Source organism: Foliimonas ilicis (assembly GCF_039939195.1).
GTDB lineage: Bacteria > Pseudomonadota > Alphaproteobacteria > Rhizobiales > Rhizobiaceae > Foliimonas > Foliimonas ilicis.
This window is the reverse complement of the sequence record NZ_JBDUUH010000013.1, coordinates 1-57671: the sequence shown is the minus strand read 5'-3', so window position 1 is coordinate 57671 and position 57671 is coordinate 1. Positions and strand designations below refer to the sequence as shown.

50 protein-coding genes and 9 pseudogenes (1 of these 59 running past the window's edge) are annotated in these 57671 nt (G+C 59.2%); 31 read left to right on the top strand and 28 right to left on the bottom strand.

Annotated elements, in window-relative coordinates; translation table 11 throughout:
* Positions 1-435, bottom strand: partial view of an NAD(P)-dependent oxidoreductase gene (locus ABFT80_RS23180; protein WP_347974416.1) — the 5' portion only. Its footprint begins 207 nt before the window's first position; 435 of the gene's 642 nt are visible here — the first part of the coding sequence; it begins with the start codon at positions 433-435; the stop codon falls past the left edge of the window.
* A gap of 303 nt (positions 436-738) precedes the next feature.
* On the opposite strand from ABFT80_RS23180, the gene ABFT80_RS23175 reads away from it, so the two are divergent.
* From ABFT80_RS23175 to ABFT80_RS23165, 3 genes are read left to right on the top strand one after another with little or no spacing between them, the layout of a single operon-like run.
* The gene (locus ABFT80_RS23175) at positions 739-969 is read left to right on the top strand and encodes a hypothetical protein (RefSeq protein ID WP_347974326.1); all 231 of its coding nucleotides are present in this window, start codon (positions 739-741) and stop codon (positions 967-969) included.
* Positions 966-1172 carry a hypothetical protein gene (locus ABFT80_RS23170; RefSeq protein ID WP_347974325.1) on the top strand — a complete coding sequence of 69 codons (207 nt, stop codon included), beginning with the start codon at positions 966-968 and terminating at the stop codon, positions 1170-1172. Before ABFT80_RS23175 ends, ABFT80_RS23170 begins: the two co-directional genes overlap by 4 nt.
* The gene (locus ABFT80_RS23165; RefSeq protein ID WP_347974324.1) at positions 1173-1409 is read left to right on the top strand and encodes a transposase; all 237 of its coding nucleotides are present in this window, start codon (positions 1173-1175) and stop codon (positions 1407-1409) included. It abuts the gene before it with no gap.
* 108 nt (positions 1410-1517) lie between these two features.
* Here the strand turns inward: ABFT80_RS23165 and ABFT80_RS23160 are convergent, their stop codons facing one another.
* Both ABFT80_RS23160 and ABFT80_RS23155 read right to left on the bottom strand, forming a co-directional pair.
* Complete coding sequence (locus ABFT80_RS23160; RefSeq protein ID WP_347974323.1) at positions 1518-1778, bottom strand: hypothetical protein; 261 nt, start codon at positions 1776-1778, stop codon at positions 1518-1520.
* A 371-nt stretch (positions 1779-2149) separates the two neighbouring features.
* Complete coding sequence (locus ABFT80_RS23155) at positions 2150-3178, bottom strand: AraC-like ligand-binding domain-containing protein (RefSeq protein ID WP_347974322.1); 1029 nt, start codon at positions 3176-3178, stop codon at positions 2150-2152.
* Between the two features lie 231 nt (positions 3179-3409).
* On the opposite strand from ABFT80_RS23155, the gene ABFT80_RS23150 reads away from it, so the two are divergent.
* The gene (locus ABFT80_RS23150; protein WP_347974321.1) at positions 3410-9832 is read left to right on the top strand and encodes an autotransporter domain-containing protein; all 6423 of its coding nucleotides are present in this window, start codon (positions 3410-3412) and stop codon (positions 9830-9832) included.
* Positions 9833-9976: 144 nt separating this feature from the next.
* On the top strand, positions 9977-10405 hold the full coding sequence (locus ABFT80_RS23145) for an invasion associated locus B family protein (protein WP_347974320.1): 429 nt from the start codon (positions 9977-9979) through the stop codon (positions 10403-10405).
* 102 nt (positions 10406-10507) lie between these two features.
* Here the strand turns inward: ABFT80_RS23145 and ABFT80_RS23140 are convergent, their stop codons facing one another.
* Positions 10508-12511, bottom strand: coding sequence for a helix-hairpin-helix domain-containing protein (locus tag ABFT80_RS23140; protein WP_455189991.1), 2004 nt, complete (start codon positions 12509-12511; stop codon positions 10508-10510).
* Between ABFT80_RS23140 and ligD (ABFT80_RS28140) the strand changes: the two are divergent.
* From ligD (ABFT80_RS28140) to ABFT80_RS23120, 3 genes and pseudogenes are all read left to right on the top strand, one after another.
* Positions 12489-13362 (top strand): annotated as a pseudogene (gene ligD, locus ABFT80_RS28140) (non-homologous end-joining DNA ligase); the annotation flags it as partial. The gene ABFT80_RS23140 and the pseudogene ligD (ABFT80_RS28140) sit on opposite strands and share 23 nt — an antisense overlap.
* Positions 13363-13460: 98 nt before the next feature.
* Positions 13461-14147 carry a non-homologous end-joining DNA ligase LigD gene (gene ligD / locus ABFT80_RS23125; protein WP_455189990.1) on the top strand — a complete coding sequence of 229 codons (687 nt, stop codon included), beginning with the start codon at positions 13461-13463 and terminating at the stop codon, positions 14145-14147.
* A pseudogene (locus tag ABFT80_RS23120) lies at positions 14120-14314 on the top strand (hypothetical protein); the annotation flags it as partial. The gene ligD (ABFT80_RS23125) and the pseudogene ABFT80_RS23120, both read left to right, overlap by 28 nt.
* A 77-nt stretch (positions 14315-14391) precedes the next feature.
* Here ABFT80_RS23120 and ABFT80_RS23115 read toward each other — a convergent pair.
* The 5 genes and pseudogenes from ABFT80_RS23115 to ku all read right to left on the bottom strand — a co-directional run bounded on the left by ABFT80_RS23115 (position 14392) and on the right by ku (position 17210).
* On the bottom strand, positions 14392-14604 hold the full coding sequence (locus ABFT80_RS23115; RefSeq protein ID WP_347974316.1) for a hypothetical protein: 213 nt from the start codon (positions 14602-14604) through the stop codon (positions 14392-14394).
* A gap of 15 nt (positions 14605-14619) precedes the next feature.
* Positions 14620-14913: a DUF982 domain-containing protein gene (locus ABFT80_RS23110; RefSeq protein WP_347974315.1), complete on the bottom strand. Its 294-nt coding sequence runs from the start codon at positions 14911-14913 to the stop codon at positions 14620-14622.
* 72 nt (positions 14914-14985) lie between these two features.
* Positions 14986-15459, bottom strand: coding sequence for an Hsp20 family protein (locus ABFT80_RS23105; RefSeq protein ID WP_347974314.1), 474 nt, complete (start codon positions 15457-15459; stop codon positions 14986-14988).
* A 172-nt stretch (positions 15460-15631) separates the two neighbouring features.
* Positions 15632-16474: pseudogene (locus tag ABFT80_RS23100) on the bottom strand (ATP-dependent DNA ligase).
* A gap of 19 nt (positions 16475-16493) precedes the next feature.
* Positions 16494-17210, bottom strand: a pseudogene (ku, locus tag ABFT80_RS23095) (non-homologous end joining protein Ku).
* A 1234-nt stretch (positions 17211-18444) separates the two neighbouring features.
* On the opposite strand from ku, the gene ABFT80_RS23090 reads away from it, so the two are divergent.
* The gene (locus ABFT80_RS23090; RefSeq protein WP_347974313.1) at positions 18445-18915 is read left to right on the top strand and encodes a BA14K family protein; all 471 of its coding nucleotides are present in this window, start codon (positions 18445-18447) and stop codon (positions 18913-18915) included.
* Between the two features lie 188 nt (positions 18916-19103).
* Here the strand turns inward: ABFT80_RS23090 and ABFT80_RS23085 are convergent, their stop codons facing one another.
* Both ABFT80_RS23085 and ABFT80_RS23080 read right to left on the bottom strand, forming a co-directional pair.
* Complete coding sequence (locus ABFT80_RS23085; RefSeq protein WP_347974312.1) at positions 19104-19463, bottom strand: transglutaminase-like domain-containing protein; 360 nt, start codon at positions 19461-19463, stop codon at positions 19104-19106.
* Positions 19464-19831: 368 nt separating this feature from the next.
* Positions 19832-19975, bottom strand: a complete 144-nt coding sequence (locus tag ABFT80_RS23080; protein ID WP_347974311.1) for a transglutaminase N-terminal domain-containing protein — start codon at positions 19973-19975, stop codon at positions 19832-19834.
* Between the two features lie 366 nt (positions 19976-20341).
* Here ABFT80_RS23080 and ABFT80_RS23075 point away from each other — a divergent pair, with 366 nt between their 5' ends.
* The 9 genes and pseudogenes from ABFT80_RS23075 to ABFT80_RS23035 all read left to right on the top strand — a co-directional run bounded on the left by ABFT80_RS23075 (position 20342) and on the right by ABFT80_RS23035 (position 31152).
* On the top strand, positions 20342-21130 hold the full coding sequence (locus tag ABFT80_RS23075; protein ID WP_347974310.1) for a PRC-barrel domain-containing protein: 789 nt from the start codon (positions 20342-20344) through the stop codon (positions 21128-21130).
* 855 nt (positions 21131-21985) lie between these two features.
* Positions 21986-23617 carry a putative bifunctional diguanylate cyclase/phosphodiesterase gene (locus ABFT80_RS23070; RefSeq protein WP_347974309.1) on the top strand — a complete coding sequence of 544 codons (1632 nt, stop codon included), beginning with the start codon at positions 21986-21988 and terminating at the stop codon, positions 23615-23617.
* A gap of 866 nt (positions 23618-24483) precedes the next feature.
* Positions 24484-24999, top strand: a complete 516-nt coding sequence (locus ABFT80_RS23065; protein ID WP_347974308.1) for a sigma-70 family RNA polymerase sigma factor — start codon at positions 24484-24486, stop codon at positions 24997-24999.
* 84 nt (positions 25000-25083) lie between these two features.
* Complete coding sequence (locus ABFT80_RS23060; RefSeq protein ID WP_347974307.1) at positions 25084-26061, top strand: FecR family protein; 978 nt, start codon at positions 25084-25086, stop codon at positions 26059-26061.
* Positions 26062-26207: 146 nt separating this feature from the next.
* A complete protein-coding gene (locus ABFT80_RS23055) occupies positions 26208-29546 on the top strand; it encodes a TonB-dependent receptor domain-containing protein (RefSeq protein WP_347974306.1) in 3339 nt (1112 codons plus the stop codon).
* 83 nt (positions 29547-29629) lie between these two features.
* Positions 29630-30250 carry a biliverdin-producing heme oxygenase gene (locus tag ABFT80_RS23050; protein WP_347974414.1) on the top strand — a complete coding sequence of 207 codons (621 nt, stop codon included), beginning with the start codon at positions 29630-29632 and terminating at the stop codon, positions 30248-30250.
* The gene (locus ABFT80_RS23045) at positions 30247-30537 is read left to right on the top strand and encodes a hypothetical protein (protein WP_347974305.1); all 291 of its coding nucleotides are present in this window, start codon (positions 30247-30249) and stop codon (positions 30535-30537) included. Before ABFT80_RS23050 ends, ABFT80_RS23045 begins: the two co-directional genes overlap by 4 nt.
* A 31-nt stretch (positions 30538-30568) precedes the next feature.
* Positions 30569-30661 (top strand): annotated as a pseudogene (locus tag ABFT80_RS23040) (DUF2274 domain-containing protein); the annotation flags it as partial.
* A gap of 179 nt (positions 30662-30840) precedes the next feature.
* Positions 30841-31152 carry a hypothetical protein gene (locus ABFT80_RS23035; RefSeq protein WP_347974304.1) on the top strand — a complete coding sequence of 104 codons (312 nt, stop codon included), beginning with the start codon at positions 30841-30843 and terminating at the stop codon, positions 31150-31152.
* 236 nt (positions 31153-31388) lie between these two features.
* On the opposite strand, the gene ABFT80_RS23030 is transcribed toward ABFT80_RS23035, so the two are convergent.
* From ABFT80_RS23030 to ABFT80_RS22975, 12 genes and pseudogenes are all read right to left on the bottom strand, one after another.
* Positions 31389-32192, bottom strand: a complete 804-nt coding sequence (locus ABFT80_RS23030; RefSeq protein WP_347974303.1) for an ABC transporter ATP-binding protein — start codon at positions 32190-32192, stop codon at positions 31389-31391.
* Positions 32179-33165, bottom strand: coding sequence for a FecCD family ABC transporter permease (locus ABFT80_RS23025; RefSeq protein WP_347974302.1), 987 nt, complete (start codon positions 33163-33165; stop codon positions 32179-32181). Before ABFT80_RS23025 ends, ABFT80_RS23030 begins: the two co-directional genes overlap by 14 nt.
* Positions 33162-34205 (bottom strand): FecCD family ABC transporter permease, encoded by a 1044-nt coding sequence (locus ABFT80_RS23020; RefSeq protein ID WP_347974301.1) that lies wholly within the window; start codon positions 34203-34205, stop codon positions 33162-33164. Before ABFT80_RS23020 ends, ABFT80_RS23025 begins: the two co-directional genes overlap by 4 nt.
* Entirely contained in the window at positions 34202-35176 is a 975-nt protein-coding gene (locus ABFT80_RS23015; RefSeq protein WP_347974300.1) for an iron-siderophore ABC transporter substrate-binding protein, read from the bottom strand. Before ABFT80_RS23015 ends, ABFT80_RS23020 begins: the two co-directional genes overlap by 4 nt.
* Positions 35177-35196: 20 nt before the next feature.
* Positions 35197-37593 carry a TonB-dependent receptor gene (locus ABFT80_RS23010; protein ID WP_347974299.1) on the bottom strand — a complete coding sequence of 799 codons (2397 nt, stop codon included), beginning with the start codon at positions 37591-37593 and terminating at the stop codon, positions 35197-35199.
* Positions 37594-37764: 171 nt separating this feature from the next.
* Positions 37765-38763 carry a FecR family protein gene (locus ABFT80_RS23005; protein WP_347974298.1) on the bottom strand — a complete coding sequence of 333 codons (999 nt, stop codon included), beginning with the start codon at positions 38761-38763 and terminating at the stop codon, positions 37765-37767.
* Positions 38764-38825: 62 nt separating this feature from the next.
* A complete protein-coding gene (locus ABFT80_RS23000) occupies positions 38826-39359 on the bottom strand; it encodes an RNA polymerase sigma factor (protein ID WP_347974297.1) in 534 nt (177 codons plus the stop codon).
* Between the two features lie 502 nt (positions 39360-39861).
* On the bottom strand, positions 39862-40782 hold the full coding sequence (locus ABFT80_RS22995; protein WP_347974296.1) for a ferric iron reductase: 921 nt from the start codon (positions 40780-40782) through the stop codon (positions 39862-39864).
* Positions 40783-41093: 311 nt separating this feature from the next.
* Positions 41094-41162 carry a hypothetical protein gene (locus ABFT80_RS28135; RefSeq protein ID WP_455189996.1) on the bottom strand — a complete coding sequence of 23 codons (69 nt, stop codon included), beginning with the start codon at positions 41160-41162 and terminating at the stop codon, positions 41094-41096.
* A gap of 745 nt (positions 41163-41907) precedes the next feature.
* Positions 41908-42105: pseudogene (locus ABFT80_RS22985) on the bottom strand (transposase); the annotation flags it as partial.
* A 42-nt stretch (positions 42106-42147) separates the two neighbouring features.
* Complete coding sequence (locus tag ABFT80_RS22980) at positions 42148-42477, bottom strand: DUF3085 domain-containing protein (protein WP_455189989.1); 330 nt, start codon at positions 42475-42477, stop codon at positions 42148-42150.
* A pseudogene (locus tag ABFT80_RS22975) lies at positions 42401-42901 on the bottom strand (DUF1419 domain-containing protein); the annotation flags it as partial. The gene ABFT80_RS22980 and the pseudogene ABFT80_RS22975, both read right to left, overlap by 77 nt.
* A gap of 249 nt (positions 42902-43150) precedes the next feature.
* Here ABFT80_RS22975 and ABFT80_RS22970 point away from each other — a divergent pair.
* Positions 43151-43762 carry a hypothetical protein gene (locus tag ABFT80_RS22970; RefSeq protein ID WP_347974294.1) on the top strand — a complete coding sequence of 204 codons (612 nt, stop codon included), beginning with the start codon at positions 43151-43153 and terminating at the stop codon, positions 43760-43762.
* A 16-nt stretch (positions 43763-43778) separates the two neighbouring features.
* Here ABFT80_RS22970 and ABFT80_RS22965 read toward each other — a convergent pair.
* Positions 43779-44678 (bottom strand): annotated as a pseudogene (locus ABFT80_RS22965) (DUF3991 and toprim domain-containing protein).
* Between the two features lie 728 nt (positions 44679-45406).
* Between ABFT80_RS22965 and ABFT80_RS22960 the strand changes: the two are divergent.
* On the top strand, positions 45407-45685 hold the full coding sequence (locus ABFT80_RS22960) for a MucR family transcriptional regulator (RefSeq protein ID WP_347974293.1): 279 nt from the start codon (positions 45407-45409) through the stop codon (positions 45683-45685).
* A 6-nt stretch (positions 45686-45691) separates the two neighbouring features.
* Here ABFT80_RS22960 and ABFT80_RS22955 read toward each other — a convergent pair whose 3' ends face one another.
* The 3 genes and pseudogenes from ABFT80_RS22955 to ABFT80_RS22945 form a co-directional block, all read right to left on the bottom strand.
* Complete coding sequence (locus ABFT80_RS22955) at positions 45692-45826, bottom strand: hypothetical protein (protein WP_347974292.1); 135 nt, start codon at positions 45824-45826, stop codon at positions 45692-45694.
* A 200-nt stretch (positions 45827-46026) separates the two neighbouring features.
* Positions 46027-46266, bottom strand: a pseudogene (locus tag ABFT80_RS22950) (TIM barrel protein); the annotation flags it as partial.
* A gap of 51 nt (positions 46267-46317) precedes the next feature.
* Positions 46318-47160: an IclR family transcriptional regulator gene (locus tag ABFT80_RS22945; RefSeq protein ID WP_347974291.1), complete on the bottom strand. Its 843-nt coding sequence runs from the start codon at positions 47158-47160 to the stop codon at positions 46318-46320.
* A gap of 134 nt (positions 47161-47294) precedes the next feature.
* On the opposite strand from ABFT80_RS22945, the gene ABFT80_RS22940 reads away from it, so the two are divergent.
* The 9 genes from ABFT80_RS22940 to ABFT80_RS22900 all read left to right on the top strand — a co-directional run bounded on the left by ABFT80_RS22940 (position 47295) and on the right by ABFT80_RS22900 (position 55351).
* The gene (locus ABFT80_RS22940) at positions 47295-48161 is read left to right on the top strand and encodes a shikimate dehydrogenase family protein (RefSeq protein WP_347974290.1); all 867 of its coding nucleotides are present in this window, start codon (positions 47295-47297) and stop codon (positions 48159-48161) included.
* On the top strand, positions 48158-48826 hold the full coding sequence (locus ABFT80_RS22935) for an amino acid ABC transporter permease (protein WP_347974289.1): 669 nt from the start codon (positions 48158-48160) through the stop codon (positions 48824-48826). Before ABFT80_RS22940 ends, ABFT80_RS22935 begins: the two co-directional genes overlap by 4 nt.
* Before the next feature lie 12 nt (positions 48827-48838).
* Entirely contained in the window at positions 48839-49489 is a 651-nt protein-coding gene (locus tag ABFT80_RS22930) for an amino acid ABC transporter permease (protein WP_347974288.1), read from the top strand.
* Positions 49490-49639: 150 nt separating this feature from the next.
* Positions 49640-50389 (top strand): transporter substrate-binding domain-containing protein, encoded by a 750-nt coding sequence (locus ABFT80_RS22925; protein WP_347974287.1) that lies wholly within the window; start codon positions 49640-49642, stop codon positions 50387-50389.
* 94 nt (positions 50390-50483) lie between these two features.
* Positions 50484-51257 (top strand): amino acid ABC transporter ATP-binding protein, encoded by a 774-nt coding sequence (locus ABFT80_RS22920; RefSeq protein WP_347974413.1) that lies wholly within the window; start codon positions 50484-50486, stop codon positions 51255-51257.
* Positions 51258-51295: 38 nt separating this feature from the next.
* Positions 51296-52321, top strand: a complete 1026-nt coding sequence (locus ABFT80_RS22915) for an alcohol dehydrogenase catalytic domain-containing protein (RefSeq protein WP_347974286.1) — start codon at positions 51296-51298, stop codon at positions 52319-52321.
* Positions 52322-52395: 74 nt separating this feature from the next.
* A complete protein-coding gene (locus ABFT80_RS22910) occupies positions 52396-52830 on the top strand; it encodes a MaoC family dehydratase (RefSeq protein WP_455189988.1) in 435 nt (144 codons plus the stop codon).
* Complete coding sequence (locus tag ABFT80_RS22905; protein WP_347974284.1) at positions 52827-54356, top strand: acyl CoA:acetate/3-ketoacid CoA transferase; 1530 nt, start codon at positions 52827-52829, stop codon at positions 54354-54356. Before ABFT80_RS22910 ends, ABFT80_RS22905 begins: the two co-directional genes overlap by 4 nt.
* 8 nt (positions 54357-54364) lie before the next feature.
* Positions 54365-55351: an aldo/keto reductase gene (locus ABFT80_RS22900; protein WP_347974283.1), complete on the top strand. Its 987-nt coding sequence runs from the start codon at positions 54365-54367 to the stop codon at positions 55349-55351.
* Positions 55352-55471: 120 nt separating this feature from the next.
* Here ABFT80_RS22900 and ABFT80_RS22895 read toward each other — a convergent pair whose 3' ends face one another.
* Complete coding sequence (locus ABFT80_RS22895; RefSeq protein WP_347974282.1) at positions 55472-55876, bottom strand: host attachment family protein; 405 nt, start codon at positions 55874-55876, stop codon at positions 55472-55474.
* A gap of 526 nt (positions 55877-56402) precedes the next feature.
* On the opposite strand from ABFT80_RS22895, the gene ABFT80_RS22890 reads away from it, so the two are divergent.
* On the top strand, positions 56403-56741 hold the full coding sequence (locus ABFT80_RS22890) for a hypothetical protein (RefSeq protein WP_347974281.1): 339 nt from the start codon (positions 56403-56405) through the stop codon (positions 56739-56741).
* Between the two features lie 40 nt (positions 56742-56781).
* A protein-coding gene (locus ABFT80_RS22885) for an IS5 family transposase (protein WP_347974280.1) occupies positions 56782-57548 on the top strand; the annotation gives its coding sequence in 2 pieces (ribosomal slippage) (positions 56782-57094 and positions 57094-57548; 768 coding nt in all).
* Positions 57549-57671: the final 123 nt, after the last annotated feature.

The following is a 57671-nucleotide window of genomic DNA, read 5'->3' as shown; positions in this document are numbered from 1 at the left end:
GAGTGCCTCCTGTCGATCGTTGTCGGCGTAGCGATTGCGGGTGAAAAGAGGATAGATGACCAGATTGTAGAGCCATCCGCCATGTCCTCTGGTGTCCCCCGCCCCGATCCCCGTGATCGCCACGAGGCGTTTGACGCCAGCGGTCTGCATCGCAGCGATTACAGCCTCGCTGGCCTCGGAGAACAATGTTGTTCTACCAAGTCTGTCGATGCCGATGGCAATCACGACGGCGTCGTGGCTGGCGAGATGTTGTTTCAAGAACGCTTCATCTGTCGCCGAACCGACGATGACGCGGACTGCTGCCGATTCCGTCAATTTACCCGCGTTGCGCGTTTGTGCTGTGATGTGATGTCCGCGTGCGATTGCCTGCTTCAGTAGGTTGGGCCCTACCCCGCCTGAAGCGCCCAGAACAAACAATTGCATATCGGTTGCCACATTTTCCAATGAACTCTCGACCAGCCTAGAGGTTTAGAAAGAGCGCGCAATTGACTTCGATCAAAAGCGATAATCCTGCGGTGCCAGTGTGGTTTCTTCTATGGACAATGACGGCGTCGTTATACAACACCGCGTTTTATCAATAGCCGTTTCTTTGCGTTAGCTATTTTGGGCCAGTGCAGTCGTCTGCGATGTCAGCTCCTTGCGAGGCACAGGCCTACAGCATGACGGCGTTTCTCCGGCAGCGGGAAGTGCCGCAAGCATGAAACGGTGTCGTGCATGATCCGACACGGACATGAGCGATTGGCAGGCCGGTTTCAGGCGGCCCTGCGTCAGATCGAGGACGACCTTGAGGCGTTGACGCCAGCAGGTGCCTGGCACGTGGTCATCCTCAGTATCGCCTGTATCGTGGCCGCCAACTACTTTCTTTATCACTTCGTCCTTCACGTGCAGCCGCTTTGTATCGTGCCATTGTGCCTAGCCGGTTGGCAGACGGACACCCGCAACAACCTCGCGGGATTGGCAATTTTGTGATTCACTTGCTCTGTCGTGATTTGGAGGCAGGGCAATGGAACAACGGTCTCTGTGAGCATCTCGAACGGCTGAGCAAGAACGGCGACCCGCTGGAGACGCTCGAGGCGACGGTGGATTTTGAGCATTTCCAAGGCTGGCTGGTCGAGGGGCTGGGCTATGGTGATGGCCCGAAGGGCGGTCGGCCGCCGTTCGACCCGGTGTGAATGTTCAAGGCGCTGATCCTGCAGGCGCAGCACAATCTCAGCGACGCGCGCATGGAGTTCATGATCCGCGACCGGCTCTCCTGGATGCGGTTCCTCGTCTTCGATCTCGGTGCGCCGACGCCTGACGAGAACACCATCCGGCACTTTCGCAACAGGCTGGCGGAGACGGGAACGCTGAAGCGGGTGATGAAGGCGTTCGACTGGCAACTCCACAAGAAGGGCTACATCCCGATGTAAGACCAGATTCGACGCCTCGCTGGTTCGAGCATGTCTTCAGTGACACTGGACCTGGATGCGTTTACGATTGCACCTTCTGCAGCGAACGCCGATCTGTCACGGGCGGGATCAAAGACCCGGCCGGTGGGCCGAGGCGCCATAGAGCGAAGCCAAAGGTGTGAGTTCGTCATAGTCGATAGGGATGCCGGAACTAACGATTGCCTCACGCCCCGACGTGAACGCCAGAATCCAGTCGCCGGGTGTCTTTGGGTCGATGGACCGGGCCACTGCTTCAGGAGAAAGCGTCCCGTTGCGACCTGCCACGACCTCACCGATCGCAGCGATGATGTGCTCGCCGGCACCTGATATGACAGCATCGAAAAGGTGCAATATCTTGCCTTCACACATCAACCGGATAGGAGAGGAACGGTGGTGGACTACGTCATCAGGGGTCCGACCTGTTCAACGCAGTCGCGCCTTTGCGGACCCTGCACGCAGTGTTTGAGTACATTCAGTCATCGCTGATTGGATTCGTTTTGCGCCCGCGCTTGCACGCTCTCGCTAGCTAAGGGGCCAATGTCGTCAAGCTTAATCGTCAGCTCACGCTGTGGACTATTGCCCAATCTTGCCAAGGCTTCTCGATTGGACGAGGTTGATACGATCACCGTTCCATCAATATCGAAGGCAATCCCTTAAATTGTACAGTCATTCCGTCATTGAGGCGCCTAAGTATCCCTAGGCGGTTCATCGATGCCAATTCACTAGAGTCCCAGGAACCACTGCCCGAGGTCGGCACCGATGGTGCCGAGGTTTGCCGGACCGGCATGCGCTTCATCTTTCGCCTGCCTGCGTAAGGTGGAGGGCGGATAACCGAATTCCTGCACGAAGGCGCGCCGGAAGTTGCGCTCGTCCAAAAGACCCCAACACTTCCCAATGGCGGTCAAAGAGGTGCCAGGCGAGCGGTTGGCTGCGATTTCGCGGTGCACGGCCCGCAATCGCATACGTCGAATAAGGGCGGCTATGTCTGCGCTTTCGCCCATGACGCGGTAAAGGCGTGACCGCGAGATGTCGAACTCCCGACAAATGAGATCAAGCCCAAGGTTCGGATCGGCCAAACGCTCCGCGATAAAGCGGCGGATCGACTGCGCCGGATCCTCCGCCCTCTCATCTCGTGCATGTAACGCTGGTGCCTGCCCGCCAAGACATGACGTCACCAGCGCAAGGCCCGATCGCATCACGCATGTTGCCTCGCGCACCGGCAAAGGATCAGGTAGAGCATCCAGCGAACGCAGGAGACCGCCGAGTAGGATAGCTTGGGCCGTTTCTGGCGCAAACACACGGGCGTCCAGAGAACGCGTCCAGGACAAGTGTTTTTCGAACACAGCACGGGGAAAGAGCAGACCCAGCCATTCGGTGTTGTCCATTGTGAGATCCATCGGACTGGCAAGACGCGACAGCAGTACAGCGCCTGGCTCAACGACAGTTGTGCGTCCGGCAAGCGTCCCCGTGAAGCGACCCCGTTCAACGAGATTGACAATCACATGGTCACGTCGAATGCGCGATGCCATATTCCTGGTGCGCAGGAAGCGAAAGGTTTTTGATTTGATGCGCATGATGCGCATGTCGCCGAAGCCACGCGACACAAAGGTCCCTGTGAAGGCGCTCTCGTCGGGAATATGGACTTCGCCTGCGAGGCCCATGGCGTCCCGCCAAAGCGCCAGCCTTTCTGTCGTTGTAATGGCGTCGCGTTCAAGGTCGAGCGTGATTAGTGTTGGTTTTAAAAATCTCATCACGTGACATTAGAGCAGGCCAGCGGGCAATTCATCCCAATTGTTCGAAATATAACGCCTGAATGCCCGGTTATCGGATTTTCCATTGACGATGATAGCGCTCTCGACCACCGGTTATTCACCTGAAACCGGCTTTTGCAGGGATCAGCTTGCGCGCAGGCAATACCGATAAAGGGACTTTCGGTTTCCTGCTTGCTGGTAAGGCTATGGCTGGCTACGGGGACAATATCGATGGCATCGACGAGACAGATCGTTCGCGGAATCGTCCCAGGGCGCTTGCTGGCTTGGACGACGAGCCTGATGGCGACGACGGCGCTGTTCGGGCTTGGCGACGCACTGCCAGTGTTTGCCCAGACTGTTATCATTGATGGCGCCGTCAATCCCAACCCGCCACAACCTGGTTCAAATCTTTACGTCGGCTTAGGGACCGGCGCGCTGACGATTACAGATGGCGCCACAGTTACCAATGCGGACGGCTATATCGGGCACCTCGGTGGCTCCGATGGTACGGTCATCGTGACCGGCGCTGGCTCGACCTGGACCAATACCGGCACGCTCGATGTCGGTAGTGGGGGGACCGGCGCACTGACCATTGCCGATGGTGCCACTGTCACCAATACGAACGGCACAATAGCATACAACTCTGGCTCCAATGGCACAGTCACCGTGACCGGTCCGGGCTCGACCTGGATTAATACCGGCTACCTATATGTCGGTAATCCCAGTACAGGTTCACTGACGATTGAAGATGGCGGGACGGTCACCAGTGCGGTCGGATATATCGGGGTCGGCCGCGAGTCAGATAGCTCAGTTATCGTGACCGGCCCTGGCTCAACCTGGACCAATACCGACACCCTTAGTGTCGGTTACTCTGGCATCGGCGAACTGGTTATTGAAGACAGGGGCGCCGTCCACAACTCCAATGGCTTTATTGGCGAGTTCGCAAATTCAACCGGAACTGTCATCGTGACCGGCGCAGACTCGACCTGGACCAACACCGGTAACCTCTATGTCGGCTATTCCGGCAGCGGCACGCTAACAGTTGAAGATGGTGGTACGGTCAGCAACATGGCCGGTTCTATCGGCAATTTCGCTGACGCCATCGGAACGGTGCTCGTGACCGGAGACGGTTCGACCTGGACGAACCGAGTTCTTGATATCGGCGCTAGCGGCGATGGCACCTTGAATGTCGAGGCGGGCGCGACGGTTATCAGCAGTGGTTCTCTTATTGCAAGCAACGCCGGCTCGACCGGCAAAGCGACGGTGACGGGCGTGGGCTCGAGCTGGCTGAACGATGGTCTGCTTTACGTCGGCAACTACGGCAACGGTACGCTAAACGTCGAGGCTGGCGGAACCGTGACTAGCCTCGTCGGCTATATCGGCTTCTGGTCGTCCTCGATGAGCGCAGCGACGGTGACCGGGCAAGGCTCGAGCCTGACCACCGAAGGTGTTCTTTATGTCGGTGTGAATGGCAACGGCACGCTGCTCGTCGAGAACGGCGGGACGGTCACCAACAGGTTGGCCAGTAATGGCGGTGTGGTCATGGATACGCTCGTCAGCGTCGGCTCCTCCCATGGCTCGGAAGGTCGGGCAACGGTAACCGGCACCGGATCACGCCTGGACAACGGCGGCCGGCTCTATGTGGGCGGCAGCGAGGACGATGCCGGCGGGACCGGTACGTTGACCGTCGAGGACGGTGGCGTGGTTGGCAACACGATCGGCCTTGTCGGGGTCGGATCCAACGCCCTTGGAACGGTCGCCGTCACCGGCGCGGGCTCGGCCTGGACCAATAGCGGCAGCCTCTACATCGGCCGTTCTGGCGCAGGCGCGCTTACCGTCTCGGATGGCGGTTCGGTGTCGTCCGATAACGGAACAGGCCTCGTGGAGATCGCTCAGAACCCAGGCAGCACTGGCACGATAAACATCGGGTCTGCGGCGGGTGACGCTGCGGTCGCTGCGGGCACACTGTTTGCCCACGAAGTGCGGTTCGGAGCGGGGAACGGCACGCTGGTCTTCAATCACACCGGCTCGTTCGCCGGCGGCGCCGCTCATGGTTTCCTGCCCGCGATCACCGGCACCGGAACCATTGATCATCTGGCGGGGGATACTTCCCTCCTGACGGACAGCTTGGGCTTTGGTGGAACCACGTCAGTATCGGGCGGCAGTCTCACCCTTTCCGGGGCACTCGGTGGTTCGGCCACGGTGACGGGTGGCTCCCTGATCGTCCAGGGTGGGATTGCCGGAGATATCAACGTGTCGGGGTCCGGCTCGCTTGGTGGCTCCGGTATGATCGGCGGATCGGTCGATATGGCCGGAGGCGTCTTGCTCGGACGTTCCGGCGCCACACTTACGATCAATAGCGACCTGATGCTGAATGCCAGCTCCAACGTTAATGTGGCGCTTGGCGCGCCGTCCATCACGAGACTGTTCGATGTGGGTGGCAACTTGACGCTCGACGGCACACTCAACATCACCGATGCTGGCGGCTTTGGCGTTGGTGTCTATCGTCTGTTCAACTATGACGGCGTGCTGACCGACAACGGGCTTGTCTTTGGAACCGTACCTCCGGGCATTAACCCCGATGGTCTGTTCATCCAGACTGCTGCGTCCAACCAGGTCAATCTGCTGTCGACATCCGGTGTTGAGCTTGGCTTTTGGGATGGCGGCGACGACGCATTGCACGACAACGACTTGATCGATGGCGGCAATGGCATTTGGCGCGCGGATGGGCGCAACTGGACCGATCATGACGGCGTGCTGAATGGAGCCTATCAGCCCAATCCGACCTTCGCGGTCTTCCAAGGTCAGGCCGGCACCGTCACCGTCGATACCGGCGCTGCCGCGATCGCTGCGACAGGCATGCAGTTCGCGACCGATGGCTATCGTATCGAGGGCGATGCGATCACTCTCGATGGCCTGGGCGGGGAGAGCATCATCCGGGTCGGCGACGGCACGGAGGCCGGAGCGGTAATGAGCGCCACGATCGCCTCGGAGATGACGGGCACCACGCGGCTGGTCCTCTCTGATCGAGGCACGCTCGTACTAGAAGGGGCCAACACCTATACCGGCGGCACCGAGTTGCGTTCGGGCACCCTGTCGGTGTCCAATGACAGCAATCTTGGGGATCTCTCTGGCGATCTGGTCTTTGCTGGCGGAGCGCTGGGGACGACGGCGAGCTTTGATAGCACTCGGGCAACTCAAATCGATGGCGGCTTTGCCGTGCTCGACATCGCTGCCGGAACGACACTCGGCCTTTCGGGGGAGATCAGCGGCGTGGGCGATCTTGTGCATCGCGGCACTGGCACGTTGGTGCTGTCGGGCGCCAATACCTATACTGGCATGACGGTGGTCAACTCAGGCGCGCTGATTGGTGATGCATCCTCGATCCGGGGCATTGTTGCTAGTGGGGGCACAGTCATTTTTGATCAAGTGAATACCGCGAGCTATGCTGGTCATTTCGTCGGAGCCGCAGGCGTATTTGGCGAGATGATCCTGCGCGGCGGCGGCAGGCTGACGCTTGAGGGCACCTCGTTTCTCGACTGGTCGATCGAGGGCGGCACGCTTGTCTCGGCCACGGAGCGCTTCACGGGCGATCTCGACATCGCTTCGGGTGCAGGCTTTGTCTTCGATCAGGCCAGCGATGGCAGCTATGCCGGAGTGGTCTCGGGTTCTGGCGATCTCGCCTTCATCGGCGGCGGCACCATCGCGCTTACCGGCAACAACCCCGGCTTCACTGGCTTCAGCACAATCACCGGTTCGACGCTGATTGTCACCGACACGCTCGGTGGCTCGGCGCTGATCGGCTCGGGCAGTATGCTTGGCGGGTCGGGCACCATCGGCTCGGGAGCCCGCTCACTGGTGACCATCGCATCGGGCGGCACGCTTTCGGGCCAAACCGGCGCGACGCTGACGATAGACGGCCATCTGGCGTTCGACGCGGGCTCAAGCGTGAACGTCGCGCTCGGTGGCCTTTCGACCACGGCGCTGTTCAATGTTGCGGAGAATCTGACGCTGGACGGCACATTGAACGTCTCGGACGCAGGCGGTTTCGGCGCGGGCGTCTATCGCCTGTTCGACTATGGCGGCGCGCTCACCGACAACGGGCTCGATATCGAAACGGCACCAGGCGGCATCGATGCGGACGATCTCACCGTGCAAACCGCTGTGGCGGGGCGCGTCAACCTGATCTCCTCGGCCGGGGTGGATCTCGGTTTCTGGGATGGCGGCGATACGAGCCTGCACGACAATGGCCAGGTCGATGGCGGCGCCGGCGCATGGCGGGCCGACGGGCGCAACTGGACCAGTCAGGACGGCATCGCCAACGGTCCGTATCGTCCGAACCCGACCTATGCCGTATTCCAGGGCAGTGCGGGAACGGTGAGCGTCGATAATAGCGCGGGCGGGCTCGGCGTCGTCGGCATGCAGTTCGTCACGGGCGGTTACCGCATCGAGGGCGACGCGATCGCGCTCGAAAAGAAAAATGGGCAAAGCGTGATCCGCGTCGGCGACGGCTCGGCGGCGGGCGCCTCGACCACGGCGACCATCGGCTCGGCGCTGACTGGCGCATCGAACCTCGTCAAGGACGATCTGGGCACGCTGATCCTGACCGGTGCAAACACCTATGCGGGCGATACGCTCGTGCGGGCCGGCACGCTGATCGGGAACACCACCTCGATCCGCAATAACATCGCCAATGCCGGTACAGTCGTCTTCGATCAGGCGGACTCCGCGACCTTCTCTGGTGATATCACCGGCCTCAACGGTGCGACCGGTGAGATGACCCTACGCGGCGGCGGAGTGCTGACCCTCGCCGGCATCTCGACGCTCGACTGGTCGGTCGAGGACGGTACGCTGGTCTCGGCCTCCAACCGCTTCACCGGCGATCTCGATATCGCCTCGGACGCGGGCTTCATCTTCGACCAGGCTGACAACGGGACCTATGCCGGCATGCTCTCTGGTGCGGGCGAGCTTTCCTTTATCGGCGGCGGCGCTGTCATGCTGACCGGTGACAGTTCGGGCTTTCGTGGCCTGAGCACGGTCGCCGGTTCTACCCTTATCGTCAACCGCACTCTCGGCGGTTCAGCCCTGATCGGCATGGACGGCCGGCTGGCTGGAACCGGCACGATCGGTTCGGGCAGTGGCTCGCAGGTGACCATCGCCTCGGGCGGCACGCTCGCTCCGGGCCACTCGATCGGTACACTGACGGTGGATGGTGACCTGGTGCTGGCCTCCGGCTCGCGCTTCGAGGTCGAGGTCGCACCCGGCGGCACTAACAGCGATCTGGTCACGGTGACCGGCACGGCGACGATTAATGGCGGTACCGTCGCCCATATCGGCATGACCGGCGCCTATGATCCCACGGCGACCTATACGATCCTGTCTGCCGATGGCGGGCTGGCCGCCGGCAGCGCCTTCGACGATGTCACTTCCGACTTCGCCTTCCTCGATCCGACGCTCGGCTATGGCGCCAACGACATTACCCTGACGCTGACCCGCAACGATATCGGCTTTGCCGATGTGGGCATCACGCGCAACCAGATCGCCACGGCGGGTGGACTGGAGAGCCTTGCCTTCGGCAACGACCTTTATGACGCCGTCGTCCAGCTCGACGTGGCGACGGCGCGGTCCGCCTTCGACCAGCTCTCCGGCGAGATCCATGGTTCGGTGATCACCGGGCTCGTCGAGGACAGCCGACAGATCCGCAATGCTGCCAACGATCGCATCCGCGCCGCCTTTGGCGATGTCGCTGCATCGGCCACGCCGGTGCTGGCCTATGGCCCTGACGGTCCGGTGCTCGCTCCGGCCGATGGCGATCATTTTGGCATGAGCGCGTGGGGAACGGCCTATGGCTCGTGGGGATCGACCGACAGCGACGGCAATGCCGCCTTGATCGATCGCTCCACCGGCGGGGTTCTGCTGGGAGCCGACGCTCTGGTCACCGATCAGCTGCGGCTCGGCCTGCTTGCCGGCTATAGTCATTCCAGCGTCGATCTCGATGCGCGTGCATCCTCGGCCAGTATCGACACCTACCATCTCGGCCTTTATGGCGGCACGCAATGGGTTGTGCCGAACGGCACGCTGTCGCTGCGTGGCGGGCTGGCTTACTCCTGGCACGACATCAAGACGGCTCGTTCGGTCGGCTTTATCGGTTTCGCCGATAGCCTCTCGGCCGACTATGACGCCAATACCTTCCAGGCGTTCGGCGAGCTCGGCTACGGTATCGAGACTGACATCGCCCGCTTCGAGCCTTTCGTCAATCTGGCCCATGTCAATGTCAGGACCGACGGCTTTTCCGAGGATGGCGGGGTGGCAGCGCTTTCTGGCGCGAGCGGTTCGAACGGCGTCACTTTCACCACGCTGGGTGTTCGCACGGAGACCGCCATCGATCTGGGCGAGGTCAATGCCCGCCTCAACGGCATGATCGGCTGGCGGCACGCCTTCGGCGACACCATACCCGAAAGCAGCCATGCCTTTGCCGGCTCGGACGTCTTCACCATCGCCGGCAGCCCGATCGGACGTAACGCGCTGGTGCTCGATGCCGGTCTCGATCTCGACCTCACCCCCGACGCCACGCTGGGCCTGTCTTACCAGGGCCAGTTCGCCTCCGGCGCACAGGACCATGGCTTCAAGGCAAACCTTGCCATCCGCTTCTAGGAAACAGCTTTCGTGATCATCAGAAGACCAAAACCCAACCCCACGAGCGCCCTTGCGGCGCTCGTCATCGCAGCCGGTCTAACCACGCCCCTCATGGCGCGGGAGACGGCAACGCCGAGCCTTCTTCCCGGGGGCGCGTCCTCCTTGACCGAGACCCATGGCGACTGGACCATCCGCTGCCAGGTGGTCACGCAAAACGAGACCTTGGAACGCGTCTGTGTCATGGGCCAGCGCCAGACCAATGCCCAGGGCCAGCAGGTGCTCGCCATCGAACTTCTGCCATCGCCCGATGGCCTCGAAGGCGCGCTCGTCCTGCCGTTCGGGCTTGCCGTCACCCAGTCCGTCTCGCTGACCATTGACGAGGGTGAACCCATCACCGCTTCCTTCTCGACCTGTGTGCCCGCCGGCTGCGCCGTGCCCATCGAAGCGGGCAGCGATACGCTCGCTGCCATGCGCGCCGGAAGCCGACTCCTCGTCTCGGCGCCAAACCTCAACGGCCAGAACCTCGAACTGACCGTCTCCCTCACGGGGCTCGCAGCCGCAATAGACCGGATCATCGAACTGACACAGTGACGAAGTAAGCAACCTTAAAGTCGGCTATTCGCTGAAAAGAAACTAACAGCGGACCGGCAGAAAGTCACCCAACTGAAACATGCGCGGCGTAGGATACCTTGACTATGTCGAGCGTGCCAGCCGGATCCTATCGGAAGTTCCGAGCCTTAGGCAGCTTGATCGGTATAGTCTCCGGCTCGGGATAAGATCCAGTATGCCGATTTCGGCATAATGGATCGGGCATGTCACGAGCTTAGGAAGCCCACGGGGATCGGGCACCGGCGAGCCACGGTGAAACTCGTCGCCTCTTCCGTGCGGGAGCGGGAACCCGGCCTCGCGCGAACTCACGCTGGCAAGCTCCGACGACAGATCTGTGAGATGGTGGGCGACGATATAGACCACCTCGCCGTCGCGCTGTACCCTACCCTTTACGCCGATCATGCCGGCGCCGAGCACGATGCGGCGGTACTTTTCGAAGATCCTGGTGCAGACCACGAGATTGGCGACGGCCGTCTCGTCTTCGAGTTTGATGAACATCACGCCCGTGGCGGAGCCCGGGCGCTGACGCACGATCACAAGGCCGGCGATGTCGACCCAGCGGCGGTCGAGCGAAGCAACCGCCTCGGCATACGTCACGATGCGGCGACGCGTTAAGTCCGCCCGGAGGAAGGAAACCGGGTGCTGGCGCAGGGTCAGGCCGACATGGCCGTAATCCTCGACCACCTCGCTGCCCGCCGTCATCGGCCTAAGTGACACGATCGGCTCGTCCTGCTCGGCGACGGATACAGCCTCCCTGTCCGCCGCGGCAGCGAAGAGCGGCAAGGGCTCGTCGCGGCGTGCAAGTCCGATCGATGGTCGGAAGGCGTCAGCCTCTGCGAGCTCGCCGAGGGCGGCCGCAGGTATGGCGGGTCGACGCCAGAGATCGTCGACAGAGCTATAAGGTTGGTCGCTGCGGCAAGAGATCAGGCGCGCAGCTTCGGCATTGCCGAGGCCCTTGACCATACGCAGGCCGAGCCTGACTGCGAGGCGGCCGTCATCGGCGTCGCGCGGTTCCAGCGTGCAGTCCCATCGAGAGGCGTTGACGCAGACAGGGCGGATTTCGACGCCGTGCTGCTGCGCATCGCGGACGATCTTCGCTGGGGCGTAAAATCCCATCGGCTGCGCATTGAGGAGTGCCGCGCAGAACACATCCGGATGCCAGCATTTGATCCAGCTCGAGGCGTAGGCGATCAGAGCGAACGACGCGGCGTGGCTTTCGGGAAAACCGTAGGAACCAAAACCCTCCAACTGCCGAAACGTGCGCTCGGCGAATTCGCGCTCATAGCCGTTATCGACCATGCCTTGGATGAGCTTGTGGCCGAACTTGCTGACGCCGCCGGTATGTTTGAAGGTCGCCATGGCGCGGCGGAGCTGGTCGGCCTCGCCGGCGGTGAAGCCTGCGCATTCGATGGCGACGCGCATGGCCTGCTCCTGAAACAGCGGCACGCCGAGCGTCTTGCCGAGCACCGCCTCGAGCTCAGGCTTGGGATAGACGACATCCTCCTTGCCCTCGCGGCGGCGAAGATAGGGATGCACCATGTCGCCCTGGATCGGACTGGGACGGACGATCGCGACCTCGATGACGAGGTCGTAGAAGGTACGGGGCTTGATCCGCGGCAGCATGGCCATCTGCGCACGGGATTCGATCTGGAAGGTGCCGAGCGTGTCGGCCCTGCGGATCATCGCGTATGTGCGTGTTTCCTCGGCCGGGATCGTCGCGAGGTCGAGCCGGATTGCCTTATGCTCGGCGAGGAGGTCGAAAGCGGGGCCATAGTCGAGCTTCTCGATCAGGCGCAGCTCGTGCTCGAGGCTGCGCTGGACCTTGCCCGGCAGGCCTTCCAGATAGCGTTCGGTCGCGCCCTCCCAAGTCAGCTTTTCAAGCGCCTGCTGGGACGCAAGTTCCGGGTAGAGCTTCTCTTCGGGATACTGATAGGCGAGTTCGTCGAGTCGGAATTTGCAGCGCTCCACGATCTTGATCGTGCGGGCGAGCGCCTTCGGATATCGGCCGGTCGGTCGGATAGACGAGTACCGACATGCCTTCAGTGTGGCTCCGACCAAGGTGGCAAAGTCCAAGATGCCAGACTTCATCGCGCCAACAGCTCTGCGAGACGCTGGAACGGCCACCATCAGTTGAAGGCTGGATCCACGAGATCAAGTTCGACGGCTACCGCATCCAGATGCGGATCGAAACCAGTGAGGTCACGCTAAAAACCCGAAAAGGTTTGGACTGGACCGGGAAATATCCCGCCATCGCTGATTCCGCCGCAGTCCTGCCCGATGCTATCATCGACGGCGTGCCAGATTTTGCCGCACTGCAGGCGGCCCTTTCGGAGGGTAAGACCCATGCAATGGTCTACTTTGCCTTCGACCTGTTGTTCGAAGGCAATGAGGATCTCCGTGAAATTCAGCTGACCAAGCGGAAGGAACGGCTGCAAAAGCTGCTGGAATACGCTGGCGAGAATCCGCGCTTGGGTTTCGTTGAGCAGTCGAGACAGGTGGCGATGCGGTCCTCAGATCAGCTTGCCGGCTGTCGCTCGAAGGAATTGGTTCGAAACAGGTGATGTCCCTACCAGTCAGGCCGCTCCGAGACCTGGGCCAAATCAAAATGCCGCTCCGGCCATGATGTTGTCATTGGAGCCTATGCCAAGACCAACGGCAAATTTCGCTCCCTGCTGGCCGGTGTCAACCGCGGCGACCACTTCGTTTATGTCGGACGGGTCGGCACAGGCTACGGCGCAAAGGTGATCGACACGATCTTGCCAAAACTGTGCGAAATCGAGACCAGCAAGTCGCCGTTCACCGGGATAGGGGCTCCGAAGAAGGATCCGAACATCGTCTGGGTCAAGCCGGTGCTGGTCTCCGAAATTCAGTTCGCGGGCTGGACAGCCAACGGCCTTGTGCGCCAAGCGGCATTCAAAGGTTTGCGAGAGGACAAGCCCGCCGAAAAGCCAACGTCACCGAGTTCCCCCAGAGGTACCCGATCCGGAGACCGAGGCGAAGGCACCTGCGACAGCAACTTCGAAATCCTACAGGAAGGGTGCAAAGCCAATGTCATGGGGGTGTTAATCTCCAGTCCGGAAAACCGCTTTGGCCAGACTCGAAGGACGACAAGCTCGTGACCAAGGCGGAGCTTGCACAATATTACGAAGCTGTCGGCCCGTGGCTCATTGTTCATATCGAGGGCCGACCATGCTCGATCATTCGTACGCCGGATGGTATCGGTGGCGAACAGTTCTTCCAGCGGCATGCAATGCCTGGAACGTCAAACCTGATTGAACTGATGACAGCCTTCGGCGACAAGAAACCCTATTTGCAAGATCAATCGGGTCGAGGGGTTGATTGCGGTCGCCCAGATTGGTGCAACCGAGTTGCATCCATGGAGTTGCGAACCGAAACAGCCAGAAGTCCCGGGCGCCTCGTTTTCGATCTCGATCCCGGCCCCAATGTCCCCTTCTCCACCGTGGTCGAAGCTGCCCGCGAAATGCGCGATCGGCTGGAGGAGCTTGGCCTTGTCAGCTTCTGCAAGACCACCGGCGGCAAGGGTCTGCACGTCGTCACGCCACTTGCTGTGGCGAAGGGCAAAAAACTGGCATGGCCGGAGGCGAAAGGTTTTGCCCATGACATCTGCCTGCAGATGGCGCGCGACAACCCGGAACTCTATCTGATCAAGATGGCCAAGAACCAGCGCAACGGCGCCGTGGCGCCACGGAGTCAATGCCGCTGACCTGGAGCCAGGTGAAGACGGATCTGGATCCGAAGCGGTTCACCATACGCACCGTCGCTGCCCTGTTGAAGAAGACAACGGCGTGGCAGGATTATTGCAACGGTCAGCGGTCGCTCGAACATCGGGCGATCAAGCGGCTGGCGAAGTCGATGAAGCAGGGAGCATGAATGCACGATCCGTCAGATGCCAGAGCGTCGATCCATTTCTTTGAGGGCAGATTGCACTTCATTGATCGAAACCGGCCTTAGTGTTCCCGGCCGTGACGGCCGGCTTCGAGTCGATCGCGTAAAAGTCCGATGCCGATGCTGCGAGGATTGTCCCGCTTAGCAGCGGTAGAAAGCGTCGCCGCTTTCACGACATCAATTGGCCGCCGAAACCGAACTCCCCTATGGCGCCAGAACGGCTGGTCCCAGTGCTTTTGCACTTTTGGCCACTTGCTCTGAATGACGTCGATCATGGCTTTACCCTCAGCTTACGTGTGGATCCTGTCTCGCTGTCGACGGGACGCGACCAGGCCGTTTGTGTTGGGCGCGAGCAGATCGTGTTTTTCGGCTAAGGCGACAAACAGACTCCGCGCCGTCTCAGCTTCGATCTCACCTCGCAGAGCAGCGCGGGAGGCCTTGAGCGCTACCGAATGCGCGGCGTCTCGCATTGAAGCCGGCCACTCAGCCAGATGATGGCAGGCATCCATCACATTGCGAACTTCTGCCGGAAAACCGAGGCCGACAAGGATAGAAACAGGTTCTCTGAACATATCGGGCTTCATGATTCTCTCCTTCCTAACCCGGATGTTGAGGGAGTCGACGCACGCGCCGGCACCCTCGAGAGAGGATTTGCGTCAAGCAGCCTTCTTATGGCCTTCGATCCGCGGCGTCGAAGACGTCAGTGCGGCTGCACTCTGGATAGGAATTTTCCGTGGCTTCAGTTCTTCTGGTATCTCGCGGATGAGATCAATCGACAGAAGACCGTTGGACAGATCCGCACCGTTGACCCTGACATGGTCAGCAAGCTCGAACCGGTGTTCGAACGGCCGACCGGCAATGCCGCGATGCAGATAGCCGTCAGCAGAAGCTTCCTGCTTCTTGCCGGTGATTGTTAGAAGATTGGACTGGAACGTGATGTCGAGATCGTCCTGGGCAAAGCCCGCCACGGCAATCGAGATCCGGTAGCTGTCATCACCCGTCTTGACGATGTCATATGGCGGCCAGTCACTGATTGAAAGAGCGCGCTGGGCGTTTTCCAGGAGATCGAAAACCCGATCGAAGCCCACGCTTGACCGAAACAGGGGTGCATAGTCGAAAGATGTTGCCATAGCCATATCCTCCTTGAAGCAACATGGTTACGGAAGAACCGAAAGACGGTGCCTCCAGCAAAGCCAGCCCGTCATCAGCGGCTGGCAGCAATCGATTTGGTTTTTGAGATTTTCGAATTCAAGAGCAGACGGAGAAAAATTTTCGTCTGTGTTTCGTCTTCCGCCTATCGGTTCAATACAGCTTATAAACGGCGGCGTTATCCTGAACTTCGCGCAGGCCTTTATAGGAGGCGTGACGCAAATTGCCATCGTCGGTCCATCCCCGAAATTCGATCTCGGCGATCAGCTTTGGTTGAGCGGAAACATAGTTGCTGCCCTTGATTGGAACGACGGGCGTCCGTCAGAGTATCGAGCGTCTTTCAGATAAGCAGCTTCTTTCCGGCTGAATCCCGTACCGACCGCGCCGACATAAATTCAATCATGGCCGCAACGGGCGGCGAGCAGCAGGCTGCCAATGCCGCTACGGGCCTCAGCCGATTGCTCGTAACCGACGACCATGAAGCTCTCGCTTTGGACGCATTTGATCTTCAGCCAGTCGCCCTCGGCCGGATCGATAAGAGCTGTCGCGATGTTTCGCGATCAGACCTTCAAGGCCGAGGTTACAGGCGTGAGCAAGCAGTTCCGCTCCATCCCCGGAGACCTCCTCGGAGAGACGGATTGCCTCGGCCGCCGAGCAAGCGCTGCAGCGCACAGAAATCGGCACGGCCGTCATCATTAAGGACGACTGCCTCGCCGTCGAGGACCGCCGTACCAACATCAAGCCTATAGGCCGCCGCGACGATGTTCGGAAAACGATGTGTCCGGTCATGGCCGCCTCGCGTGATGATCCGGACACTCTTCGGCTCTATATGGACGGCCAGCCGATATCCGTCCTATTTGACCTCATAGAGCCAATCAGGATCGACGGGAGGAACTGGTCTCAAGAGGCCAGGCAGAGCTCGATCCGACATGGGTTCAAGGGAAGATTGGGTTGCGCCGGATCGAAACGCTGTCGTCGTTGAGCAGCGGCTAGGATCGTTTTGGCTTGGTTGTCGTCATTTGCCCGAGCGTTTCTCCGCAGCCACCGATTTACGAAGGGCGTCCATGATATTGATGACGTTATTGGGAGCGGCTTTCTCGGGGCAGAAGGTTTTGCCTTGCCAGGCTTCTTCTGCTTTTTCTTCTTGTCTGCGATGATATCGAGTAACCGTTCCTGAACCGGATCGATGACCAGCTCTGCGTCCCAATGCCGACTCTGCTTTTTGATCAGTTGCTTCACCAGGGTTATCATCTCGGAATCCGCTGTCTCATCGCCAAGGCTGCCAAAATAGGCGTCCTCGTCCCGGACTTCGTCCCCATATCGCAACGTCCACAGCACGATACCCTTGCCGCGTGCCTGGAGCAGGACGGCCCGCTCGTGCCGGGTGATGACCAGTCCATGGATCGCGGATGACAGAGAATGCGTCGTGCCCGGCGGGATCGTTCGGGTAGAGATAATGGGCGTGTCCAGCTAGATCCATTCGACGCTGTCACGCGGTGCAAAGGTCGCGATATCGATTGTTTTGGTGCTGTCGAGCGCGACGCTTTCCAGCTCATCATCTTCCAGCATGACGTAGTCGTTCTCGCCGCGCTGATAGCCTTTCACCTCATCCTCGTCCTTCACCTCTTTTTCCAGTAACGGAATCGACGTAGTGACTGACAATGAGGTTCTGAGTATCTCGATTGAGCGTATTAAACTTTACCTTTTCGTTGTCAGAGGTGGCAGGAATCATTTGTACCAGGCATGTAACCACCGATAGCTTGAGGTAGCCTTTCCAGTGGGATGGCGGCAACCGTCGCCTTCTTCATGCCGTCGCGCAAAACCACGAAAGCACCGGTGCCCATCCTGGAAGCGAGATAGTATGCTTGTCGAAATAGACGTCGTCGATCTCGTTTGGATCAATCGGGGATTTCTCCCAGCATCAATCTCCATTTTTTCCGTGCGTGCGGGAACGACAAGCTTTTCGAGGCGAGGTTTTTGCCTATCAATGAGTCATCCATTGAAATCTCCTGTTTAGCATCTGCTAAATTCCGAGCGCCACTCGAAGGACCTGGAACTCATTTGCTACGCAGCCGGGCGCCAAGACACAGGCCGACTATTATTATCGTTTCCAGTCATCGGCCAAGAGGATTCAGGTTTTGTCTAAAACAGACGTTGGTGATCTCATCTGGAATCATGTGCCGCGCCGGCATTTTAGTCGGACATCAAACTCACCGTCTCAGCCGAACAGCTCTGTAGAGACGGACCAACCTTTCCTTCCGCTTCCCTGCGGCAGCCCCGAAGCATGAGTGAGCGACGAACTGAGTGTTCCGACCGAACTATACGTTCAATTGTCGATATTTGCTGCACAGCGGACAACAGCAAAAACTTTCACTGGTTGGGGCAACTACACTTTGCGAAACGCCTGGGCGATTGAAAGAAACTGATAGCGATTCTGTGCCAAGGACAGTGGCAGGCGATTTCAATTATCGTATGGCGGAAAGACGATGGCTACAGAGTGCTCCTTGCCTAACCACTTTTGTGGTGTCATGGGCTAAGTACCGCCAATCAACTCACGTATCCATGAGCGATGAGCATCTGTGGCTCAAACTACCGACCATCCACCTGGTCCATCCGGCAATTTGTATAGGCGCCTAGTACCAGCGTCCACGACCATAGAAGCCGCCGCCTAAAAGCAGAACGACAAGAACGATGATGAGAATTGTGGTGAGATCCATGTAGGCTCCTATAAGCGCCAATTGCACTTCGACTTCAAAACGTCCGCTACACGCTTTCGTTCCAGCGGAACAATCTGAACGCAGCCCGCTCGCTGCATACGCGGGGAAAACGCACTCGCGCTGAAGCGGTGTGCGCGGTTGATCGCTGACGAATGCCGATAGACGGAGAACATGTTGTGGAACGATAGGTGAACCCAATCGTTGCGTTTGTGAAGGGACAAAACCAACCTCCCTCGTTTAGGAAATTTCATGAAAAATATTCTGTCGGGCCTTTGCGCGGCGACGCTTGCGTTGAGCTTTGGATTTGCCAGCCTTGCGCCAGTCACCGCGGCTCCCGCATTCGTCCCCAAGCCCAGCGAAGCTTCCGAGAGCATTCAGAATGTCCAGTTCAGTCCGGTCAGGCGGCACAAAGGAAACCGCGCCGAAAACCGGATGGAACGGCGCAAAGGCGGATTCGAACGCCGAGGAAATGAAGCCTATTACAATGGCCACCGTGGCTACAATGAACCGCGCCGCGGCTACCGGCAGCACAACGGCGTGTGGTTCCCGGCGGCAGCCTTCATAGCCGGCGCGATCGGCGGCGGCGCGATTGATAACCAGCCGCGCGCGCGCGGCAATGCCCACGTCCAATATTGCTACGATCGCTACCGTTCATATCGGGCTTCCGACAATACGTTTCAGCCAAACAGTGGTCCGCGCCGGCAGTGCATCTCGTCCTGAACCGGGACGAAACAGCACAGAAAACCCGCCGCCGAAAGGCGGCGGGTTTTCTCGCGCTAGCTGCACGGGTCAGCAAGCTTGCAATCATCCAAGGCCCGATCGTCATCATGATCGAGAATTCCGCAGCGGCCTCATCTGGAACCTAATCATGAGCGCGCCGGAAGTGCAAGCCGCCTGCGGAAGCTGGGCTAAAAGCCATCTGTCAACACCTGCGGTGTCATGCCTGTACAAGCGTAATGCTTACCGCAACATCCATAGCGACGAAGTCCCCTGGCGCGCCGACGTAGCCACCAACGATCGGCATGATCTGGCGGTTGCTGCGGGCAACGGCAACCGGGATGAGACTGGCGCCGCCCAGCCGGCGGGTCGAAGGCGATCCATCCCGCGCCGGGAAGATAGACTTCCGCCCACGCATGGGTCGATCCGGGGTGGTCGGCGCCTTGCTGTGCATTGCACAGATATCCCGAGACGGCGCGTGCACCGACACGGAGATAGCGGATCGCCTCGATGAAGAGCGCGGCGATGTCCCGGCACGAGCCGCTCGCCAACGCCAGCGTCTCCAGCGGAGTCTGCGTCCCTCTTCGTCACGGACGCGATAGGCTACGAAACCGAGGATGCCGGCGTTGATGTCTTTGAGAAGTGAAAGCGTGTCGGTTGTCGCGCCTCGAACAAACGCTCGTGCCCATGCGCCAATCCTTCCCTCCGGATCGCCATGTTCCGGAATGCAAAGCGTGCCCAGATCGTCGGAAGAATATGCGAATGGGAAAGAGTGCGCCTCGGGCGTGATCCGAAACAGCGGCCACGCCCCAGCCGACTGCTCGACAGTGAATTCGCTGGTGGTGACCAGCTCGTCGGTTGGTTCGGAGAACAGGGCGGTGGCGATCAGATTGCCGAATATGTCCTGCGCCCACTCGAGCTACGCGACGGGCAAGCAAGACAGCGAATTCACTAGCACAGCGATGTCATAATTACCGCGCGGTCGCAGAATCATGCGATGCGGCTGGAACGCGAAGGGACGTGCGTAGCGATAGGTAGTCCTGTGGTAGACCTCCAGTTTCATCTGACTTGGCGAAGGGCGGTCGGGCACGCCGTGGCCCTAAATGGAATTCTCGTGCAAAGTCCTCTGGGCCAAAGCCGAAATAACCACCGACGGCTGTAGAACGCTGTCCCAGCATGATAGTTGCTGCGTTGCACAAAATGATGTGCAAGCCCCCGGAATGCCGAGCGACCGTCTGACAGTGCCCCGTAGTTCCTGCCGCAGCCCAAGCAGATCGCGTTTGCGCTGGACGGCCGCCTCGCTCTCGGCCTAGCGGAACCAAAGTGCGCGCAGACTGTTACAGATACAGGTACGAACGGTCACGCGGCACGTTCCACACAATTGGTGTGTTCGATACCACGAAGTCAAAGCCGCGGATCGGAACATGCAATGAAATTGATCACAATTGCAGCGTCTGTGGCGCTGGCCTCCCTGCTCGGCGTCTGCCCGGCATTCGCTGTCTGCAACATCTCTGACGCAAAACTTGAAGAGGCAGTCCTAAAAAGCCCGGAACTGCGAGACCCTCAAAATCGTCAGCTCGTACGCGACCTGCGTACGTTGCGCGATGCCGCATTCCTTCTGTGGTCCTATGGCCTGCATGACGATTGCGAGCGCGTCCTTGCCAACATTCGCGAGTTGATCGCATCGCCCTCGATGGGACAACTTGGCGGTAATGACGAGGACGAAGCAGATCAGCAGCTTGCGGCCAGCGAACCTCAAACGCACCAGGGTGGCGAAATCCAGGGCAATCGTGATGCACCGTATGCTCTTCCTCTAATCGATATCAACGAACTCGGCCCTGGTCTGCGCGTCGACGAGATCGTCGGTTCCGAGGTCCGTAGTTCGGATGACAGGATCGTGGGGGAAGTCCGCAACGTCGTCATTGGCACCAAGGATAGGTGGGATTATGCAATCGTGGCCTCGGGCGGGTTTTTTATTCCCGGCAAGGACAGCATCGTCGTCCCGCTTCGCTATCTGCAGGTAAACCAGACGCGGAGCAGCTTCTTCCTGCGCATCTCCAGCGCCGAGGTCAAAACCGTGCCACTTATGCCCGACCAGGATTATCTCTGGCTGGCAGATGAGAAATGGCGCGCGACAAACGATGCGATCTTCCAAAGTCTCATTCCGGATACCGCTGGTTCGAACTCGTCTCTTCCAGCAGACGCCAGCGCCAAGTGAGAGGTAAAGGGATGATTTGTGTGCTAATTAAACACCAACCATGACCGCAATGGTGGCCGACAGTCGCGATAGTAATCGCTGACGCGGCTATCAGGCCTTCGAGGCTACGCTGCGCCGAGGCCGTCCGGACCGAGCGAAACCGGATTTGAATCGCGCACGAGATTCTTGTTTCGGCACGCAAAACCGACGGCTAACTCTCTTGCAGATTTCGTTCATGTATAGATCCTCCACCGCTGTCGCTCACTGCCAGAACCGCTTCGCGCCCACTAGGGGAGGGTCGAGCAATCTTTTCGTTCGGTTCTATCAAGCAGCAATAGCGCCGGAAGCAGTCAGGGCTTCGAATTGCGAAGGTCTCGGAGCCGTTTGACTGCTCGACGGCAAGGGTCTTGTCGGCGGGATTGGGGCCAACTCGCTTGTGTCGGGCATCGTGTCTCTATCCACACGTCGCGCGAACGACGTGGCCGGAGGTCGGATCGGTTTCGACGGTGACGCGATTGTCGCGCCAATCCTCGTTGATGGGATCGCCTGGCCCGATCTGGCGCACGATCGTCGGCCCTGTAACACGTTTGGCGTCGGCATCGGTCGGCTTACTCTAGCCGACGAGACGTTGCGCAGCGTCCGGAACGCAGACGCCACAGGGGCCTGCGTGCTCCCGCCCGGCGTGCAAGCCGGCAAGCGCCAGAAGGGCTACGGTGGCAATGAAGGGTCTCAAGCGGTCATGATGAATCGAACATCCTTTGACTTTGAGCCGGGATAATAGCCGAACAGTTGTTACATGCTGCTTGCTGCTGTCCTTAATAAGTATTTTGGATTGTTCATTATTATCCCTTTTTTGAAGATTGAGAGGCGCGTGAGATGATCGATCCTGCAATCCGGCAACAAACCGTCGCCAAAGACGTTCAGAAACGTTGCGCTTCGTGTCTATGGGGTTTTTACGTGCAACACCGCGTCAGCATTCAAGATCTGGGCATTCTCGCAGCGGGTCTGCTGGTGCTTTTCTATCTTGCCTTTGAGTTGGATATTTTCCTAACCGAAGGAGCCCGGACGGAAGCCCAACAGCGTCTTGAACTGGATGAAGTGCTTCTCCTCGGTGGATCGCTCACGCTTGGGCTCCTGATCTTTGCCTTCCGGCGGCACCAAGATCAGAAACGCGAGATCGTCCGTCGCACTGCAGCCGAACACAAAGCGAGGGAACTCGCTTATCAGGATCCCCTGACCGGTCTGCCGAATCGGCGGCAATTCGAAGAAGCGCTCAATCAGGCTGCGGCGTCACCGCCTGAGGCGGGCTTGAACCATGCCGTCTTTCTCCTGGATCTGAACGGCTTCAAGCAGATCAACGATACCTATGGCCATGGGATCGGCGACGAGGTGCTCGTCATTGTCGCCCAGCGTCTTCTGAGCGCCATGCGCGATGGCGATCTCGTGGCGCGCCTCGGCGGCGATGAATTCGTCGTGCTCGCCCGCCATCTGATGGGACCGGAGGCCGCGTCGAATGTTGCCTTGCGCATCCTCGAAGGGCTTCGGGAGCCGATCGCGACGGGAAGCAGCAGCCATCAGATCGGTGCCGGCGTCGGCATTGCCCTGCTGCCCGATGACGCGGGAGATGCCCGCGAAGCCCTGCGCAAGGCGGATGTCGCGCTCTACCGCGCCAAGACGGAACGTCGCTCCGCCTTCCGCTTCTTCGAGGAAGATATGGATCGCCTGCTGCGCGAACGAGAGCACATGGAGCGCGATCTGAGACAGGCTCTTAAAGACGGTCGCATCGAACCGCGCTTTCAGCCGTCATTCGATTTGAAGAGCGGCGCGGTGGTCGGCTTCGAGGCGGTACCGAACTGGACCTCCGACGCGGGCGACGACGTTCCTCCGGAGCGGTTTCTGCCGATCGCCCAGGAAAGCGGCCTGATTCACGAGCTTGCGAGCCACGTCCTGCAGCGCGCGTGTAGGGCAGCGGCCGGCTGGCCAGATCGGATCATCCTGTCGATGGATGTGTTGCCCGGGCAGATTGCGGATGCGAATCTTGGATCGCACATTCTTGAGATTCTCAAGAGTGCAGCGCTCGATCCCCATCGCCTCGAAATCGAAATTGCCGAAAGCACCATCGTCCAGAACCTCGAAGCGGCCAAGGCCGCCTTCGCCCCACTCAGGGAAGCCGGCGTCAGCATCGCGCTAGACAATTTCGGAACGGGCTATTCGAACCTGTACCACATGCAGGAATTCCGCATCGATAAGGTCAAGATCGCCCGTCGCTTGGTCGAGAATATGGGCGGGGAAGATGCTGATCGCATGGTGCGGGCCTTGGCCGGTCTTGGTCAAGGCCTCGGACTGACCGTCAGCGCCGATGGTCTCAGCAGTCGCGCAACCACGGGTGAAGCTCTTCTGAACTCCGGTGTAGAGGAAGGTCAGGGTACCGGACAACTGCTCTCCGCCATGCAAGCAAAGGAACTGATTGACCATCCGATTCGAGGGGGCTTGCCGGGCTCATTATAGCGGCTCATGGATTTACAACATGCGGTTGAGAGCCAGCGTTCCACGCTCAATCCGCCAAGGCTCAGCACCTATAGGGCGTTCTAAAAGCTAGGATAGGAAGCAGCAGCTACGCCGAAAGGTCGAGGTAGGGTCAATCGATAGTAACTCATCGTAATTTGTGCGGTTACGTGTCGTTGTCGAGTGGAACCGCGAAACTGTAATGCCCATCTCCTACGCTCCTGGCCCGCCACGCCGTTTTACGCAAAACTACGATAAAGCTCGCTGATCCACGCCGTTCAACAGCCATTGTTCTCATCAGGTACGCCCGCTTCGAACACGGTGTCGAGCCGGAGTGCGTTCGTGCCTAGCATACCGGGTACTTCCACGTCGAATCCCTTTGAATTCGTTTTCTGGGAATGTGAATGAAATGATCGCAGGAGGCATCTTGTTTCTCGAAGCGCTTGGCGGCCATCTCGCCAAAAGGCCGCGGCTCAGGCAAGAAGCGCCGGAAGAGGTTGTTCCGACCGAAGAGACGCCAGATCGTTAAGACTGTACGACATCGCCGTTGCATCCGCCTCATCGTAACCAGTATACGATTTTCGGCGCAGGACGTGTGGCATGGATGCAACAATGTCATGAATCCTCGACATCCCCGGTTGAAAACCGCTCGCTTGTTGCGGCGCGGAGTCTGCGAATGAAATCAAATACAAAACTTAGGTAATGTACTCATGTTTATCGTGCGTTGCTCGGAGATGCTGGATCGGTTCTAATTCATTGTAGTTGCCTGCGTTTTTGCGATCGTATAATCGGCGGCGAGACCTCCTGCCCAGCCATTCAAAGCCAAGGCGAGCCAAGTCAACACAAGATGCTGTGCAGAAATCCGTACCATGGTCCGTTCATTCCATCATTTCCTGAACGATATTTTCCGAAGCTACCACGCGGAGGCCGTTCGCTTTGCTTCTCGTCTGGTCGGCAACCGTGACAATGGAGAAGAGGTCGTTCAGGACGCTTGGGTGAGCCTCGCGGTTCGCGGCGGAGCCACCCCGATCGAGCATCCGAAGACCTATTTCTTCACCGCCACCCGCAACGCCGCGATCGCGTTCACCATGCGCGAGCAGCGCGAATGGTCGCGCCGCGTCGACTTCGATTCACTCTCGGAGGCCGAACTTGCCGACGACTCCGTCGCCCGCTACGAGCAGAACCGGCAGCTGGCCATGCTTGCCGTCTTCCTCAACGAACTGCCGCCTGCATGCCGCAAGGCTTTCGTCATGAACAAGTTCGAAGGCTATTCCCATCCGGAGATTGCTGCAAAGCTCGGCATCTCCGTCAGCATGGTCGAGAAGCATGTGGTCCGCGCGCTTCTCCATTGCCGCGAACTGATGCGCGCGCACGCCGACGATTAGAATGTTTCGTCTCGCGTTGCGGTTTTTGCGCCTGTTTCCGCTCTATACCTATGAAGAGGTGTGTTTGTTTGCGGACTGGTGCTCATGACGATGGAGGAATCCGATCGGGAAGCGGTTGACCTGACCGAAGCGGCGGTGCGGTGGATCGCACGCCTGCATTCGGGCACGGCGACGCAGGCCGATCGGCAGGCATGGCGCAAATGGCGCGCGACAAGCCCTGCACATGAGAAGGCGGCCGTCGAGGCGGAGCGACTATGGTCGGACATTTCCGATCTGCACGTCGATCCCGCCACCGGTCTCGTCAAGCCCGGCAGGAAGCCGCCGTCCGTGTCGCGACGGGCGGTGCTGACGGGTATCGGCGGCGTCGCCGTAGCCGGCGCGGCCGGCGGCACCCTCTGGTCTTCCGGCGTCTTCACGCGCATCCTTGCCGACCATGCCACGCCCGTCGCCAGCACCAGCCTGATCGAGCTTCCGGACGGCTCCAGGGTCACGCTCAATGCCCGTTCGGCCATCGACGTCGCCTTTGGGCCGGACTCGCGCGGCATCTCGCTTCTTCAGGGGCAGGCGTTCTTCGAAATTGCCGGCGGTCCGTCCCGCCCGTTCGAGGTCGTGGCCGGCGACGTCTCGATCCGGTCGCACGCGGCGGCCTTCGATGTCACCCGCAACCTGCCCCATGGGGGAATCGAGATCGCCGTCGCGGTCGATACGGCGAGAATCTTGCCGCCGCAGACGCCTTCCATCGACCTCATGGCAGGGGAGATCGTAGCGGTGGATGGATCGGGCCGCATCGGAACTGTCCGAGCCCAGAACGCCGCCGACACCGGTGCATGGCGGGACGGCATCTACCGTGCGAATGCGCGCACGCTCGAAGAGGTCGTGGCGGCGCTTTCGGCCTGGTATGGCGGCAGCATCGTCATTGCCGGTCGCGGCCTTCATGCGCTTCGTGTCGATGCCGTGCTGGACCTGCGTGACCCACGGGGTTCGCTGGATGCGCTTCAGGGCGGCTTGCCCATCCGAGTCCGTCATGTCGCAAATTTTATCACGGTCATTTCAGCGGCTTAGGTTTTTTATGAGTCTTTTTCTCCTGTTTCATTGAGGATTTTTCTCGCCCCCACCCTCTAAACTCATGAGGGGTTACGAAAGCTCTGCCGGCCTCCCCTCAAGTCGAGAATCGAGGACAGGGAATTATGGTGCGAAATTCGAGGCGTGTGCATTTATTGAGGGCTTTCCTGATCGCGTCGACGGCGATCGTGCCGATGGCGTCGGCGGCTCAGGCGCAGACTGCCGCCAGGCTCCAACCCGCTTCCTTCGACATCGCTGCTCAATCCCTGTCGGATTCGCTCGCCGCCTTCGCACGCGCGGCCGGCCTGCGCATCGCATATCCGTCGGAGTTGGCGCAAGGCAGGTCCGCGCCAGCATTGCAAGGACCGCTCACGCAGACGCAGGCGCTGGATCGGCTCCTGTCCGGCAGCGGACTTGCCTATCGCTTTACAGGCGGAACCTCCGTTACGGTCTACGACCCGTCTGCCGTTGCTGCTGCCGCGCCGATCGACGCGGACGGCTCACTTGTGCTCGACACAATCACGATAACCAGCGGCCAGTCGGGCGTTGGTTGGGATGGCTCCGCCGAGACCGTTTACACGACCCCTGCAATGGTTTCGCATGTGTCGTCTGAAACTATCGAGCGCTATCGCGGCACCACATCCGGCGATATCCTGAAGGGCGTTCCTGGCGTGCTGTCGGGAGCGAACCGCACCAGCGGCGGCATCGATCCGAACATTCAGGGGCTTCAAGGGATGGGACGCGTGGCCGTAACGGTCGACGGCGCTGCCAACGCCATGACCAGCTATCACGGCTATCAGGGCATCAGTAACCGGTCCTATATCGATCCCGATTTTATCGGCGGTGTCAGCATCGAGAAGGGGCCAGGCATCGGCGCAACCGGTGTCGGAGCCATCGGCGGTTCGGTTTCGATTCGTACGATCAACGCGGATGACATCATTCCCGAAGGACAGAATTCCGCTCTGCGCATCAACGCCGAGATGAGCACCAACAACTCGACTCCTCCTCCGGTGGGCACTCGTACGCTGTCGCGGAGCCTTCTGGGCTATCTCTGGACGGCCAACAACGTTGGAACACCCTCCGCTCCATTGCACGACATCGACAGGCCGGGCTTGCTGCTGCCCACGGGCGGCGCAGGCAGTGTCACCTATGCCTCCCGCAGCGAGAATTTCGATCTGGTTCTGGGCGCATCGCGTCGCAAAATCGGCAACTATCATGTGGGCTCCAACGGTTCCGACGCACCAAGCTTTGCCGATATTTGCGCGACCGCGACGGGCGCGATGCTCAACTACTGCAACAGCGGCAGTATTCCGTATCACCTTGGTCTGACGACCTACCTGCCCGGTGAGGAGGTTCTCAACACGTCGCAGGACATCATCACGACACTTGCGAAGGCGACGTTCCGCTACGACGATCATACACTTGAACTCATTAATACACGCTACGATTCGGTATTCGGCGAAACCGGGACGCTCGGTTTCGTGACCAGTGGTACGCTCACCGACCAGAACCTCACCTCGACCGTGGCACTCGACACCTATGCCGCCCGGTACCGGTGGAATCCCGAAAATGATCTGCTCGACGTCAGATTCAATATTTCCCAGACCAGCATGGATGAAGAGAATCCAGCCGGCATCGGGGATGCCGGGGTTATCGGGAAATGGTCACGAATCTTTAGTGCAGACCTCAGCAACACCTCGCGACTGGATACTGTCTTGGGGCCGGCAATGTTGAATTATGGCGGGACCTACAAGCACGAAACGACCGCTCCAAGCGATCGCACGACGAGTATAGGAAGCATAGCCCGCAATGGCGCGCGCTCGGAGGGTTCGGCATTTGTCGCCGGGACACTGGATCCTACCGACTGGCTGCAGTTGAGTGCGGGCGCGCGTTATCACGCCTACGAAGCCAGGGACAAAGGAAACGCAGCGCTGATCTCGGTCGTCAGCCCGCAGGCAAATGAGTGGGATTACAATATCGGGGCATCCGTCACGCCGATCGATGGCCTGCAACTGTTCGCCAACTACAAGAATGCGGCGCGTATGCCCTCCTTGGTGGAGAGCATCAGCACAAGCCTGATCAACGTCAATCCTGCGATCCGCCCGGAACGGTCGAGCAACATTCAGCTTGGCGCCAATCTTTCAATGGACAACCTCGTTGCGGACGGAGACTCATTGAAGCTGAAAGTCGGATACTTCCATAATACGGTGGACGATTTTCTCTACCGCAAGTCCGATCGGGTCGAGATCATCCCCGGTTACTTCCTAACCCAGCTTTCCATCGACAATCTTGAGAAGGCGAAGTTCTCGGGCCTGGAATTCTCGGGCCAGTATGATGCCGGATCGTTCAGTGCCGCGGCGTCGGCGACATACTACACCGACTTCTCGTTCTGCCGGACGGCCGCGACCTGCATCAACAGTTCGCTCGGCAGCGATTACGCTACCAATCACGTTCCGCCGAAGTTTTCCGCCAGCCTGACATTGAGCCAAAAATTGCTTGAAGACCGGCTGACCTTGAGTGGTCGTGCAACCTACCACGGCAAGCGGGCAGCGGCTTTCGAACCGGTGGCATCGGGTGCCAACCCGCTCATTGCAGCCATCCCATGGAATTCCGTGCTGCTGTTCGATGCCTACGCCGAGTACAAGCTGTCGGATCAGGCGAAACTCACCTTGGGCATCGAGAATCTTACTGATCAGTATTACGTCGATCCGTTGAGCATCGCGCTGGTTCCCGCACCCGGCCGCACCATCAAGTTCGGCTTTTCAGGCACGTTCGATCCCGAAAACGGTCTCGGACTTGGGTTTGTCGATGGCGTTTCGTCAGGTCAAACCCGCGACTGGAGCGGCTTTTACGCCGGCGGCAGCATCGGTGGCGCCACGATTTCGACGCGGGTCGAAGATCACCGAACCGTGTCAACGGGAAAGAGCAATGGGCAAATCACGGAAGGCGGACCTGTCGTCTACGAAGCCGGCTCGGCCTCTGGTTTCGTCGGTGGCGTTCGAGCGGGCTACGATCATCAATTCGCAGGCAACATCGTGCTTGGTGCAGATGTCGAGGCGGGTTGGGGAAGTATCGCTGCTGTGCAGAAGCAGACAAACCTGCCGTCCAGCATGACGATGTACACGACCTACGACATGTTGGCATCGGCCAGCGTTCGTCTGGGATACGCTTTCGATGACATCCTGATCTACGGCAAGGCCGGGCTGGGAGCCGGGCGGGTGACGAGCCGCTTCCCATTTGCCACGGAACAAGGGCATTCCAACGATATCGAAGACACTACCTTCGCTTTCGGTCTGGCGGCAGGCGCGGGTGTTGAATACGCGTTGACGGACAATTTCAGTATATTCGGAGAATATCAGCATCTTCGCCTGAACAGTGGAAAGTTGGGAGGAAGCATAGAAACCTCAACCCAATTCCAAGACATAAGCTGGCGCAATCGCATCAATGTCGATCTTGTAAAAATAGGCATGAACTATCGCTTTTGATGGAAGAACTTCCCGTTCTCCTATCCGCATATTAGTTCATTAAGGCAGGATTTCTGATGTCTGTTCATTCAAAAGGCCGACCGATGGTCGTCGATAATCTATATAAGTCCTTGACGATTTCGGCGTCACTTCCCCGTTCGAAGCGGCTGAGGGTGGCGACGAACGTCACACATGATCGTCTGGATAAGGCGATCATGGGCCACGAGCCGTTTTCGAGCCGGGATCGCTATGCGCGGTTCGTGAAGGTGCAGCATGCCTTCCACCGCGACATCGACGCGCTCTACGACGATGTGGCGCTGGATGCTCTGCTGCCGGACCTCAAGGGCCGCCGCCGCTTCGACCAGATCGAGCGGGACCTTGCCGACCTTGGCGCGGAGACGCTTGCTTTCGACGCAGCCCCGGCCTTCGCGCGCGGGGCTTCGGCCGACGTGCCGACGGCGCTCGGTTGGCTCTATGTGGCGGAAGGCTCGAACATGGGCGCCGCCTTCCTGCTCAAATGGGCGAAGGAGAAGCTGGGCCTGTCGGAAGAGTTCGGCGCACGGCACCTTGCCGGCGCGCCCGAAGGGCGCGGGCTGCACTGGCGCACCTTTACGGCGGCGCTCGATACTGTGTCCTTGTCAGAGGCGGACGAGGCCCGCGTCATCGCCGGAGCCAAAGCCGCCTTCCGCCGCATGCACGGGCTGGTGCGGGAGGTGTTCCGATGATCGCGGTAGACACCCATGCCCGCCATCGCGCCGCACAGCCGCCGGCATCCGTATCGCCGCTGCCTCCACATAAACTCGACGAGGCGAGCCGGTTTCGTCAGGAAGACGCCGAGTTCCTCACCAGCCTGTGCCTCGACGAACAGACCGGCCGGATGGGGTCCATCGTCGCCGGCAGCCGTGCCAACGCCGTGGCTATCGCCATGGCACGCGGCCATGGCGAAAAGATCGTCGGGCTGATGGGCCGAAGCCTGCACAACATGAAGATGCAGTTGCTGTCGCGGTTTTGAAACCAGGCCGGGCCATCCGCGTCACTGGGGCCAATTTTTCGACCCTGCCAATCTCATTGCACCTATGGTCCGGCGATTCATGGCGACCAACAAGTTCCGAAAGGCCAGGAAGCAAAAGCCCTAGCCTGACGGTCGAGGCAAAACCGATACCGATAGCCGCTCTTCGTAGTTTGTGGGTATGTATCATCATCGAGAGGGGCAGCGAATCTGTAATGCCCATCTCCTATGTTCGTGGCCCACCACGCCGATGTGCGCCAAACTCACGCCGTCACGGCCGCTGGGTACCCCCTGAGCTTCCGCTGTGTGGGCGTCACGCCGCGCTGCTTCGCCCGTCGACGCGCCGCCGGCTCCAGTTCGCGCCGTGCGGAGGAAGCGGAAGAGCTGTCGCGGTGGTACGGGGTTGACGAAGCCGATCATGACTATGCCGGTCGTGACTATGTATTGAATGTCGAACATGAGGCCTTCCTCGAATGCAGCCTGGCGCTTTTACGGCGGGGCACCCGCGATCTGGATGTGGTTGACGCAGGGATGGCGACGGTTGATCAGAAATTTCACCGGGACGGGACGGAAGTGTTCCGTCCCGTCGCCTTTCCAAATTCGGTTACGCGCGATTAGCGTTTCACGCTTCGTTCTTTCGTATCTTGATGCGGGGCCAATCTACGAAGCACTCGTGTCCAGCATTGGTCCGGCAAGTAACCGCGGGTTTCTGGCAGAGGCATTTTTTGTAAGCGAATGTTGTCGGGCGCTCGGCGGTGCGCCCTGGCATCTGCGTTTGGATGACGGTGGCGGTGCTTTGACGTGGCGCGGGTTCAACTGGATGGGATTGGACGTCGCGAAATCGGGTAACCAGCTTATCCACGTTCTGATCTGGCAACGCACATCGGCGTCCCGGCGACGGGATCGGGGAAGATCACGGAAGCGACGCCAAACACATCCTTGACGGTTTCGGCGGTCATCACGTCGGCGGGCTTGCCTGCAGCGGAGACCTTTCCGTCCTTGAGCATGACCATGTGGTCCGCGTAGCGGGCAGCTTGATTGAGGTCGTGCAGTACGGCGACGACAGTTTTTTCTCGATTGCGCACCAGTTCGGCGATCAGTTCCATCACTTCGATCTGATGCGCGAGGTCGAGGAAGGTGGTAGGCTCGTCCAGCAAAAGGATTGGCGTTTCCTGCGCCAGCGTCATGGCTATCCACGCGCGCTGGCGTTGGCCGCCGGACAGGCTGTCGAGCGGTCGGGCCTGGAGTTCTTCCATCCCTGTCAGCCTCAGGGCCTCCCCGCAAGCTTCGTCATCTTTTTCCGACCAGTGGCCGAACAGGGAGCGGTGCGGATAGCGGCCCTGCCGGATGAGATCGAGCACGGTCAGGCCCTCGGGCGCGATCGGCCCCTGCGCCAGTACGCCTATTCGCCGTGCAACCTTCTTCGTGGAAAGTTCGGATATGGAGCCGCCATCGAGGCGGATCGTACCGGCTTTCGGCGCAAGCAGGCCGGCGAGCGCGCGCAGGATGGTGGACTTGCCGCTGCCGTTCGGCCCGATCAGTGCGGTGAAGACGCCGGCAGGGATGGTGAGATCCAGGCCTTCCACGACGACTGAGCGTCCGTAGGCGACGGAGACGCCTTTGGCGGCAAGGCCCTTGGCCCGATCAGGCTGCAACATGGCGACGGCCCCAGAGCAGGTATGCGAAGAAGGGTGCGCCGATCAGCGCGGTGACTATGCCGGCCGGAAGTTGCGCCGGGGCGATGACCGTGCGACCGGCGAGATCGGCGGCCATCACCAGCGCAGCGCCGATCAGGGCTGATACCGGGATCAGACGGGCGTGAGCCGGACCCGCGAGGCGGCGGGCCATATGCGGGGCGAGGAGGCCGGCGAAGCCGATCAGTCCGGCTGCGGCGACGGCGGCGCCCGACAGCAGCGTGCAGAGCAGGATCATCAGCCCGCGCACAAGATTCACGCGCTGGCCGAGACTTTGCGCGGCATGGTCGCCGAAGCGGATCAGGTCGAGTTCGCGTGAGGACATCAGGGCGAGCGTCATCGGCGCGACGAGCCAGAGGGCGAGAACCCGCACCCCGGTCCACTCGGCATGGTAGACACTGCCGGCGAGCCAGATCATCGCCCGCTGGACATCGCGGATGTCGCCGAAGGCGGTCAGGAAGGTGGTGGCCGCGCCGGCGAGCACAGAAAGGCCGATGCCGATCAGGATGATGCGCAGCGAGGTGGTGCCGTTGCGCCACGACAGCGCGTATATCGCGGCCGCCATCGCGCTGGCGCCGCCAAAGCCCGCCCAGGGCAGGAGATGGATCGGCGCGTTGTCGAGCGCGACGATGAGAATCATGGCCGCCAGCGCCGCGCCGGCATTAATGCCGAGGATACCTGGTTCGGCCAGCGGATTGCGCATGACGGCCTGCGCGACGGCTCCGGCGACGGCAAGCGCCGCGCCGACGAGCATGGCAAGCAACGAGCGCGGCATGCGCAAGTCGAGCACGATCATCTCGATCTGCGGATTCGCACCGGCCGGCCCCGCCAGCATGGAGACCAGCTCACCGAAGGAGACGGCGTAGTCGCCATAGGCCAGCCCGGCAAGCAGCAAGGCAAGAACGGCGGCGATCAGTACGACGACGATGCGGATCATCGAGTCTTACCTACTCGACTGCGCGCCAGCCAAATGAAGAAGGGCGCGCCGACCATCGCCATCGTGACGCCGACCGGGAAGCTTTGGCTGGCGAAGAAGGTCCGTCCCACCGTGTCGGCCACCACGACCAGCAGAGCGCCCCCGGCCGCACTGAACGGAATGATCCAGCGATAGTCGACGCCCACCGTGAAGCGGGTGATGTGCGGCACGACGAGACCGACGAAGCCGACCGGGCCTGCGAGCGCGACCGCGCCACCTGCAAGCAAGATAACCATGCCAACGGCGAGGCCGCGCCAGACGACCGGGTTCTGCCCGACGGTGCGCGCCATCTCCGCGCCGAGGCTGAGCGTCATCAGATGGCGGCGGAGGATCAGCGCGGCCGCGAGGCCAGCAAGAATGTAGGGCGCGACGGAAGCGATCTGCAGCATAGTGCGCCCCGAGAGCGACCCGGCGGTCCAGAGACGCACGGCGTCGAGCGTATTCTGATCGAAGATCAGGATCGCTGTGGTCAGCGAGGTGAGGAAGGTGGTGAGCACCGCGCCAGCCAGCACGAGCTTGAGCGGCGTAGCGCCGGACGGCCCCGCCGATCCGAGGGCATAGACGATGATCGCAGCGGCGCCCGCGCCGCCAAGGGCGAACCAGATGCTCCCCCCCGCACCGATGCCGAGCAGGCTGGTGGCCATGACCACGGCAAAGGCTGCGCCGGCATTCACACCGAGCAGGCCTGGCGAGGCGAGCGGGTTGTTCGTCACCGCCTGCATGATCGCGCCGGCGACCGCCAGCGCAGAGCCCGCCAGCAGCCCGGCCAGCAGGCGCGGCAGGCGCAAGGTCGTCACAACTAGGTGCTCGCGCGAGCCGTCGAAGGCGAAGATCGCGCCAAGCGCGTCCGCAATCGAGATGCGCGATGTGCCGAACGTCACTGACCATACAGAAGTGGCCGCAAGAATGCTGCACAGAGCAACCAGCTTGAAAAGTAGGATGCTGTCCGCCGTCGTGATCGGGCCGGCTCGGACGGCCGAAAAGCTCCGGCCGCCGTTCATGGTTCGGTCAGGATGTAGCGTTCGACGTCGTCGAGGACGCGGTGGGCGGACGCAATGCCGTTGAAGCCCATCCAGGTCGCGCGATCGACACGGTATGCACGACCTGCCTGTACCGCCGGCAACATCTGCCAAAAGGGGTTCGCAAGCGTTTCAGCCTCTATCCGGTCATACGCGGCCGGATCATAGCCATCCACCGTGAAGTAGAGCAGCACGTCACTTTCAAGGGCCTCGAGCTCCTCCCAGTCCAGACGCTTGAACAGCATGTCGCCGGTCGAGGTCTCGAAGGGTGTGCGGTTCACGCCCGCTTCGCGCAGAATCGCGAAGGGACCAAAGGTGGTCGGCGCATCCAGATAAACAAGAAATCCGCTGGTCGCTATCCGAACCACGGAAACGGTCTTTTCTTCCATGCGCGCCTTGATTGCGGAAACGCGGGCCTCATAATTCGCCAAGGCCTCCCTGGCGGTCTCGGACCTGCCTGTCGCCTCGGCGAGCAAAAGAAAATGAGCTTTCCAATCCAGATCGTCGATCAGCAGCGTAGGGGCGATCCGAGATGCGGATTCATGGATTTGTTCATGCCAGGCGCTGTGGCCGACAATCAGGTCGGGTCGAAGTAAGACGATCCGTTCGAGATTGGGCTGCTTGGGATCACCGATGTCGGCCACCGCGGCGTTCCGCGCGACAGCAAGGAGTTTCGGATCGTGCAGCCCGAACAGAGGAGCGCCCACCACCGGCAAACCGAGTTCCATCGTCATGCCGAGATTATAGAACGGGTCCAGAACGACGATACGCTTCGGATCGCCGGGAGCGCAGAATGGCGCATTCAACACATTCCCGGTGACAAGATTGCCGTCGCAGCCAGCAAATGCAGGCGACGCGCAGCACAACCACGACAATACCAAGAGCAGCGTTCGCAAGCAGACGCTCCGCTTCTTACAGATAGACTGACAAAAATTTTGGAGCGGGATGCGCAACAATCCGCTCCATACGACATTCACCATCTCGTCTTGACGTTGACGCCGAAGGATCTCCACGGTCCTAGCTGGGCGTAAGCCGGCAGCGATTCCTGATCGGCGAAGGTGTAGTAGCGCTCGTCCAACAGGTTTTCGGCAAAGACGTTGATTTCCCAGTTGTCCCTGCGATAGCCGGCCTGTGCGTTCACGATGATGCGGGAGTCGAGCTTGTCCTGCGGAGCCTGCCCGAACCGGGCCAGATGGGAGTACGTGTATTTCGCGTCGCCGCCGACATAGAATCCATTCTCGAACTCGTAGCGCCCGCCGAAGCCGATGGTCCATTCCGGCGCCTCCGGGAAGGGCTGGCCGGAGAGGTCGCCATAGCTCGCATGGTTGAACTCCTCGAACTTCGTGTTGAGGTAGCCGACCGATGCAAACAGCGAAAGGCGCTCGTTGACCTGGAAGGTAGGCTCGATCTCAAAACCCCACGCCCGCGAGGAGGCCGCGTTCGAGGTCTCACGGTAGAACTGGTCGTTGGGGTCCGGCCGTATCTCGATCTGTTGATCCTGATACTTCGTGTAGAAGAGATTGGCGTTGAGCGTCAGGCGGTCGTCCAGCAGGCGTCCCTTGTAGAACAGCTCGTAGCTGTGGGCTTTCTCGGGATCATAGTAGTTCGGTTCAAGCGTGACGTAGTTCACGAAGTAGCCGCCGGTGCGAAAGCCCTGTGAATAGGTGGCGCCGACCGTGTGTCCCTCCGCGAGGTCCTTCGACAGTCCGACTTTGGGTACGAAATTGAGCTCGTCGAAGTCGGCCCGATTTTCGGTGGGATTCGGCGTTCCCGCCCATGCCCAGCGCGAGCTGACCTGCACGGATTTCTCACGCGTATAGTCCACACGACCGCCGAGCGTGAAATTCCAGGTCGGGAAGAACTCATAGGTCGCTTCGCCGAAAGCCGCCAGGTTGGTGGTCTTGCGGTTCAGCGTTTCCGCCTGCCTCAGGACGGGGTAGAGGCCTGCCTCAAGCCAGGAATCGAAATTCTGGTAGCTGCCATACACGCCGCCGACCCACTTCCAGCGATCGCCTTCGTAGTTCAGCCGCAGTTCCTGCATGAACAGCTTGTCATCTATGTTTCCGTTCAGGCCGCTCGGATTGCCGACTGTGCCCAGATCAATTGAAAATCGGTCTGTGTCGGCGATATGAAGGCCGCTTTGCGATGTCAATCGCAATGCATCGGTAAAATCGTGCGTCACCTCAAGGCCGATATTATGGACCTTCGTAGCCTTGTGCTCTGCGTAGACGGGATACTGATACCAGTCGCCCCGATTATCGTCGGGATCGAAGCCCGCGCCGGTGCCGATCAGTCTTTCGATAGGACGGTCATTCGAGAATGCGTAGCTGAGAACGCCTCTGGTTTCCGGCATCTCCGAAGGCGCAAACAGGATCTTGCCGCGCAGATTGTAGCCGACATCGGTGGTGAATTTCCCATGGTTGTCATAAATTTCGTAGTCGGGATAGTTGAGGATCGTCTTGCTGCGCTCGAACGCCCCTGCGATGCGGATTGCGATCTGGTCATCCAGCACGGGCGTGTTCACCATGAACGCGGTGCCCGCAAGATCATTGTTGCCAACGGTGCCAGAAACCTCGACTTGCTGATCGAAAGTCGGGTCCTTCGTCTTGACATAGATGGCTCCGGACATGGCCGCGCGGCCGCTCAACGTGGACTGCGGGCCTCGGTAAACTTCGACCTGCTCTACATCCCAAAGGTTGCGCGCGCCGCGTCGAGCGCCATACCGGGTCTGGAGCACGCCATCAACATAGAGCGAGCCAACAAGAGCACCGCTGGGAACGAAGCCTTCGGAACTCATGCCTCGGATAACGAAACCGGAGTCGAGGTTCGCGCTGTCCATGACGTTTGCGAGCCGGCGAAAGCTCTCACGGGTTGTCCGGATCTGGCCGGCCTCGATCTCCCGGGCCGTGACGACCCCGACGCTTGCGGACGTGCTTTCGAGGGTCGTCGTGTTTCGCGCGCCGTAGATGGTGATGACGTCGAGGACGGTGACGCCGTCAGCCGACGCGGTATTGTCAAAGGTCGGTGCCGGCAGTTCGAACACCTGCACGGTCGTCGGATTGCTGAAGCTGTAGTCTAGCTTCGTTCCGGCGAGCATTGTCGACAAAGCCTGCCCGGCGGTCATCGAACCACTCACCGGATTGCCGATGGCGGAAATCGGCCGGTTCTCGCGGAACACAACCGAAAGCCCGGCGACACGGCCGATGTCGTTAACGGCCTGCGGCACGGGTTTGGCGGGAATATCGAAACTGAACTGGCCCTGAGCAGCCTGTTGCTGCGCCTGCGCTGCCGTGATCGAAACCCCGCTCGCCGCCACCAGCAGCGCCGCCGCCAGCGCGAATGTTACCCCGCGCACCCCATGACCCATCATCTTCGTCTGCCCCTGTCACTCTCGAAAACGTTAGAGAGCACGGATGGCAACTCTGCCCCTCATTCGCCGTGCTCTTACTGCGTTCACGTTTGAGACGGGCGATCGGGGAACCCTCGGAGGCAACCTTTAATTTTTGTCGCGCCTGCCGGAAGGCTGAAACGAAGCGAGGAGTTAGGGACCGATGACGGTCAGACGACCGGCCAGGGTGTTCATGCGAAAGCCCAGGCTGGCTTGGATCGAGGTGAGCGCGGCGTCGGTGTCGGCAAGCGAGACGCTGCCGGTGACACGCTCCCCGGCGAGCCTCGCCGTGGCGATGACGATCCGCCCCCGGCGATAGCGCTGGATCTCTCTCACCACATCCGCCAGGCGGGCGCGGTAGAAGACGAAGCGTCCCTCCCGCCACGCAAGCTCGTCATCGAGGCTCACCTCCTCCACCGTGCCGATGCCGGCCGTGCCGAAGCGAACCTGCTGGCCCGGCGCGAGCGCGCTCGCTTCCGGTCGCTCGTCGGCCGTCACCTCGACGCCGCCGCGTTCCAGAGTCACCAGGCCGCCATCGTCCGTCAGCCGCACCGCGAAAGCGGTGCCGAGCACGCGCACCTCGCCGCTTCCGGCCCGGACGATGAAAGGCACGTTGGAGCTTGCGACGTCGAAGAATGCGCCGCCCCGAAGCAGGCGGACGCGCCGTTCGGCTGCAGTATAATCCTCGTCGAGCGCGCTGTCGGCATCCAGCAGCACGGACGAGCCGTCCGAAAGCTCGATGCTGCGGCGTTCGCCGCGGACCGAACTGTGGTCGGCGAGCATGTTCTGCAAAATGTTCGGGCGTTCCAGCCATATGCCTCCCGCGAGGATGGCGGCGAGCAGGACGCTCAACGTGGACAGGCGGCGGAAGCTCTTTTTCCGCCCCTTGGCCTGGTCCATCGCCTCCAGATAGACGGCGAGTTGGCCGGCCTCCTTCTCGGCAAGCCGCCGGCCTGGCTGTTCCGCCTGCTGCCAGGCAGCCTCGACGGCGCTATACGCCTCGAAGTGGGCGGGGTCCGCGCGAAGCCATGTTTCGAATTCTGCCCGCCTTGCGGCGGTGGGCCGCTCCAGCAGCGACACGAACCATTGCCGCGCTTCCTCGCGAAGCTCGGCCTCTGATCGGTCGTGCGGTGGCTGGTCGGCTGGGCGCATGACTGTTCCGGAGTTGTTTTCCACGGGCCTCGCGCCAGGACGAAGGCCGCGCAGGTCGCCTACTATCCGAATTTCGCGCGAGAAGAAAAGCCCGGCCCGGAGGCTATTTCCCCTCGCTCGCAGGCGGCGACGGCGCGCGCCATGTGCTTCGTGACGGCGCGCCGGGATATGCCGAGCGCCTCGGCGATCTCGGAGAAGCTCTTGCCGTGGACGCGATTGAGAAGGAAGATATGCCGTGTTCGCGTAGGCAGGGCGGCGAGCGCGGCATCGATGCCGCGAAGCTCCTGCCGGGCAGCGACGGCGTCGTCGGGAGAAACCGGCGGAGCGGCCCATTGCTCGGGCAGGATGCCGCTGAAGAGATCGCTGCGCCTTTTCTCTGCCCTGACGTGGTCTATCGCGGCATTGCGCGCGCTGCGCGTGAGATAGGCGGCCGGCTCCGCGAGCCGCTCGGCGGTCCGTTCCCAAAGGCGGATGAAGATATCGTGGACGAGATCGCTTGCAGTGCCGGGGCAGCCGACGCGGCGGGCGATCTGCCGTTCCAGACGCTTGTGTTCGGCGACATAGAGCGCCGTGATTTCTTCTGTCTTTACGTTCATCGGACCATCAGCATATCGTCGCACCGGCCATCCCTAGCGAGGCGGGAGATCGATCCCATACGAAAGGGGGAATTCTATCGCAAGAGCAGTGCTTTAGACCGATTACAAACAGCTCACTCACGAGCAGGAAGAAAACTTGTGTCTAACACTCATGTTTATGTCTGATTTCGTTGCACGAATCCGCGCGAGGGGTTCCGGCGCACGCGCTCAGGAAGCGCAATTACGAAAAGCAGATTCTTGGATTGCGTTGCAAAACCGCAACAGACAGCGGGTGCGAATTGACCGAAAGAGCGGCACTCTCTGCAAGTCCACCAGAAGCACCTAGCCCCGTACTGGCCGCCTCCGCCATGCCGGCGGAACTCACCACTTTTACCGGCATTCGAGGATGCGCTGGCGCGTTGAAGGGGCGGGTTTCAATTCCCCATCATCGGATCACGAACCGGGAAGCAGCCGGCAAACCGGATGGGTCGGGAGATGGGTGTGACGGAGTTGCCGGAGGGGTTCATGATCTGTTGCCGGCAGCGGCGGCAAAACGGTGCCGCATGATCTCAAGAAGCTCGGCATCGCGCTCTTCCGGCTTTTTCAGCACGCAGGTGTCGCAAAGCTCCCCGCCCTCCACGGTGTAGTAGCGGCAGCAGCCACCGCGGGCGCGAAAGGCCCAAGAGATCAGCTCGCGCTCTCCGTCGTCCCGCAGGGTCAGGTCGAAATAGTGGAGCTGCCGATTGTTAAGCGGTGAGCCGGACTGCTTGAGGATAGTCATGGCCATTGCCTTTGCTTCCTCCAAGCAACCGAGTCGGCGGCCGGCGTCCAGGAAGCGACCGGCCACGGCATCGCTGACTAGGCGCCACAGCGCGTTGCGCGACAGCCCGGTCCTGCTGGCAAGCTTGTCTATCAGCGGCCGGACATGATCCTCAACAGAGTGGCGATAGAGGTCGCACAAGGCATCGCGATTTGGCAGCCCGCGCGCATCCGGATGGGCCGCGCTTACTTTCTTATCAGTCCAGAAGGCGCGGGAGAGAAAGCGGACATGGGCGCGGCGGATCTGAAAGGTGCGGCCGTCATGCTCCTGCGGCGCGATGTAGAACCGCATGGCGTAATGCTGCGGCGTCAACTCGGGAACGATGCCGAAGCCGACGAAGAGCGGGACGGTGGCCATCGAGAAGACGTAGCAATAGTCGATCATCATGGAAGCCGCGCAGGTCCTTCGATCAGCGCCCGCGTGGAATGAACCTTCATAATCGAGATACTCGTCGATCGCTGCGTCGGCGGCGAAGAACGCTTCGGCCGTGATCCAGCCCGGTTCCAATTTTCTGGATTCAGTGCGGACTTCCGGCCACAGGCGCGATTGCTCGGTTAGCGCCTCAGCCAGAGGATCGGCGGAAGAGTCATTCTTCGCTCCTGCCTGATCAGCCTTCACCTGCATCCCGCCCGATTTCCTTTCGTCTGCGCGCCGTTTTGACTGCACCGGCGAACCAGGACGGATGTCCCGTTGCTCGCAGGCGCACGCAGGACCGGCCGATCCGCTTGCGAACGGATTCGGCCAGACTCCCGTAATGTTGACGAACGAGAACCAAGGTCGGGGAACTGGTTTCCTGAACCGCGGAAGTAGGGAGGAACGCGGCGGATCACCAAAGCTCACGATCTGTTGCGTGCAGGGAGTTATAGGCGACCCATGTCGAACCTTTCCGGAAAAGCCAGCCGCCCATATCGCCGTCCCGGCACGCAAGCGGCGACCTATCTCTTCGGCTGGACCTTGGCGCTGACGATCGAGGCGATCACGCCGGAAGCGATGGCAACGAGCAGGAACTGGTCGCCGTCCTGAACCCATCTGGCCCTGCGATGGCGTCTTGAGATTGTGCTGGCGATAGTTACCGACCTGCATGCCGCGGCCGGTGTATCTCCCGCCCTTCTTCCATTGCCGCTTCCCGGCCTGCTCCTGCGGCGCGGCCTACCGCTCGATCTTGCGTTCAGGGGTCGGAGCGCCTTGCGCCTAGGTCATGCCGGAAGCCAGCCCAATCCGATGAGCACGGCCATCGCGAGCGTTGCGAGCTTTTCATGATGATTTTCCTTTCTGGTTGGATCGTCTTCGACCGGGGCGCGAGGAGTTACGCACGCGCGCCCGTAGCCTGGCGGCTGCATCCGTCCGCCTGCCGCGGGGGGATGGATGGCGGACGACTTCTTATTCCTTCGCTGCGGATGGACGCTGGTCATGGCGGTCCGCATGGCCGCCGGGGCCACGCGTCCCGTTAAGCCCGGCGCCGTGCTAATGAGACCCCGGTGCGAAACCCGGCTCGCCGACGCCAGCCTTTCGAGCTGGTTGGGGCTGAGATCGCCGCGCAACGCCTCGAAGGCGGATTTGACCGCTTCGGACTTCTCGCCCCGCTCTATCGCATGATCGGCCAGCCGCTCGGCGAGGAACGGCGCGACGGCCTCTTCGCCTTGACGTGCTTAGACCGGTCGCGGCTGGTTTTCCCGTTCATCGGCACGCGGGCTGTGACGGCCGCGATCGGCTCATCTTCGAGGTCGAAGGGCTCGAAGGAGGTATTCTCTAGAGTCTGTTATGGACCTGGGCGATTTCGGCGGCCTGTCTGAGCATGATGCAAGCGAAGGCGACGATGTAGAGCCCTTCGAGAGTTGTGTGGAGGCGTTCGTAGTCTTTGACGAGGCGCCGGCATTTGGTACTCCATGCGAAGGATCGCTCGACTACCCGGCGCTTGGGCAAGAGCACAAAGCCGCGCCTAGGGCGACGGCGTCGGCCACGTGAAAAGGCTCGCGGTTTTGAAGGGGGTTAGCGTACGGTCAGGGAGAGCGAGACTTGGCGCTCGGGGAGCTGCACATTGAGATGCGTGCAGCGCAGGTTCCGATCGAACATCGGGATCAATAGCTCGGCATCAATGAATTCGATGCCGTCATCGCCCCCGAAATGGCGATGCTTGTAGTGAAAACAGTCGGGATTGCCGACCGGATGGCACTCCTCGGAGCAGACGACGAGCGGGCGATCGCCCTCGCCCGGCTTCATGCCCGTAGTATGGATTGCGGAATCCACCGTTGATGGCGGCATCGGCCTTGCCGCGCTGCGCGTGCGGAAAGCGCCAATCGGCGTAGCCCCGATATTCATCCTAGGTCGCGCTCCAGATATGCTCGATCCGCTCTGCTCGGATCATTGCGCGGGCGGGCCGGCTTTCCCGCTCGACGATCGCGGCACGCATACGCGCGGGCGAACTCTTGTCGGCAATGTCGCAATAGGCTTGGAAGAACCGCATCCGGTCGTCGATCTTCAGCGTGAAGAAAACGATGGTGATGCTGCCGGTCAGGAATTCGCGCATGGCGAACATCTCGCCGTTCATGAAGATCGGCGGCAGGATGTTGAACAGGTAGTCATGCTCGGTCTAGGCAAGCTCGAACCACTCCCCGCAATAGAGGCTGCCGTCGGCATCCTTGAGACGATTGGGGCGCTTGGCATGTCGATCGAACATGCGAAACATCTGCCGGCGGTCGGCGATACCCTGATAGACCTTTCGGATCGGAGAAGAGGAGTTCATTGGCGGGCTCCTTCAGCCTCGTCGGACTGGAGCGCGGCGCATCCTCGGGGATCACCATCATCTTCAGCCCTTCCTGACCCCTCCTCCACGGCCGCCTCTCCGTCGGGGCGGGTCAAGTGCCGGCGAAGCCGGGCGAAGCTTCACACTTGATGCGGCTGGCGGGCATGCGGCAGCCGGGTTTCATTTCCTCCTTCTCTTTCTCTCACTTCTCTCCCCAATTTGGCCGCACGCGTCGGATGTCATGCCTGGATGAAGCACATTCTCGCCGTGACCCTCGTTTTCCTCAGCACAGCAACTGCGTTGGCTGTCGAGCCGGAATCGTCCGACAGGGTCGATCCCCTCATGGATTGCTCTACGCCCGTGCTCGATGCGGACTCACCGGAAATGGCAAAGCTGCTTCGGGTGCAATATGGAGGTGACGCTCTCACCAGGGAGTTGCGAGAGACCTATGCACCCAGGCTTGCAGGAATCTTCTGGGATCAACAGGAAGGCACCGAAAGCAGGCTGGTGCTGCGGTTGACTGGCAACGAACCTGTTGAGTCACGCAGACTGACGATTTGTGGGGAACCGCTGACAGTAGAGTTCATCTCAGGCCAGATGCACACGCGCGTAGATCTTCAAAAGCTGCACGCCGATAATCTCGACTGGTTCCGCAGCAAGTTTCCAGGGCTTCAGGGTACCTATGCGGACGAACGAACCGGTGAGATCGTTCTGGAGATCTACACCCCGGACGCCGAGGGAGCCGATTTCGCGGCCATCCGAAAAGAAGCCCAGTCGCGGCTGGGCGCACCATTGCGAATCGAGATGACAACGGCAAAGGTGGGACCGGCAATCATCAATCATGTACCGGCGGCAGAATAAGCGCCGACTGATACCGTCATGCGGATGCAACGTCCTGCAGCATCGCGTTCCAATCTTCGGCAGCCGGCTTCAGCCGTTCGAAATCGCACGCCTGTTTGGCGGCCAGGTTCCGCAGGCGTGTCACGAACACTTCACCCTGCAGATTGGCGTCAGTGGCTGCAACAAGACGAATCGCTGGGCGCGCGAAAAGAGCGCGAATTGCGGTCTCCGTGCCGGTCGACCATCCACCGCCGGTGCTGACATAAAGCGTATCGCGCCGAATCTGCTCGATGGCAGCAAGGCTCATGGCATCGAGGGCCGCTTCGGTCACGTAGATGCGAGCGGCGCCCTTGAACCCCGAAGCGGAACAAGACCTTGCTTCCGCCGATGGTAAAGCCAAGCCATTCAGGACCACGTTCCTCCCAACCGGTGACCACGCCGTCGGTACCCTGATGAGCGGCCCACATGCTCCCGCGCGGCCCTTCCCGCAGAAGGTTCTGGGCAATGGCTGCGCGGATGACCTGTTCGGGAATGTGCCGCTCGCCGCGCAGATATCTCCAAGTCGCCGATCCGCGCCACGGCTTGCGCCGGGTCGCCCAACGATCCGGTATCGATTTTTCAGGTTCCGTCTCACGCGACTGTCGTTTCCATACCGGCTCGCGCGGCTCGAATCCGACCAGCGACGCGAACTGCACAAAGGCTTCCAGAAAATCGCAGCCGTCCAGATGCTGAACTAGCGAATAGACATCGCCCTTGGCGTCGGAGAGCGGGTCGAACCAGCCTTGCCGTCGTGGATGACGATGATGATGTCATCGCCGCGGCGGTATTTCACTGCCTTGCGCGTGCTTTCCTTCAAGTCGATCGCGAAACCGCCCGTCTCCAGTACGGCCGCACATCCGACACGCCCTCGCAGCTCTTCTACGTCTGCCTTTTCCATTCTTTTCTCCCGGCCACCTTCCAGCCGACCTTTCTTTCAGTTTATCTCTTCCGCACACTTCGCGGAACATCCTAGCGAGGGCGCGAAGAGCAAAGGGGGCAAGGGCGCGGCTCCTGCCGCGGCGAAGCTTCCCTTGCCGCCTGCCGCTCGCAAGCGGCACGCCGGACGAAAGCCGGTTCAACGAACCGGCTGGCCACCCGTGTAGGGGTCATACAGGTAGAGCGCATTGACCTCGTCGTCATCGAGGTCGTCGGCAGAAGAACTCCGTATGCGCCTTCATTGACCTTGAATAGGATAACCGGCGCGCCATCAGGGTGCGCGCGAGGGTCCAGGCGTGGTTCTGGGCGAGGCGGAGTTCTTGCGACATGGTGTGGCTCCCGTAGCTGCGGGGACCATTCCCCGCTCGACAGGCGCCCGTCGGTTCCGGCCGGGACCGCGATCACCGCATTGGCGAAGCCATGAGCGGCGGCACGCTTGCGTAGTCCGACCCCCTGCGGGTTGATCGACAAGGTCTGGGCTGGAACAAGAGGAACACGCCGACAAGAGCAGGAATTGGGCTCCGCTCGGTGCGCTCCTGCCTGCATGAGGCATCGCAGATCCAGGCTCACAACGCTCGCGTTTGGCCTGCCCCTTCACCATCAAGGTCTTTGCGAAGCTGCGTTCTTCCTGTTTCGACAAGCCTGCCACAACAATGACATCGACACGACAAACCCTCCCTGGAGTGGATCATGACCGGAAAGACTGCGACGGTCTCCGCCGACCTGCTTGTGCTGACCTCAGAAATCGTTGCCGCCTATGTCAGCAACAATCCCGTGCCTGCAAGCGACCTGCCCCGCCTCATCGGCAATGTCCATGCGGCCATCGCCGGTCTGTCGAGCGGGATATCTGGCGCTCAGCCTGAAGAAAAGCCGGTCCCGGCAGTCTCGATCCGCAAATCCGTCACACCCAAAGTCGAGCAACACACTGCAGCAGCTTTACGGCAAAGCTTTCGCTGGAAAAGCCTGTAGTTAACATCACGCCTTGGCAGCGCCGTCAGATTGCCCCGTGACGATAATCGACAGGTAGCGTTCGGCTGCTTTCGAGTTTGGCCTGCCAAATCGCTTGAGCAGCGACAGGTTTTTGTCCCTGATTGCCTCGTAGAGCTTCATAACGTAGTTTTGAGCGTCCCCGGAACGGTTTGTATACACAACACCTAGAAGGTTGTTGAATCGCCTGACATCTCCGGTAAGTTCTGAAAAATATCGAATGGTGCGCTGCAGACCCGTTGCATCGATGATCGCCTGCTGAAACTCCAGATCATTGTTGACGGTTTCAGCTTGGCCGTTGCCTTGTGATAGCTTGACGGCATTCTTCGCGAGCTTTTCCAGCGGTGCGGCTCAGGCATTCCCTCAAAGTCGCGGAACGGCTGAAACAGAGTTATAGTCAGTCCATGATCGCGCACCATCCTGCCGACGTCTGCCGGTGTTTCATCGAAAGCGAGAAAATCATTCTCGAATATCTCGACGCCATCGAATCCTGCGGCAGCAATAGCCGCGAGCTTCTCCCGCAAATTGCCACTGATAGACACCGCTGGAATAGAGGTCTTCATCGAATTCTAGCCGTGTCTATGCGTGATATTGAGGTGTGAGCTAACAATAGGTTATCCGATCATCGATGCCCAACGGGCAGAAGCGGGGAGCGGGGCCGACCCGCCAACCGTCGAGTATTTATTCCCTTCGAACATTCCCGAACGGGTAGCGGCATGGCCAATGTCATCGGCAGTGGAAACGAGCAATGGAGCCATCAGCTCAAGCCTGTCGCGGGTCATTCGCACAGATGGACCGGCGACGCTGATAGTTCCTACGACATCTTCTGATTTCGGTAAGCGGATCGGCGCAGCGATGGCCGAGGTCCCAGCTTCGAAAACGTCGTGGATAATGGAATAACCCAACCGTCGGGCCTCATGCACGTAGGTCATCACATCTTTGATCGTTCGCGGCGCATTGGGGCCATAACTTTCGCGGAGCGGCCCTTGCCTGGCAATCAGCTGGATCGCTTGTTCGTCATCAAGACATCCCAAATACGCGTAACCATTCGAGGTCGCAGCCAAATAAACTTCCGGCTCTTCCTCCGGGTTATAAAGGAGCCCCCTGCGCGCGCCTCGAGCCTTGGCAACGCGCATCAGGCGCTCACCTTCAATTACGGACAGCATCGCGAGTTCACCCGTTTGCTCAGCAAGGCTGTCTAATATGGGCAACACCAAATCTACCATTCCGGTGCCGACTTGGTGAACCAAGCTAAGCGACGCAAGTTTCACGGTAAGCGTATAGATACCGCGTTCGTGCTCCTGCCTTACATAGCCGTTTTCACGAAGGTCATTAAGCAGCCTGTGTGTGCCACTGCGAGGCAGGTCCAACCGCTCCGCAATGTCGGACAGATGTAAGCCGTCCGCATTTCTGGCCAACAATTCGATAATCGACAACGCGCGATCACGACTGGACATGACGATTCCGCCTCCCCTAAAAAATGGAACATTGTATCAATTGGAACAAAAATTCAAGCGTTGACAGAAAGGGAACGATTACATATTTGGAACATGTTCCATTTTTGATGGACAGTTCGGCTCAGGGAGGGGTCATGCTACGACAAGCGTTTTCGCGCGATCACACCACAGATATGTCTATCACGGGGGTGACGAAGATATTTGCGGTCGTTGGGGATCCGGTCGTTCAAGTTCGTGCGCCGGAGCTGATGAACCAAGTCTTCATGAGCAACCGATTCGACGCCGTCATGTTTCCCGTCAACGTCACGGCCCAGGATTTGGGCCAGACCATGCACGCGTTGAAATCGTGGAAAAACCTGCACGGGATACTCGTTACAATTCCCCATAAGTTTGCTGCTTGCGAGTACGCCGACACATTGTCTGAAGTAGCAACGCTTGCGGGATGCGCGAATGCTTTCCGTCGCGAATCTGACGGGACATGGTTTGCTGAAAATTTTGATGGCGAAGGATTTGTGCAAGGCCTTGCCACAAGCGGTTTCGAGCTTAGCGGCAAGCATGTGATGATTGTAGGCGCGGGTGGCGCGGGCGCGTCCATAGCTGCAGCTCTTAGCCGTCAGCCCGTCGCGTCCATAACAATAACTGACATCGATCCTGGCCGCTCGGACAGTTTAGCGCAGCGCCTGGCAGGGAGCACCTGTGCCGTAGCATCTGCTGCTCCAGGAAATATCCCGAATGGTGTGCAATTGGCGATCAACGCGACCCCGCTCGGACTTTCCGCGTCAGACCCGTTGCCCTTCGATCCCAAACACCTCGGGCGCGAGTGTTTGGTAGCAGACGTAATTATGAAGCCTGCTGTAACTGAGCTGCTTAAAACAGCATCGGCGTTTGGGCTCGCAATTCATCACGGGGCACCGATGCTCAACGCCCAGATCGATCTCTACACGAAGTTTTTCAGAATTCGCTCTGCAAACGGCGGCGTCAAAAAAGCGCTCGCGCCATGACCTACCAGTTCGATTTCCTTGTATTGGTGCCCTACTGGCGCGAGTTGCTGGCTGGCTGCCTGATGACTCTGTGGCTCGCAGCCTTATCGGTTTCCCTCGGCTTTCTTGTGGGTCTCGGCACCGCAGTCCTTCGCGACTCCTCGATCGGTCCGCTCAGATGGATTGCAAGTTCATATGTGGAACTGATCCGAAACACACCGTTTCTGCTCCAGGTGTTGTTCATATTCTTCGGGCTGCCGGCACTCGGACTGAGTCTTGCCGCCTGGCCAGCAGCAGTTCTGGCGTTGACCCTGAACTGTGGGGCGTTCGCGTCAGAAATCATCAGGTCCGGCGTAGACGCTATCCCAAAAGGGCAAATTGAGGCGGGCAAAGCGCTAGGAATGTCTGGGCCAAAAATATTCCGGTTCATCGTGCTCAAGCCCGCACTGCGGATCATCTTTCCAGCATTGTCCGGTCAGTTCATTCTAGCTCTGCTGACGACAAGTATCGCGTCATCCATCTCTGCCGAAGAGCTTACTTCCGTTGCTCAATCGATCGATACGCTTACCTTCAGAAGTTTCGAAATATATATCGTAATCACGTTTCTATATTTCATTATGTCATATGGTTTTGCGGCGTTGTTTAAGATGATCACGAGATTTTACTTCTCGTATCCGACGAAGTAACGGGAGGCTTATTTGATACAGAGCTTTGATTATAACGCCGTTCTCGTGATCCTTGCCGGGGTTAAAGCCACACTAATCCTATCTGCGATCGCCTTTGGAATGGGTGGGCTATTTGGTCTTCTTGTAGCTTTGGCACGAACGTCAGGCTTCTCTCTTTTGGAACGATTAAGCTCCGCATACATCGATTTTTTCCAAGGCACGCCAATGCTTCTTCAGTTGTTTCTGGCGTACTACGGGCTCCCGGTTCTCGGGTTCCCGGTGAATCCATGGACTGCCGTGACAATCGGTTTAACGCTCCACGCGAGTGCGTATCTGGGAGAGATATGGCGAGGTGGTATCCAAGCTGTTCCCCGCGGCCAATCTGAAGCCGCAGCGGCACTTGGTTTGTCATATTGGCACCGGCTAAAAGACATTGTTCTCCCGCAAGCCTTCCGTCTTTCATTGGCACCCACGGTTGGCTTTTCCGTACAGCTTATCAAAGGAACGTCACTCGCGGCCATCATCGGTTTTGTCGAACTTTCGAGATCGGCCCAGATAGTTGCCAGCACAACCTACAAGCCTTTGCTGGCTTATGGGGTAGCGGGAATCTTCTACTTCGCGATCTGCTTTCCCCTGTCGATGTACAGCATGCGACTTGCGAAAAAATTCAATCGAAAAACTTAAAGCGCGGCACAAGCCGTCAATCTGGAGGAGTGAGGAATGCTAAATTTCAATTTGAAAACGGCCGGTCGCAAGCTGGCGCTTTGGGCCGCGGCAGCGACCATCGCAAGTGCATCCGCGCTTGTAAGCGTACCGTCAGCAATGGCGCAAACTGTGCAAGAAATCAAAGACGCGGGAGTCCTCAAGGTGGGTTCCCAAGTCGCCCAGGTGCCGTGGGGATTTACTGATCCGTCAGGCAAACTCACAGGGTTCGATATCGAGCTCTGCCGGATGGTTGCAGCAGATCTGGGCGTTGAGGCTCAGTTTACGCCAGTGACGTCATCCAATCGTGTCGCGACACTTCTGACGGGGCAAGTCGATATGCTCGCAGCCGTCATGGGGATTTTTGCGGATCGACAGAAAGTCGTTCTCTTCGCAAGGCCCTATGTCAACAATGATACGGTTTTCATCGGTCGCTCCGACCTCAATGTTAAAGGTTATGAGGAGCTGAAGGGCCTGCGCGTCGGCGTTCCTCGCGGCACGCCACAGGACATTTCAGTGACCCAGGCAAAGCCTGAGGGCTCGACAATTCAGCGTTTCGACGACGACGCAACAACCATTCAGGCCCTTCTTTCGGGCCAGGTCGACATTATCGGCGGAGCCTCCACCCAGGTCGGCAACATTGCCAAAGTGGCCGGTGAGGGAAAGTTCACTCAGCAGTTCGTTGTGGCTCGAGCATTCAACGCTTTTGCAGTTCGACCCCAGTCACGCGAATTCGCTGATTATTTGAGCGATTTCGTTGCTCGCAAGACGGAAAGCGGCGAGCTCGCCGCTCTCTATAAGGAGTGGATCGGAGGCGACATCGCCAAGCTGCCAACGACGGGCGAAGGCCCCGACGCACTTCCCGTAAGCGTTACCGAATAAATCATCCAAACGATCTCAGTCACGGGCGGCTCCTGCCACCCGTGACTGAGAAGCCGATGTGAGAACCAAGATGACCGACAACGATACCGGCTTGATGCCTGATCACAATCTTTCCAATTCTTCCGTTTCGAAAGAACCGATTATTACAATTGAAGGATTGGACAAGTGGTTCGGTGAATTCCATGCACTCAAGAACGTTAATCTAAAGGTTGCAGAGCGGGAGCGTGTTGTAATTTGCGGCCCTTCTGGGTCAGGAAAATCCACACTTATCCGTTGCATAAATCATCTGGACGTTTTCCAGAAAGGCCGGATTGTCGTTGATGGCAATGAACTGACTACTGTTGCGCGAAATGTCGATGCCATTCGGGCCGAAGTCGGCATGGTTTTCCAGCAATTCAATCTGTTCCCGCATTTGACGGTCATGCAAAACTGCATGCTCGCGCCAATGCGTGTGCGTGGCAAATCAAAAGCAGAAGCGTCGCAAACAGCGATCAAATTTTTGGAACGGGTGCGAATTCCCGAGCAGGCAAATAAATACCCGGCCGAACTGTCAGGTGGACAACAGCAACGTGTCGCCATAGCGCGTGCGCTGTGCATGTCCCCCAAGATTATGTTGTTCGACGAGCCCACATCCGCATTGGATCCCGAAATGGTGCGTGAAGTGCTCGATACGATGGTCGCCCTCGCTGACGAAGGGATGACTATGCTTTGCGTAACCCATGAAATGGGTTTCGCGCGAAGTGTCGCGGACAGGGTTATCTTTATGGCAGCCGGCGAAATCGTCGTTGAAGCCCCACCAAAAGAATTCTTTGAGAACCCGGAAAATCCGCGACTGCGCGAGTTTCTCGGACAGATTCTCCACAATTGAACCATTGACGATAATACAGATCGCAAGGGAGCGAGCACGTGAAGGCGGTACTGCTCAGGGAGTTCGGTGGACCAGAGGTTCTGGTGTGCACCGAGGTCAGCAAGCCGAGGGCGAAAGCAACGGAGGTCGTCGTTCGAGTAGCGTTTTGCGGCGTCTGTCATCTCGATCTGATCTTGCGCCAGGGTATTCGCTCGCGACTGACGCTGCCCAGGGTGATGGGGCATGAATTGGCGGGTGAGGTCGTCGAAGTTGGCGAGCAAGTTACCGGATTTGATATTGGAGACCGCGTTGCATCTTCAAATTTTCAAGCGTGCGGGGAATGTCACAATTGCTTGTTGGGACGTCCATCGCTTTGTCGTCAATCAGGCGGTGACATTGGTCAAACCCGTGACGGAGGGTACTCCGAATTTGCAGCCCTTCCGGCTAAAAATCTCGTCAGAGTTCCGCACAGCCTGCCTCTTGAGCACGCAGCTCTTGCAGCCTGTGTTTATGGCCCGCCTTATAAAGCGCTTATCCACGCTTGCCGAGTGAAAGAAGGTGAGAGTGTGATCGTAACAGGTGCCAGCGGCGGACTGGGTACTGCTGCATTGCAGATTGCCAAAGAAATCGGCGCCCGATCAATTGCCATCACCAGCAACGCGTCGAAGGTCGATGATCTTAAGAGTGCAGGTGCCGAGGTCATCGTAAGTGAGGACGGAAATTTCGGACAAGAAGTTCGGAATCTTACCGGTGGCCGCGGTGCTGACGCAGCGATCGAGCTCGTCGGTTCTCCGACATTTGGAGGCACGCTACGAGGGCTTGCCGCGGGAGGCAGATGCGCCATCGTGGGTGAACTGCACGGCAATCCTATCGAAATTAACCTCGGCCTGTTCGTCTTAAAAGAATGGGAATTCTACGGCGTGCAGAGCGCATCGACGGCTGAACTGGTCGAAGTGCTTACCTTCATGGCTGAAACCCGGATCAAACCGCACATCGACAGGGTGATTGGGCTCGAAGAAGTCGCCAACGCCCATCATGCAATCTCAAATCGACAAACAACCGGTCGTCTACTTCTGCGGCCGTAATTACGCGTGGCCACCGTGCCCGTTTTTTCATGAGGACCAAAATGCTTCCCGGCAATTTTTTCGAAGACATAAATGTGGGCGATGAACGCCTAACTCCGAGAGTTACAGTCACGGAAGGACATGTCCTTGGTTATGCGGGCGTTGCTGGTGATTTCTCACCCGTTCACATGGACGAAGTTTATGCCCGCACAACCGAATTTGGCGGAAGGATCGCTCACGGCTTGATGGGGCTGAGCCTCACGGATGGGCTCAAAGTGCAGTCTGCCTTCTTCAAAGACGGGATTGCGCTGGGATGGACCTGGAATTTCAAGCGTCCGATCAGAATAGGCGACACCCTGCAAGTCCGCTACCGGATTGCCGATAAACGCACGTCGAAAAGCAAGCCCACGATGGGAATCTTCTTTATCGAGGTACAGCTTCTTAACCAGCATGACGAAATCGTGCAGGAAGGTGAACACCGGCTAATGGTGCCGAGACGTGAGGTCACCGCGACAGAGGCAGTCGCATGACACGCAACAAATTCATGTCTGCAGAGAACGCCGTTGATTTGATACGCGACGGCAGCACCGTGGCCCTGATTGGCGGTGGCGGCGGGTTGATGGAGCCAACTCACGTCTTCAGGGCGATCTCGCGGAAATTTCAACAGTCCGGCAGTCCGCGAAACCTAAATGTCATTCACGCGCTCGGGATCGGCGACAAAAAATCCGAGGGGATGAACCACTTCGCTCACAAGGGGTTGGTCAAAAAAGTAGTGGGTGGCCACTGGGTCTGGTCGCCTCGAATGCAGGAACTTGCGCGCGACAACGAGATCGAGGCGTATGTCCTCCCAAGTGGTTGCGTCATGCAGCTATACCGGGAAATCGGTGGCAAACGACCGGGCCTGTTTACGCATGTCGGATTGGGGACCTTTGTGGACCCACGTCATCAAGGCGGCAGAATGAACGATGCCGCAAAAGACGAGATGGTCGAACTGGTGAATATCGGCGGCCAGGAATTGCTTTGGTACAAATCTTTCCCGGTAGACGTTGCAATCATTCGCGGATCGTTCGCTGACGCGGACGGCAACATCTCGCTGGATCAGGAAGCAGCAAATATCGATGTGTACGCTGCTGCACTCGCAGCACACAACTCAGGCGGCATCGTAATAGCGCAGGTCCGAACAGCCGTCGATCGAAACTCTTTGCCCGCTCGTTCTGTTCGCGTACCGGGGGCAATTGTGGATGCCGTAGTCGTCGATCCAGACCAGCGCATGAGCTACGAAATTGGGTATGATCCGACGATATCGGGCGAGCATCGTGGTCCCCCGCCTCCAGAGACTCCGGAAGAGCTCGGCGTCCGCGCCATCATAGCCAGACGAGCACACGCGGAACTGGCCGATGATTCAGTCATCAATTTCGGCGTCGGCATCGGTGAAGGTGTGGCTAAGATCATTGCCAGCAAAGGCGATGTCGACCGTTACTACCAGACCATTGAACATGGGACTTATGGCGGATCACTGCTGGTAGGTTTGCACTTTGGATACGCCCGCAGCGCCAGCGCAATGATCGACGGTCCATCACAATTCGATTTTTATTCGGGAGGAGGTCTGGATATTGCGTTTCTGGGCTTCGGCGAGATCGATGCGCAAGGGGACGTGAACGTCTCGAAGCTCGGCGGTCTGACAGTGGGACCGGGTGGTTTTATGGACATCGCCCAGAATGCCCGTAAAGTCGTCTTTTGCGGCACTTTCGATACGAAGGGGACAGATATTTCTGTCGAAAACGCCGGTCTAAACGTGCGTCGGCCAGGGCAGATCCGTAAACTCGTAGGTAAAGTCGAACAGATCACATACTCTGGCTCCCAAGCACTAAAGCTTGGCCATGAGGCACTTTTGATAACGGAACGGGCTGTTTTTAAGCTTACCGATCAAGGGTTGGTTCTTACTGAAGTCGCACCTGGCATCGATATTCGAACTGACATCCTCGACCGTATGGATTTTGCGCCTCTCATCCCCTCTACGCCGGTCCTGATGGATCGCGAACTGTTCCTTTCATAGGTTTTGACATGAAATATACTAATCTGGGCAATAGCGGATTAAAGATTTCGCGCATCGGACTTGGTTGCATGAGTTATGGCGACCCAACGAGAGGCAACCATAGCTGGGTGCTTAACGAAGAAGATGGCAGGGGGTATATCCGCAAGGCGCTTGAAGCTGGGATCAACCTGTTCGACACCGCCAATGTCTATTCCGATGGCGCGAGCGAGGAAGTGCTTGGGCGAGCAGTTCGAGACTTCGCGTCTCGCGACGAAGTCGTTCTCGCCACAAAAATTTTCTATCCGATGTCACATCACGTGAATGCGGGCGGGCTGTCTCGCAAAGCGATTTTTACCGAGGTAGATAACAGTCTACGGCGATTGAACACCGACTACATCGACCTTCTGCAGATACACCGCTGGGATGACGCAACCCCCATCGAAGAAACTCTCGATGCATTGAACGAAATAGTGAAAACCGGAAAGGCCCGTTACATCGGAGCGTCATCGATGTTTGCCTGGCAGTTCATGAAAGCTCTCGGTATTCAGAGAGAGCGGGGTTGGGCCCAATTTGTTTCCATGCAGAACCACCTCAATCTGCTCTATCGCGAAGAAGAGCGGGAGATGCTGCCGCTTTGCATATCCGAAGGCATCGGGATTATTCCCTGGTCGCCATTGGCCAGAGGACGATTGACGAGGCCGTGGTCAGACGAGCCGGTAACCCAACGCGCGGCAAATGATAGTGTCGGCGCAAATTATTACAGCAAAGCGGCTGATGCCGACCGTGACGTTGTAGCCCAAGTCGGTGAAATCGCTGACGAACTGAAGCGACCTCGAGCGCAAGTAGCACTTGCATGGCTTCTGCAAAAGCCTGGTGTAACAGCTCCGATAGTTGGCGCGACGAAGCCGAAACATCTGGATGATGGACTCGAAGCACTTGAACTCGCTCTGAGTTCAGAACAGCTTAAAAAGCTCGAAAGATCCTACGTTCCACACAATCTGTCGGGACACGAATAGCGCGTCCGAAATTTGTTTACCTAAGGCCTGCGCAGTTCACATCGTTTCGATTAGCAGGGGCGTCCGTCAAAAATCGACGGACGCCCCTTGAAGCATTGTCTGGCAGCAGCGGAAAGTAGTCTACGCTGAGGCAAGCGCCTTTTCGATATCCTGCATCGAATGGCCCGTTAAATCCTTGTCCAGTTCGCCGAGAAGAATATCGGACAGCGACTTGTGGTAACTCTTACGCATTTCTCCCAGTGTACGCGGTGCCGCCACGATAACGAGGCTTTTGATTTTCCCGTCAAGGACCTGCTTGTTCAGCATATTGACAACGCCGTTGCTGAAACCGTCTTCGTCCTGTTGGCTGTCATCAGGATTTGCGGAACTGCTGGAATGGCGGCCGCCTGACGAGATTTTTGAGCTATCGACATCCGCTGACGGCATGGCCTTCAGCTTGACATTCGCCGCATCGCCCTCATTCTTGAAAAGGCTAAGCTTCTCACCATCGGCGACGGCAATAATCGTGTCTTGAGAAATTTTCATTTTGATCTCCAAGGTGAGCAATCGCTATTCCACCGGTCGATGGGTAAAGCTTGCTTCGGTTACTACAGTAACCCTGCTGACCGAGGTCAGTTCCGTACTGAAATTGCGAGGCTTCACCTTCTGAGCGATGCGCTGATACGGATCGAGGATGTCTCGAGCTCATGGGTGCTTTGCAGTCCCCTTAACTTCGGGCGCTAATTCGTGATGGAATTCGTCACCGCGACCATGCGGGAGAGGAAATGGGCTATATTGCGATTGCTGACGCTCGCAAGTTGTTGGGAAAGATTGGAAAGCCGGTGCGAAGGTGACTGACATTGAAAAAGTAGAGCGTCCTGCGGAAACGTGGTCATCGACAAGTTGTTCTCCTAGACACTCAGCCCTTGGCGATCGAGCGTCTGTAGAACTTGACCCTAGCTTAACAGGCGGCTTAGTTTCGAGCGCCTCGCTAATCCAGCCCTAGGACGTAAACTCATAAAATGGCGGGGCCTTGGTTCCCGCTGGTGCAATGTGCCGCTAATCTGCCGGGATGGACCGGTCTGCGACGCTCACCTCACTCATTCGCTTTGATGCTCCACTGGCTGATCTCGAGGCCAGACTTCAGGCGCTCAGTTGGGATTCCAGTCCCGTTGTCACTCTTCAACGGGAGCACATCATCGCTGTGCTCCAGCGGTTTTTATCGGGTGAGCTAGACGCTGGTGCTGTCGAAACATGGGCGAACTTGGTTGAAGGCAGAGAGGACATTCGGGACGAACCTGGCCGCGAGGAAGTCACCCTCGCCGCGATCCACGACCTCGCCAATCCCGTTCTGCAAGGTAGACTTGAAGATATTGCCTCAGAGGTGCTCGCGAACTTGCGGCTGGATTAGCTGCCTTTCAAGCTGCAGCAAAAACTGATTCATAAAGGCCATGAGCCGATATGACCTGACCGACTTCGAGTGGTGCGCCATCCAGCCGCATTTGCCCAACAAGGTGCGCGGGGTGCCCCGCGTGGACGACCGGCGCGTGCTCAACGGCATCTTCTGGGTTTTGCGTTCTGGCGCACGCTGGACCGACCTGCCTGCCCGTTACGGCCCGCCCACCACCATCTACAACCGCTTCAATCGCTGGCGGAAAGCAGGTGTATGGGACCGTCTCATGGAAGCCATTACCAAAGCCCATGACGGCACGGTGCAGATGATCGACACCTCCATTGTTCGCGTCCATCAGCAGGGCGCGACAGCAAAAAGGGGGATCGAGATCATTGTCTCGGTCGTTCCCGAGGCGGGCTGACAACCAAAATCCATGCTCTTGTCGACGCCCAAGGCAGGCCGATCAAGCTGACGCTGACGGCAGGCCAGATGAGTGACATCGCCTCCGCAGCGGACTTGATCAAGGAATTGCCGGAGGGTGCCATGCTACTCGCCGACAAGGGTTATGATGCCAACGCCTTGCGCAATGCTGTCACCGAGCGAAAGGCATGGGCCAACATTCCGCCCAAGGCCAACCGCAAGGACGCGATCTGCTTCAGCCCCTTCCTCTACAGAGCGCGGAACTTGGTCGAACGCTTCTTCAACAAGGCCAAGCAGTTCCGTCGGATTGCGACCCGATACGACAAGCTGGCCGAGAACTACCTCGCCGCCCTCAAACTCGTCGCTATCCGCATCTGGCTACGCGGTAATGAGTCTATGTCCTAGTCACCTGGAACCAAAGTAAGCCTCATTTGGTTGAGCTTCTGTCACGAGAGCAGGAGTTTGATCGATGGTTGGCAGGCAGGCGGACCTCGTCGTTCTGAGCGACGCGGATAGAAACTTCCTTGA

What these genes read in the sequence shown, in the direction of transcription:
- ABFT80_RS23070 (WP_347974309.1), top strand. Translation starts at nt 21,986, where the DNA reads ATGATCGATCCTGCAATCCGGCAACAAACCGTCGCCAAAGACGTTCAG.
- ABFT80_RS23010 (WP_347974299.1), bottom strand. Translation starts at nt 37,593, where the DNA reads ATGATGGGTCATGGGGTGCGCGGGGTAACATTCGCGCTGGCGGCGGCG.
- ABFT80_RS22970 (WP_347974294.1), top strand. Translation starts at nt 43,151, where the DNA reads ATGAAGCACATTCTCGCCGTGACCCTCGTTTTCCTCAGCACAGCAACT.
- ABFT80_RS22935 (WP_347974289.1), top strand. Translation starts at nt 48,158, where the DNA reads ATGACCTACCAGTTCGATTTCCTTGTATTGGTGCCCTACTGGCGCGAG.
- ABFT80_RS22895 (WP_347974282.1), bottom strand. Translation starts at nt 55,876, where the DNA reads ATGAAAATTTCTCAAGACACGATTATTGCCGTCGCCGATGGTGAGAAG.
- ABFT80_RS22960 (WP_347974293.1), top strand. Translation starts at nt 45,407, where the DNA reads ATGACCGGAAAGACTGCGACGGTCTCCGCCGACCTGCTTGTGCTGACC.
- ABFT80_RS23030 (WP_347974303.1), bottom strand. Translation starts at nt 32,192, where the DNA reads ATGTTGCAGCCTGATCGGGCCAAGGGCCTTGCCGCCAAAGGCGTCTCC.
- ABFT80_RS23000 (WP_347974297.1), bottom strand. Translation starts at nt 39,359, where the DNA reads ATGAACGTAAAGACAGAAGAAATCACGGCGCTCTATGTCGCCGAACAC.
- ABFT80_RS23050 (WP_347974414.1), top strand. Translation starts at nt 29,630, where the DNA reads ATGGTCGTCGATAATCTATATAAGTCCTTGACGATTTCGGCGTCACTT.
- ABFT80_RS23155 (WP_347974322.1), bottom strand. Translation starts at nt 3,178, where the DNA reads ATGAGATTTTTAAAACCAACACTAATCACGCTCGACCTTGAACGCGAC.
- ABFT80_RS22940 (WP_347974290.1), top strand. Translation starts at nt 47,295, where the DNA reads ATGCTACGACAAGCGTTTTCGCGCGATCACACCACAGATATGTCTATC.
- ABFT80_RS22955 (WP_347974292.1), bottom strand. Translation starts at nt 45,826, where the DNA reads ATGAAGCTCTACGAGGCAATCAGGGACAAAAACCTGTCGCTGCTCAAG.
- ABFT80_RS23075 (WP_347974310.1), top strand. Translation starts at nt 20,342, where the DNA reads ATGAAATTGATCACAATTGCAGCGTCTGTGGCGCTGGCCTCCCTGCTC.
- ABFT80_RS22900 (WP_347974283.1), top strand. Translation starts at nt 54,365, where the DNA reads ATGAAATATACTAATCTGGGCAATAGCGGATTAAAGATTTCGCGCATC.
- ABFT80_RS23165 (WP_347974324.1), top strand. Translation starts at nt 1,173, where the DNA reads ATGTTCAAGGCGCTGATCCTGCAGGCGCAGCACAATCTCAGCGACGCG.
- ABFT80_RS23105 (WP_347974314.1), bottom strand. Translation starts at nt 15,459, where the DNA reads ATGGCAACATCTTTCGACTATGCACCCCTGTTTCGGTCAAGCGTGGGC.
- ABFT80_RS22920 (WP_347974413.1), top strand. Translation starts at nt 50,484, where the DNA reads ATGCCTGATCACAATCTTTCCAATTCTTCCGTTTCGAAAGAACCGATT.
- ABFT80_RS23020 (WP_347974301.1), bottom strand. Translation starts at nt 34,205, where the DNA reads ATGAACGGCGGCCGGAGCTTTTCGGCCGTCCGAGCCGGCCCGATCACG.
- ABFT80_RS23140 (WP_455189991.1), bottom strand. Translation starts at nt 12,511, where the DNA reads ATGAAGTCTGGCATCTTGGACTTTGCCACCTTGGTCGGAGCCACACTG.
- ABFT80_RS23090 (WP_347974313.1), top strand. Translation starts at nt 18,445, where the DNA reads ATGAAAAATATTCTGTCGGGCCTTTGCGCGGCGACGCTTGCGTTGAGC.
- ABFT80_RS22980 (WP_455189989.1), bottom strand. Translation starts at nt 42,477, where the DNA reads ATGAATATCGGGGCTACGCCGATTGGCGCTTTCCGCACGCGCAGCGCG.
- ABFT80_RS23110 (WP_347974315.1), bottom strand. Translation starts at nt 14,913, where the DNA reads ATGAAGCCCGATATGTTCAGAGAACCTGTTTCTATCCTTGTCGGCCTC.
- ABFT80_RS22995 (WP_347974296.1), bottom strand. Translation starts at nt 40,782, where the DNA reads ATGCAGGTGAAGGCTGATCAGGCAGGAGCGAAGAATGACTCTTCCGCC.
- ABFT80_RS23080 (WP_347974311.1), bottom strand. Translation starts at nt 19,975, where the DNA reads ATGAAACTGGAGGTCTACCACAGGACTACCTATCGCTACGCACGTCCC.
- ABFT80_RS23115 (WP_347974316.1), bottom strand. Translation starts at nt 14,604, where the DNA reads ATGATCGACGTCATTCAGAGCAAGTGGCCAAAAGTGCAAAAGCACTGG.
- ABFT80_RS23025 (WP_347974302.1), bottom strand. Translation starts at nt 33,165, where the DNA reads ATGATCCGCATCGTCGTCGTACTGATCGCCGCCGTTCTTGCCTTGCTG.
- ABFT80_RS23060 (WP_347974307.1), top strand. Translation starts at nt 25,084, where the DNA reads ATGACGATGGAGGAATCCGATCGGGAAGCGGTTGACCTGACCGAAGCG.
- ABFT80_RS23045 (WP_347974305.1), top strand. Translation starts at nt 30,247, where the DNA reads ATGATCGCGGTAGACACCCATGCCCGCCATCGCGCCGCACAGCCGCCG.
- ABFT80_RS23005 (WP_347974298.1), bottom strand. Translation starts at nt 38,763, where the DNA reads ATGCGCCCAGCCGACCAGCCACCGCACGACCGATCAGAGGCCGAGCTT.
- ABFT80_RS23065 (WP_347974308.1), top strand. Translation starts at nt 24,484, where the DNA reads ATGGTCCGTTCATTCCATCATTTCCTGAACGATATTTTCCGAAGCTAC.
- ABFT80_RS22945 (WP_347974291.1), bottom strand. Translation starts at nt 47,160, where the DNA reads ATGTCCAGTCGTGATCGCGCGTTGTCGATTATCGAATTGTTGGCCAGA.
- ABFT80_RS22890 (WP_347974281.1), top strand. Translation starts at nt 56,403, where the DNA reads ATGGACCGGTCTGCGACGCTCACCTCACTCATTCGCTTTGATGCTCCA.
- ABFT80_RS23150 (WP_347974321.1), top strand. Translation starts at nt 3,410, where the DNA reads ATGGCATCGACGAGACAGATCGTTCGCGGAATCGTCCCAGGGCGCTTG.
- ABFT80_RS22905 (WP_347974284.1), top strand. Translation starts at nt 52,827, where the DNA reads ATGACACGCAACAAATTCATGTCTGCAGAGAACGCCGTTGATTTGATA.